The 54,980-nt window shown below is 69.4% G+C and carries 51 protein-coding genes (1 of these 51 running past the window's edge); 27 read left to right on the top strand and 24 right to left on the bottom strand.

What is annotated here, in order from left to right; genetic code table 11:
- A protein-coding gene (locus Q0W60_RS05275) for a group III truncated hemoglobin (RefSeq protein WP_297693280.1) crosses the window boundary here: on the top strand, nucleotides 1–363 show its 3' portion. 99 nt of this gene lie to the left of the window's left edge; the window shows 363 of its 462 coding nt (coding positions 100–462); its start codon lies off the left edge, out of view; its stop codon occupies nucleotides 361–363.
- Here Q0W60_RS05275 and Q0W60_RS05270 read toward each other — a convergent pair.
- Nucleotides 360–3,242, bottom strand: coding sequence for a bifunctional YncE family protein/alkaline phosphatase family protein (locus tag Q0W60_RS05270; protein ID WP_297693277.1), 2,883 nt, complete (start codon nucleotides 3,240–3,242; stop codon nucleotides 360–362). The two genes, Q0W60_RS05275 and Q0W60_RS05270, sit on opposite strands and share 4 nt — an antisense overlap.
- Nucleotides 3,243–3,355: 113 nt before the next feature.
- On the opposite strand from Q0W60_RS05270, the gene tcuA reads away from it, so the two are divergent.
- On the top strand, nucleotides 3,356–4,831 hold the full coding sequence (gene tcuA / locus Q0W60_RS05265) for an FAD-dependent tricarballylate dehydrogenase TcuA (protein ID WP_297693275.1): 1,476 nt from the start codon (nucleotides 3,356–3,358) through the stop codon (nucleotides 4,829–4,831).
- A gap of 270 nt (nucleotides 4,832–5,101) precedes the next feature.
- The gene (locus tag Q0W60_RS05260) at nucleotides 5,102–5,719 is read left to right on the top strand and encodes a peptidoglycan DD-metalloendopeptidase family protein (protein WP_297693274.1); all 618 of its coding nucleotides are present in this window, start codon (nucleotides 5,102–5,104) and stop codon (nucleotides 5,717–5,719) included.
- A 12-nt stretch (nucleotides 5,720–5,731) separates the two neighbouring features.
- Here Q0W60_RS05260 and Q0W60_RS05255 read toward each other — a convergent pair whose 3' ends face one another.
- On the bottom strand, nucleotides 5,732–6,010 hold the full coding sequence (locus tag Q0W60_RS05255) for a hypothetical protein (RefSeq protein ID WP_297693272.1): 279 nt from the start codon (nucleotides 6,008–6,010) through the stop codon (nucleotides 5,732–5,734).
- Nucleotides 6,011–6,092: 82 nt separating this feature from the next.
- Between Q0W60_RS05255 and Q0W60_RS05250 the strand changes: the two genes are divergently transcribed.
- Entirely contained in the window at nucleotides 6,093–6,881 is a 789-nt protein-coding gene (locus tag Q0W60_RS05250; RefSeq protein ID WP_297693270.1) for a hypothetical protein, read from the top strand.
- An 81-nt stretch (nucleotides 6,882–6,962) separates the two neighbouring features.
- On the opposite strand, the gene Q0W60_RS05245 is transcribed toward Q0W60_RS05250, so the two are convergent.
- A complete protein-coding gene (locus Q0W60_RS05245; protein ID WP_297693268.1) occupies nucleotides 6,963–7,220 on the bottom strand; it encodes a GlsB/YeaQ/YmgE family stress response membrane protein in 258 nt (85 codons plus the stop codon).
- Between the two features lie 188 nt (nucleotides 7,221–7,408).
- On the opposite strand from Q0W60_RS05245, the gene Q0W60_RS05240 reads away from it, so the two are divergent.
- The gene (locus Q0W60_RS05240) at nucleotides 7,409–7,711 is read left to right on the top strand and encodes a glycine zipper domain-containing protein (protein WP_297693266.1); all 303 of its coding nucleotides are present in this window, start codon (nucleotides 7,409–7,411) and stop codon (nucleotides 7,709–7,711) included.
- A 32-nt stretch (nucleotides 7,712–7,743) separates the two neighbouring features.
- Here Q0W60_RS05240 and Q0W60_RS05235 read toward each other — a convergent pair whose 3' ends face one another.
- The 3 genes from Q0W60_RS05235 to Q0W60_RS05225 all read right to left on the bottom strand — a co-directional run bounded on the left by Q0W60_RS05235 (nucleotide 7,744) and on the right by Q0W60_RS05225 (nucleotide 10,225).
- Nucleotides 7,744–9,351: a peptide ABC transporter substrate-binding protein gene (locus tag Q0W60_RS05235; RefSeq protein WP_297693264.1), complete on the bottom strand. Its 1,608-nt coding sequence runs from the start codon at nucleotides 9,349–9,351 to the stop codon at nucleotides 7,744–7,746.
- A 63-nt stretch (nucleotides 9,352–9,414) separates the two neighbouring features.
- The gene (locus Q0W60_RS05230; protein WP_297693262.1) at nucleotides 9,415–9,687 is read right to left on the bottom strand and encodes an usg protein; all 273 of its coding nucleotides are present in this window, start codon (nucleotides 9,685–9,687) and stop codon (nucleotides 9,415–9,417) included.
- 136 nt (nucleotides 9,688–9,823) lie between these two features.
- Nucleotides 9,824–10,225: a hypothetical protein gene (locus Q0W60_RS05225; protein WP_297693260.1), complete on the bottom strand. Its 402-nt coding sequence runs from the start codon at nucleotides 10,223–10,225 to the stop codon at nucleotides 9,824–9,826.
- A gap of 99 nt (nucleotides 10,226–10,324) precedes the next feature.
- Here Q0W60_RS05225 and Q0W60_RS05220 point away from each other — a divergent pair, with 99 nt between their 5' ends.
- Nucleotides 10,325–11,038: a GDSL-type esterase/lipase family protein gene (locus Q0W60_RS05220; RefSeq protein ID WP_297693258.1), complete on the top strand. Its 714-nt coding sequence runs from the start codon at nucleotides 10,325–10,327 to the stop codon at nucleotides 11,036–11,038.
- Between the two features lie 6 nt (nucleotides 11,039–11,044).
- Here Q0W60_RS05220 and Q0W60_RS05215 read toward each other — a convergent pair whose 3' ends face one another.
- From Q0W60_RS05215 to Q0W60_RS05200, 4 genes are all read right to left on the bottom strand, one after another.
- Nucleotides 11,045–12,775 carry an amidohydrolase family protein gene (locus tag Q0W60_RS05215; RefSeq protein WP_297693256.1) on the bottom strand — a complete coding sequence of 577 codons (1,731 nt, stop codon included), beginning with the start codon at nucleotides 12,773–12,775 and terminating at the stop codon, nucleotides 11,045–11,047.
- A gap of 75 nt (nucleotides 12,776–12,850) precedes the next feature.
- The gene (locus Q0W60_RS05210; protein ID WP_297693254.1) at nucleotides 12,851–13,330 is read right to left on the bottom strand and encodes a nuclease; all 480 of its coding nucleotides are present in this window, start codon (nucleotides 13,328–13,330) and stop codon (nucleotides 12,851–12,853) included.
- Between the two features lie 25 nt (nucleotides 13,331–13,355).
- Nucleotides 13,356–13,925, bottom strand: a complete 570-nt coding sequence (locus Q0W60_RS05205) for an NUDIX domain-containing protein (protein WP_297693252.1) — start codon at nucleotides 13,923–13,925, stop codon at nucleotides 13,356–13,358.
- 9 nt (nucleotides 13,926–13,934) lie between these two features.
- Entirely contained in the window at nucleotides 13,935–14,414 is a 480-nt protein-coding gene (locus tag Q0W60_RS05200; RefSeq protein ID WP_297693250.1) for a Dps family protein, read from the bottom strand.
- A 177-nt stretch (nucleotides 14,415–14,591) separates the two neighbouring features.
- On the opposite strand from Q0W60_RS05200, the gene Q0W60_RS05195 reads away from it, so the two are divergent.
- Both Q0W60_RS05195 and Q0W60_RS05190 read left to right on the top strand, forming a co-directional pair.
- A complete protein-coding gene (locus Q0W60_RS05195) occupies nucleotides 14,592–15,848 on the top strand; it encodes an LLM class flavin-dependent oxidoreductase (RefSeq protein ID WP_297693249.1) in 1,257 nt (418 codons plus the stop codon).
- Nucleotides 15,849–15,861: 13 nt separating this feature from the next.
- A complete protein-coding gene (locus tag Q0W60_RS05190; protein ID WP_297693247.1) occupies nucleotides 15,862–16,638 on the top strand; it encodes an alpha/beta fold hydrolase in 777 nt (258 codons plus the stop codon).
- A 3-nt stretch (nucleotides 16,639–16,641) separates the two neighbouring features.
- Here Q0W60_RS05190 and Q0W60_RS05185 read toward each other — a convergent pair whose 3' ends face one another.
- Entirely contained in the window at nucleotides 16,642–17,955 is a 1,314-nt protein-coding gene (locus Q0W60_RS05185) for an SLC13 family permease (protein ID WP_297693245.1), read from the bottom strand.
- 79 nt (nucleotides 17,956–18,034) lie between these two features.
- Here Q0W60_RS05185 and Q0W60_RS05180 point away from each other — a divergent pair, with 79 nt between their 5' ends.
- Nucleotides 18,035–18,847, top strand: coding sequence for a hypothetical protein (locus Q0W60_RS05180; RefSeq protein ID WP_297693243.1), 813 nt, complete (start codon nucleotides 18,035–18,037; stop codon nucleotides 18,845–18,847).
- Here Q0W60_RS05180 and Q0W60_RS05175 read toward each other — a convergent pair.
- Nucleotides 18,795–19,589 (bottom strand): DUF6065 family protein, encoded by a 795-nt coding sequence (locus Q0W60_RS05175; protein WP_297693241.1) that lies wholly within the window; start codon nucleotides 19,587–19,589, stop codon nucleotides 18,795–18,797. The two genes, Q0W60_RS05180 and Q0W60_RS05175, sit on opposite strands and share 53 nt — an antisense overlap.
- 85 nt (nucleotides 19,590–19,674) lie before the next feature.
- Here Q0W60_RS05175 and Q0W60_RS05170 point away from each other — a divergent pair, with 85 nt between their 5' ends.
- The gene (locus Q0W60_RS05170) at nucleotides 19,675–20,247 is read left to right on the top strand and encodes an alpha-ketoglutarate-dependent dioxygenase AlkB (RefSeq protein WP_297693239.1); all 573 of its coding nucleotides are present in this window, start codon (nucleotides 19,675–19,677) and stop codon (nucleotides 20,245–20,247) included.
- Here Q0W60_RS05170 and Q0W60_RS05165 read toward each other — a convergent pair whose 3' ends face one another.
- Nucleotides 20,248–22,344, bottom strand: a complete 2,097-nt coding sequence (locus Q0W60_RS05165) for a PQQ-dependent dehydrogenase, methanol/ethanol family (protein ID WP_297693237.1) — start codon at nucleotides 22,342–22,344, stop codon at nucleotides 20,248–20,250.
- A gap of 150 nt (nucleotides 22,345–22,494) precedes the next feature.
- Between Q0W60_RS05165 and Q0W60_RS05160 the strand changes: the two genes are divergently transcribed.
- Both Q0W60_RS05160 and Q0W60_RS05155 read left to right on the top strand, forming a co-directional pair.
- Entirely contained in the window at nucleotides 22,495–23,841 is a 1,347-nt protein-coding gene (locus Q0W60_RS05160; RefSeq protein ID WP_297693235.1) for an MFS transporter, read from the top strand.
- Nucleotides 23,838–25,169 carry an MFS transporter gene (locus Q0W60_RS05155; RefSeq protein WP_297693233.1) on the top strand — a complete coding sequence of 444 codons (1,332 nt, stop codon included), beginning with the start codon at nucleotides 23,838–23,840 and terminating at the stop codon, nucleotides 25,167–25,169. Before Q0W60_RS05160 ends, Q0W60_RS05155 begins: the two co-directional genes overlap by 4 nt.
- Here the strand turns inward: Q0W60_RS05155 and Q0W60_RS05150 are convergent.
- Nucleotides 25,166–25,375, bottom strand: coding sequence for a hypothetical protein (locus Q0W60_RS05150; protein ID WP_297693231.1), 210 nt, complete (start codon nucleotides 25,373–25,375; stop codon nucleotides 25,166–25,168). The two genes, Q0W60_RS05155 and Q0W60_RS05150, sit on opposite strands and share 4 nt — an antisense overlap.
- 194 nt (nucleotides 25,376–25,569) lie before the next feature.
- On the opposite strand from Q0W60_RS05150, the gene Q0W60_RS05145 reads away from it, so the two are divergent.
- From Q0W60_RS05145 to Q0W60_RS05135, 3 genes are all read left to right on the top strand, one after another.
- Complete coding sequence (locus Q0W60_RS05145) at nucleotides 25,570–25,986, top strand: rubrerythrin family protein (protein WP_297693229.1); 417 nt, start codon at nucleotides 25,570–25,572, stop codon at nucleotides 25,984–25,986.
- Nucleotides 25,987–26,053: 67 nt separating this feature from the next.
- Nucleotides 26,054–27,415 (top strand): heterodisulfide reductase-related iron-sulfur binding cluster, encoded by a 1,362-nt coding sequence (locus Q0W60_RS05140; RefSeq protein ID WP_297693227.1) that lies wholly within the window; start codon nucleotides 26,054–26,056, stop codon nucleotides 27,413–27,415.
- Between the two features lie 8 nt (nucleotides 27,416–27,423).
- A complete protein-coding gene (locus Q0W60_RS05135) occupies nucleotides 27,424–28,017 on the top strand; it encodes a DUF3501 family protein (protein WP_297693225.1) in 594 nt (197 codons plus the stop codon).
- 4 nt (nucleotides 28,018–28,021) lie between these two features.
- On the opposite strand, the gene Q0W60_RS05130 is transcribed toward Q0W60_RS05135, so the two are convergent.
- From Q0W60_RS05130 to Q0W60_RS05120, 3 genes are all read right to left on the bottom strand, one after another.
- The gene (locus tag Q0W60_RS05130; protein ID WP_297693223.1) at nucleotides 28,022–28,825 is read right to left on the bottom strand and encodes a sensor histidine kinase; all 804 of its coding nucleotides are present in this window, start codon (nucleotides 28,823–28,825) and stop codon (nucleotides 28,022–28,024) included.
- Nucleotides 28,826–28,944: 119 nt separating this feature from the next.
- Nucleotides 28,945–30,150: an acetyl-CoA C-acyltransferase gene (locus tag Q0W60_RS05125; protein WP_297693222.1), complete on the bottom strand. Its 1,206-nt coding sequence runs from the start codon at nucleotides 30,148–30,150 to the stop codon at nucleotides 28,945–28,947.
- Nucleotides 30,151–30,178: 28 nt separating this feature from the next.
- Complete coding sequence (locus Q0W60_RS05120; protein ID WP_297693220.1) at nucleotides 30,179–32,278, bottom strand: 3-hydroxyacyl-CoA dehydrogenase NAD-binding domain-containing protein; 2,100 nt, start codon at nucleotides 32,276–32,278, stop codon at nucleotides 30,179–30,181.
- Nucleotides 32,279–32,462: 184 nt separating this feature from the next.
- Between Q0W60_RS05120 and Q0W60_RS05115 the strand changes: the two genes are divergently transcribed.
- The 4 genes from Q0W60_RS05115 (at nucleotide 32,463) to Q0W60_RS05100 (ending at nucleotide 36,787) form a co-directional block, all read left to right on the top strand.
- Nucleotides 32,463–33,257, top strand: coding sequence for an SDR family oxidoreductase (locus Q0W60_RS05115; protein WP_297693218.1), 795 nt, complete (start codon nucleotides 32,463–32,465; stop codon nucleotides 33,255–33,257).
- Between the two features lie 66 nt (nucleotides 33,258–33,323).
- Nucleotides 33,324–36,191, top strand: a complete 2,868-nt coding sequence (locus Q0W60_RS05110; RefSeq protein ID WP_297693216.1) for a YdbH domain-containing protein — start codon at nucleotides 33,324–33,326, stop codon at nucleotides 36,189–36,191.
- Nucleotides 36,192–36,227: 36 nt separating this feature from the next.
- A complete protein-coding gene (locus tag Q0W60_RS05105) occupies nucleotides 36,228–36,419 on the top strand; it encodes a YnbE family lipoprotein (RefSeq protein WP_297693288.1) in 192 nt (63 codons plus the stop codon).
- Between the two features lie 11 nt (nucleotides 36,420–36,430).
- The gene (locus tag Q0W60_RS05100; protein WP_297693214.1) at nucleotides 36,431–36,787 is read left to right on the top strand and encodes a YdbL family protein; all 357 of its coding nucleotides are present in this window, start codon (nucleotides 36,431–36,433) and stop codon (nucleotides 36,785–36,787) included.
- Here Q0W60_RS05100 and aceB read toward each other — a convergent pair whose 3' ends face one another.
- From aceB to Q0W60_RS05085, 3 genes are all read right to left on the bottom strand, one after another.
- A complete protein-coding gene (aceB, locus tag Q0W60_RS05095; RefSeq protein WP_297693212.1) occupies nucleotides 36,788–38,392 on the bottom strand; it encodes a malate synthase A in 1,605 nt (534 codons plus the stop codon).
- A gap of 100 nt (nucleotides 38,393–38,492) precedes the next feature.
- The gene (locus Q0W60_RS05090) at nucleotides 38,493–38,699 is read right to left on the bottom strand and encodes a hypothetical protein (protein WP_297693210.1); all 207 of its coding nucleotides are present in this window, start codon (nucleotides 38,697–38,699) and stop codon (nucleotides 38,493–38,495) included.
- 50 nt (nucleotides 38,700–38,749) lie between these two features.
- The gene (locus tag Q0W60_RS05085) at nucleotides 38,750–40,342 is read right to left on the bottom strand and encodes an isocitrate lyase (RefSeq protein ID WP_297693208.1); all 1,593 of its coding nucleotides are present in this window, start codon (nucleotides 40,340–40,342) and stop codon (nucleotides 38,750–38,752) included.
- 170 nt (nucleotides 40,343–40,512) lie between these two features.
- Between Q0W60_RS05085 and Q0W60_RS05080 the strand changes: the two genes are divergently transcribed.
- Together Q0W60_RS05080 and Q0W60_RS05075 are read left to right on the top strand one after the other, a co-directional pair.
- The gene (locus tag Q0W60_RS05080; protein WP_297693206.1) at nucleotides 40,513–41,943 is read left to right on the top strand and encodes a helix-turn-helix transcriptional regulator; all 1,431 of its coding nucleotides are present in this window, start codon (nucleotides 40,513–40,515) and stop codon (nucleotides 41,941–41,943) included.
- Between the two features lie 67 nt (nucleotides 41,944–42,010).
- Entirely contained in the window at nucleotides 42,011–43,237 is a 1,227-nt protein-coding gene (locus tag Q0W60_RS05075; RefSeq protein ID WP_297693205.1) for a TetR/AcrR family transcriptional regulator, read from the top strand.
- Here Q0W60_RS05075 and Q0W60_RS05070 read toward each other — a convergent pair.
- Entirely contained in the window at nucleotides 43,234–44,715 is a 1,482-nt protein-coding gene (locus Q0W60_RS05070) for an MFS transporter (protein ID WP_297693203.1), read from the bottom strand. The two genes, Q0W60_RS05075 and Q0W60_RS05070, sit on opposite strands and share 4 nt — an antisense overlap.
- Before the next feature lie 190 nt (nucleotides 44,716–44,905).
- On the opposite strand from Q0W60_RS05070, the gene Q0W60_RS05065 reads away from it, so the two are divergent.
- Both Q0W60_RS05065 and Q0W60_RS05060 read left to right on the top strand, forming a co-directional pair.
- Nucleotides 44,906–45,781: an SDR family oxidoreductase gene (locus Q0W60_RS05065; RefSeq protein WP_297693201.1), complete on the top strand. Its 876-nt coding sequence runs from the start codon at nucleotides 44,906–44,908 to the stop codon at nucleotides 45,779–45,781.
- Between the two features lie 17 nt (nucleotides 45,782–45,798).
- Complete coding sequence (locus Q0W60_RS05060; RefSeq protein ID WP_297693199.1) at nucleotides 45,799–47,109, top strand: LLM class flavin-dependent oxidoreductase; 1,311 nt, start codon at nucleotides 45,799–45,801, stop codon at nucleotides 47,107–47,109.
- A 3-nt stretch (nucleotides 47,110–47,112) separates the two neighbouring features.
- Here the strand turns inward: Q0W60_RS05060 and Q0W60_RS05055 are convergent, their stop codons facing one another.
- Both Q0W60_RS05055 and Q0W60_RS05050 read right to left on the bottom strand, forming a co-directional pair.
- Complete coding sequence (locus Q0W60_RS05055) at nucleotides 47,113–47,667, bottom strand: ActR/PrrA/RegA family redox response regulator transcription factor (RefSeq protein ID WP_297693197.1); 555 nt, start codon at nucleotides 47,665–47,667, stop codon at nucleotides 47,113–47,115.
- Nucleotides 47,668–47,752: 85 nt separating this feature from the next.
- The gene (locus Q0W60_RS05050) at nucleotides 47,753–49,156 is read right to left on the bottom strand and encodes an ActS/PrrB/RegB family redox-sensitive histidine kinase (RefSeq protein WP_297693195.1); all 1,404 of its coding nucleotides are present in this window, start codon (nucleotides 49,154–49,156) and stop codon (nucleotides 47,753–47,755) included.
- Between the two features lie 70 nt (nucleotides 49,157–49,226).
- On the opposite strand from Q0W60_RS05050, the gene Q0W60_RS05045 reads away from it, so the two are divergent.
- The 3 genes from Q0W60_RS05045 (at nucleotide 49,227) to Q0W60_RS05035 (ending at nucleotide 51,933) form a co-directional block, all read left to right on the top strand.
- The gene (locus Q0W60_RS05045) at nucleotides 49,227–49,838 is read left to right on the top strand and encodes an SCO family protein (RefSeq protein ID WP_297693193.1); all 612 of its coding nucleotides are present in this window, start codon (nucleotides 49,227–49,229) and stop codon (nucleotides 49,836–49,838) included.
- A gap of 74 nt (nucleotides 49,839–49,912) precedes the next feature.
- Nucleotides 49,913–51,178 (top strand): polyhydroxyalkanoate depolymerase, encoded by a 1,266-nt coding sequence (gene phaZ, locus Q0W60_RS05040; RefSeq protein ID WP_297693191.1) that lies wholly within the window; start codon nucleotides 49,913–49,915, stop codon nucleotides 51,176–51,178.
- A 17-nt stretch (nucleotides 51,179–51,195) separates the two neighbouring features.
- Entirely contained in the window at nucleotides 51,196–51,933 is a 738-nt protein-coding gene (locus Q0W60_RS05035; RefSeq protein ID WP_297693189.1) for a M48 family metallopeptidase, read from the top strand.
- A gap of 3 nt (nucleotides 51,934–51,936) precedes the next feature.
- Here the strand turns inward: Q0W60_RS05035 and Q0W60_RS05030 are convergent, their stop codons facing one another.
- Complete coding sequence (locus Q0W60_RS05030; protein ID WP_297693187.1) at nucleotides 51,937–53,943, bottom strand: penicillin-binding protein 1A; 2,007 nt, start codon at nucleotides 53,941–53,943, stop codon at nucleotides 51,937–51,939.
- Nucleotides 53,944–54,125: 182 nt separating this feature from the next.
- Between Q0W60_RS05030 and Q0W60_RS05025 the strand changes: the two genes are divergently transcribed.
- The gene (locus Q0W60_RS05025) at nucleotides 54,126–54,752 is read left to right on the top strand and encodes a DsbA family protein (RefSeq protein ID WP_297693185.1); all 627 of its coding nucleotides are present in this window, start codon (nucleotides 54,126–54,128) and stop codon (nucleotides 54,750–54,752) included.
- The last annotated feature ends 228 nt before the right edge of the window (nucleotides 54,753–54,980 follow it).

Here is a 54,980-nt window from a genome sequence, read left to right as displayed (position 1 = left end):
CTGGTGCACGCCTTCTACGGCAAGATCCGCAAGGACCCGGCGCTGGGCCCGGTCTTCGCCCGCGTGATCGGCGGCGACTGGGATCCGCACCTGGCGAAGATGTGCGACTTCTGGTCGTCGGTCTTGCTGATGACCGGCCGCTTCCATGGCTCGCCGATGGTCGCGCACACCCGGGTCGAGGGCATCCGGCCCACCCATTTCGCTCGCTGGCTACACCTGTGGCGCGAAACCGCGGCCGAGGTCTGCCCGCCCGAGGCCGCGGCGCTGTTCACAGCCAAGGCCGAGATGATCGGCCAGAGCCTGCAGCTCGGCATCGCCGCCAGCCGCGGCGAGCTGCCGCCGGTGCGCGCCGGCCGCAGCTAGGGCGCGCAATCGTCGAGCTTGACCTTGGCCAGGAGCGCCGCGCGGTTGGCCCGAAGGTCGCGTCCGCTGCGCGCCGCCGGATAGGGCGCATCGCCCTTCAGCCCCTTCCAGAGCGCCAGATTGTAGGCGCCGGTGTCCAGCCGGTCCTCCTGGCTGAAGTCCTGGCCGGCCATCACCTTGGCCCAGTAGGCCCCGTCGTGCGTCGGCTTCACCGCACAGGCGGCCGCCGCCGAAGGGGCGGGCGGCAGCGGCAGCTTGGTCGTCCGCAGCACCGGCGCGATGCGCGCCCGGTAGCTCCAGGTCGGCGCAGCGTTCGGATCGAAAACGTCGGCCATGGGTTCGGCGAGGCCGTCGGTCAGGCCGGTCGGCTTGACCCCCAGGATGTCCTCCATGGTGCGGACCAGGCTGACCGTGGTGTAGCGGGTCTTCACCACCGCACGCTTTTTGACGTACGGGCCGACGATGAACGCCACCGAGCGGTGGGCGTTGACGTGGTCGGGCCCGTCCTGGGCGTCGTCCTCGAGGACGAAGATCAGCGTGTCCTTGGCGAACGGGCTCGCGGCGACCTTCTCGACGAGCAGACCCACGGCATAGTCGTTGTCCGCCACCTCGGTCTCCACCGAGTTCAGGCCGTCGATGCCGCGCTTGAAGTCGCCTGTGTGGTCGTGCGGCAGGCGCACCAGCATCAGATCCGGAGCCTTGCCCGCCCTCACGAAGCCGTCGAACTCCCGCTCCCACTCCTTGAACCGCCAGTAGTCGGGGAACGCCTGGTCGAAGCCGCGGAAGTAGGGGTCGGTAATCGCCATCAGCGAGGCCTTGGCGGGGAAGAACACCTGCCGGTGCGTCTTCCAGGGCTCCCGATCGAGCGGGATCTGCGCCTGGCCGGCGTCCGGCTCGTAGAGCGACAGATCGCCGAAGAAGCCCCAGTTGCGGACCGACAGCCCGGCCCTAAGGGCGCCGTCCCAGATGTAGCCGGCGTTGGCGGCCTCCGGCGCATCAAGGCCGGCGATATCGGCCGTGCCCGGCAGGACGTCGGGATCGTTGGGCGTCAGCGGGTTGACCTTCAGCCGCTCGGCCGTGGTCGCATAGCCCACGTTGACGTTCCGGTTCGGGCCTTCCTGGTCGTATTGCAGGCCGCGCTGGGCGTAGTTCACCGGCGACTCGCGCTCGGTCCAGTCGTTGGTCCTGGCCGCCGTCGTCCAGTCCCAGCCGGTGTTGGAGCTTTCGCCGGAGTCGAAAAAAGTGTCGAGGTCGACGAACTCGCGGGCCAGCGCGTGCTGGTTGGGGGTGATCGCGCGGCCGAAGATCGCCAGCTTGGGATCGCCGTTGCCCACTTCCAGATCGCCAAGGATCTGATCGTAGGTGCGGTTCTCCTTCACGATGTAGATCACGTGATGGATCTTGCCGCGCAACTGCGCCATCACGGCCTCGGCGGCGCGGGTGTCGCGCGAGCCCGGAAAGTGATCGTTCGCCGCGACCTGGCGGGTCAGTTCGGCAAGGTCGGCCGGTCGGGGCATGGGCAGGGTGAGGAAGCCCGCCTTCTCAAGCTGCCAGACATAGTGGTTCGTCGCCTGGCAGGCGTGCCTTGCGTCGGGGGCGATCGACAGGTTGTTGCGGCAGGCGTCAGGGTTCGGCCCGGGGTTGGACTTCCCGTTGACCACATAGACCTGGCCGCCGTCCGGACGCGCCGCGACCGCAGTGGGATACCAGCCGGTGGGGATCAGGCCGACGACCTCCGACCGGGCGGCGGCGCGCGGCGCATCATCGCCGTCGTCCTTTCGGCGGGGCTGGGACGGTGCGTTCAGGCCAGCGGCGCGGTCGGAGAGCCGGATGACGGCCAGCGCGTTCTCCCCGCCGTTGGTCACCAGCAGGGTGCGCCGATCGGGGGAGAGCGCGAGGCCGTTGGAGCCGGCCCCGCCCAGCGGGCCGGTTCGCGCCAGCACCGCCCTGGGCGCGGCGGTCGGAATCCGCTCGATAAGCTTGTCGGCCACAGGATCGATCACCGCCACGCCGTCGGTGTTGTCCATCGCCGCGTAGAGCCGTCGGCCCCCGGCGGCGGGCAGCAGGAAGACCGGCTGGCCGCGCACCTTGATCCGCGCGCCTACCGAAAGACCCTGGGCGGTGAGGCGCAGGGCGATCACCTCGCGGTCGCGCTCGCTCGCGGCATAGGCCTTGCCGTTGGATGTCCAGGCGACCGCTCGCGGGAAGGTCCCGCCGGGAACCCCCTTGCCGGGCCTGAGGTCGGTCTCGCTGACCCGGCCGCTCGCCAGGTCGATCAGGCTGACGGAATCGTTCTGCACGTTGGCGACCAGCAGCCGCTTGCCGTCGGGGCTCACGGCGAGGCCCGCCGCGGAGGGTCGAACCTCCAGGCCGAGGCCGGCCTTGTGGCCGAGCGGGAACACCCGGCCGAGCCGGTAGGAGCCCGGCTGGCCCTCGAACTCCAGGACCTTGTCGTCGACGCCGCCTGAGACATAGAACCGCTCGCCTGAGGGCGCCCAGGCGAGGCCCAGGAAGGTGTTGTCCACTTTGAGCACCTGGCGCTTCACGGGACGTGCGCCGCCGACGTCGTAGACGAAGACGTATTCCGAGGACTCCTCCATGATCACCTTGGCGGGTCCCAGCATGCGGTTGAAGCCGCTTGTGAGGATGAGCAGGGTGCGGCCGTCGGGCGAGAGCGCCACCGCGGCGGCCTGGCCGGCCGTGTAGCCCGGATTGCTGGGCAGATCCGGGTTCAGCGGCTGGAAAATCGCGCCGGGCGCGGCGGAGGGCGTGATCGCCTGGCCGGTCGGGACCGGCTCGCCCCGCAGAAGGCCCGCGGCCTCGGCCGGCGCCCCGCCCAGAACAACGGCGGCCGCCAGCGCACGCGCAGCCGATCTCACGCCCCACATCTCGCGCCCTCCCCTCGGTCAAGCGGCCGAGCTTAGGCGCCTTGTATGACGCTCTGGCAAGCTATAGTCGCCGCTTCCTTTCAGAGCGCGGAGAGGTCGATCCCATGGTTGACGTCGTCGTCGTGGGCGCCGGCAATGCCGCCTTCGCCGCGGCGGTCGCGGCGCGCGAGGCCGGCGCCTCTGTGCTGGTGCTGGAGCGCGCCCCAGCCGAGGAGGCCGGCGGCGACAGCCGCTTCACCGCCGGGGCCATGCGCTTCGCTTACGACGGAGTGGAGGACCTGCGCCGCCTGATGCCGGACCTTACCGACGACGAGGTCGCCCGGTCCGACTTCGGGACCTATCCGCAGGCCCGGTTCTTCGAGGACATGGGCCGCGTCACCGACTACCGGACCGACCCTGAGCTGTGCGAGCTGCTGGTCACGCGCTCCGGGCCGACCATGCTCTGGATGGCCGAGCAGGGCCACAGGTTCGCGCCGATCTGGGGGCGGCAGGCGTTCCAGGTCGACGGCCGCTTCACCTTCTGGGGCGGGCTCACGGTCGAGGCGCATGGCGGCGGGCCGGGGCTGGTGGAGGCCTGGACGCGCATCGCCGCCGGGCAGAGCATCGAGGTGGCCTATGGCGCGCGGGTCGTCTCGCTGATCGCCGGCGACAGCGGCGTGCGGGGGGTGTGTCTCAGGCAGGCCGGCCGCACGCGCGAGGTCACAGCGAACGCCGTGGTGCTGGCCTGCGGCGGCTTCCAGGGCAACGTCGAGTGGCGCACGCGCTACCTGGGTCCCGGCTGGGATCTGGCCAAGGTGCGCGGCACGCGCTTCAACACCGGCGACGGGCACAGGATGGCGCTGGAGATCGGGGCCATGCCGGCCGGGCAGTGGTCCGGCTGCCATGCCGTCGCCTGGGAGCGCAACGCCCCGGAATTCGGCGACCCCGCGGTCGGCGACGGCTTCCAGAAGCACTCCTATCCGTTCGGGATCATGCTGAACGCCCGCGGCGAGCGGTTCCTCGACGAGGGCGCGGACTTCCGCAACTACACCTACGCCAGGTATGGCCGCGAGATCCTGAGGCAGCCGCGGCAGTTCGCCTGGCAGGTCTTCGACGCCAAGGTGCGCCACCTGCTGCGCGACGAATACCGCATCCGGCAGGTGACCAAGGTCTCGGCCGGCTCCCTGGAGGAGCTCTGCGCCGGGCTGGAGGACGTCGATGCGGCAGCCGCGCTCGCCACGATCCGCGCCTACAACGCCGCGGTGCGCACCGATATCGCCTTCGACCCCAACGTCAAGGACGGCCGCCGCACCGAAGGCCTGGCGATCCCGAAGTCCAACTGGGCCAACACCCTCGACCAGCCGCCGTTCGAGGCCTACGCCGTCACCTGCGGCGTCACCTTCACCTTCGGCGGCCTGCGCATCGATCGCGATGCCCAGGTTCTGGACGTGGACCTCGCGCCGATCCCCGGCCTGTACGCGGCCGGCGAGATCGTGGGCGGGCTGTTCTACGAGAACTATCCGGGGGGCACGGGCCTGATGGCCGGGGCCGTGTTCGGCCGCATCGCCGGCGCCTCCGCGGGTCGCGCGGCGCAGGCTTAGGCGACTCGGCGGGCACGCCACGGGCGGCGCTGTGGATCAGCACTCAGAAACAAAGCTTGGCAATTCTAAATAAACGTCAGGAAGGCGACAGTAGCCTCGAACGTGTAATGGCTAGCGGCGAGATGACACATTAGTATGGATGCACGTCTGCGGCATGTAGCGCGCATGCGCCCGACCCTTCGTTCTAGAGCCGAGCTTGTTAATCTCATTCATCGCCGCACCCACGCCCTAGGAGGTCCGGGCCTTCTTGCCCTTGCCCTCGGCGCGGTCGTGCTGTCGGTCGGGGTGGCGGACGCCGCGGCCCGCGCCGGGAGTTCCGCGCCGGCCGCGCCTTTGCTGCAGATCACAGCGGCTCCGCAGCAAGGGGCGGCGCAGCCGCCGCACACAGCCGAGGAGCCGACCTGGGACGGCGTCGACCTGGATGGGGACGGCGCGCCGGACTTCGCCAATCCGACCGGGCGGGCGCCGCGCGGGCATGACGCCTTTGGCGACGGCTACTTCCACGCCAGCCGCGACGGCGGGACCCGTCCGCACGAAGGCGTCGACTACGACTCCCGGGCCGGCCAGACGGTGAGTGCGCCGATCTCGGGTTTCGTCTCGAAGATCGGCTACGCCTACCCGGGCGACCCACGCTTCAAGTACGTGGAGATCGACAACCCCGCCCTGCACATCGAGGCGCGGGTGTTCTACGTCGACCCTGTGGTGGAGGTGGGAAACAGCGTGGCGCTCGGGACTCCGATCGGGACGGCCCACAGCCTGCAGGCGCGCTATGGCGGCATCACCGACCACATCCATCTGGAGCTCGCCGAATCCGGGCGGAAGATCGATGCCCAGACGGTCATTCTCGCCCGCCGCGAGGATGCGACGATGATGGCGGGCATGAACTGAGGCCAGGGAGCCTCAGTCGTCCCGAGGCTCGGCGTCGCGGTCTGGAACGGGCTCGCCTTCGCCATCCATCGCCGTGCGCGGCCCGTCGTCCGGCGAGCCGGTCCGATGGCCGTCGGCGGTCACGCCGGGCGCATCCCAGCCGTCGCGGCGCGCGCCCGCCTCGCCGCCGTCGGCCCGGTCGCCGCCCGAGCCCAGCCCGCCCGCCCCGTAGCCGGAGCCGTAGGCCGCGCCGTCGCCGTGGCCCGTTTGCGGACCCGCGCGGTCCTCGCGCTTGCGGATGTCGTCAGCCATCGGGGTCTCCTTCGAGGTCGACGGACAGCCAACCGTCAGCCTAGGCTCTGCGTTCCGCAGCAAGGCGGGGGGAGAGTGGCGCATGGCGCGAAGCGTCCGCGGAGCGGTCTTGGCGGCGGCGAGCGCGACGGCCGTGCTCGCGGCGTCATCGGCGCGGGCGGCCGACGAGGAGATCCAGGTCTACATGGACGAGATCGGCCCGCCGCACGAGCTCGGCCTCGATGTCCACCTCAACTACGTTCCCAAGGGCCGCGTCGATCCCGAGTTCCCTGGCGAGCAGGCCTCGGAAGGGCGCACCCGCATTACGCCCGAATGGAGCTATGCGCTCGATCCGGATACCGAGCTTGGCCTCTATCTGCCGCTCGCCACCATCGACCGGGACGGCAGCTTCCGTGCGGGCGGCGTCAAGGCGCGGATCAAGTGGGTGGCCCCGCGTCCGAAGGACCAGGACTGGTTCTGGGGCCTGAATTTCGAGATCGGGAAGGCCGCCAGGAACCTCGACATCAATCCCTGGAATGCCGAGCTGAAAGGCATCGTGGGCGCGCGTAAGGGGCCCTGGACGCTGGCGGCCAACCTGAACGTCGACTGGATGGTATCCGGCCCCGAGCACACGCCGGTCGACTTCCAGCTCGCCGCCAAAGCCGCCTATCGCATCGGCGAGAAGACCTCCGTCGGGCTGGAGAGCTACAATGGCCTGGGCCGCGGGCGCCGCTTCGGGCGGCTCTCCGAGGCCGACCACCAGACCTACCTCGTGCTCGACACCAGCCTTGGCCGCTGGGACCTCAACCTCGGGGCGGGCTATGGCTATGGCCGACCGGAGGATCGTTGGATCGTGAAGGCGGTGGTGGGCGTGCCGATCGGGCCCGGGTAGGCGGCAAGAAAAAGCCCCGCCGCCCGGGGGCGGGGCTTCGCTTCTTTCTCCTCGGGCTCCGGCTGGCCGGAGCGGCACGAGCTATAGGGCTCGGCGGCCGACCAGAGCGTGGTAGATGAATAGCACCACCACGGCGCCTATGATCGCCACGAGGATCGAATAGATGTTGAGGCCGCTCACGCCGGCGGCGCCGAAGCGGGTGAACAGGAACCCGCCCACGAAGGCGCCGATCACGCCGAGCACGAGGTCCCAGACCAGGCTGCCGCCGGTCCGGTTCACGAGCTTGCTGGCGATGAAGCCGGCGATGAGGCCCAGAACGATCCAGGCAAGGACTGACATATCGTTTCTCCAGTGGCGCCGGTTGCGGGACGACTGTCCCCTGTCCGGCGATGCCCGAAAAAAGCCGGGGAGTCGGGATTCGGTTCCGTCTGTTCTGGCGTCCCGACGGGCGACCTATGGGCAACCTTGGGCGTGGGCAGGGGTTCTAGTCCCTGTGCGTCGCGCCGAAACCGAAGGAGAAGAGACCCGTGCGAAACAAGCTGATCGCTTCGGCGACCCTGGCGCTGGCCAGCCTGAGCCTGGCCGCCGCCCCGGTGGCCGCCCAGGCGAAACACCATCGCCATCGGGTCCTGGTCTGCGGCGCGAGCCGACACGCCCGCAACACGGGCACCGCCGTGGGGGCGATCACCGGCGGCCTTCTGGGCAACGCCGTCTCGCACCATGGCGGCAAGCTCGGCGGCACCCTGATCGGCGCCGGCGTCGGCGCTGTGGCGGGCCACCAGATCGCCAAGCACAACGGCAGAGAGCACTGCCACTACGAGTATCGCTGAGCGAGGCGCGACGTCTGCGGCCCGGAGCGCGTTCACCTGACGCAGAGCCACCGGCTGCGGTGCCAGTTTTCCGAATTGTCGACCCAGCCGGTGATCCGCGGATTCACCAGGGCGCGACCCACGGTGTAAAAGAGCGGCGCGATCCCCTCGTCGTCGAGCATGATCTGCTCCGCCCGCGCCAGGATCGCGCCGCGGCGGACGGCGTCGGGCTCGCGGTCGGCTTTGCCTAGCAGGGCGTCGTAGGCGGCATTCTTGTAGTCGCCGTAGTTCTGCGCGCCGACGTCGGACTTCAAGAGGCCCAGGAAGGTCATCGGGTCGTTGAAGTCGCCGTACCAGGCCATCGTGCCCACGTCGAAGTCGCGGTTGGCGAAGGCGGCGAACGCCACCGGCGCATCGTTCTGCAGGATCGAGGCGTCGACGCCGATCGCGCGCCAGTCGGCCTGGATGGCCTCCGCCAGCAGCAGGCTCTCGCTGTTGTTGGTGGTCTTCAGCTGGAATTTGAGCGGATGGGCCGGGGTGAAGCCCGCCTGGGCAAGTAGCGCCTTGGCCTCGATCTGCCGCTGCGGGAACGAGGCGTCGGCCCAGCGGGTCTTTGGCCCGAACGGGTAGTTCGCAGTCCCGGGCGGCACGAAGGCGTAAGCCGGCCGCTGGCCCGCGCGCATCAGTTTGGCGGTCATGAAGTCCCGGTCGAGGGATTCCGACAGCGCCCGGCGGACGCGCACGTCCTTGAACGGCCGCACGTCGCGCGTGTTGAACGAGAGATAGCTGGTGGCCAGCACCGTGTGGGTGTGCACGTAGCCGGGCATCACCTTGCGCAGGCGGTCGATCCGGTTGGACTGGAAGGTGTTGCTGATGTCGAGCTCGCCGCGCTGGACCCGTCGTTCGGCGGCGATCGCGTCGGGCGTCTGGAAATAGTCGACCCGGTCGAGGCAGACGTGCCCGGCATCGTGGAAATAGCGGTTCTTGGCGAGGGTGATGTGGTCGCCGAGATTCCAGGAAACCAGCCTGTAGGGTCCGTTCGAGACGTACTTGCCGGGCGCGACCCAGCCGTCGCCGTATTTCGCCACGGCGTGCCGTGGGGCGGGATAGAAGCTCTGGTGCTTGGTGAGTTCGAGCAGGTAAGGGGCCGGATGCTCGAGGGTGAGCTGCACGGTGTAGCGGTCGAGCGCCTTCGCGCCGAGGCTCGCCGGGGGCGCCTTGCCCTCGCTGATCGCCTGGGCGCCTTTTATGACGTAGGCGAGGTAGGCGTAGATCGAGGCGGTCTTCGGATCGAGCAACCGCTGCAGGCCGAAAACGTAGTCGTCGGCGGTGACCGGCGCGCCGTCCGACCAGCGGGCGTTGGGTCGCAGGTGAAAGGTCCAGACCAGACCGTCTGGGCTGGTCTCCCATGATGTCGCCCCGCCGGGGACCGGGCTTGCGTCGGGGCCGTCGGTGGTAAGCCCTTCCATCATGTCGCCGATCACCCACGATTCGGTGACGGTGTTGGCTCGTTGGGAATCGAGCGTGGCGGGTTCGGAGGCGAGGCCGAACTCCAGGCACCGCTGTCCCTTCGGACACGCGGGCCGCTGGGGCTTGCCCTGGCAGCCGGCGATCATCAGGGCCGCGGCGGCGGCCAGAAGGAGCGGCGGAAGCTTGCGCAAGCGGGCGGACCTCGGGCGTCGGGTCCGCCATCACGCATCGGGACCGCGATCTTGTCGAGGTGGCTAGTTGAGCTTGAACTCCGCGCCCAGCGCATTCAGCTCGGCGGGCTTGATCAGCTTGCAGTGGCCGACCGTCACCTTGAACAGGGCGCCGTCGAGCGTGCGGGCCCAGAAATCCAGGAATTTCCGAAGCACCGGGAAATCCGGGCATAGGTCGTAGTCCTGCCAGATGTAGCTCTGCAGCAAGGACGGGTGGTCGGGCATCCGGTAGAGGATTTCCGCGGTGGTCAGCCCGTAGCCTTCGAGCTGCCTGCGGAACTCGGGCGACGCCAGCATCAAACAACCTCGGCGTTGTGGATCCGAAGCGCGACCGCGCGGCGGCCGCGCAGTCTAGTTATGCATGATTCGAAAAAATGTTCCTTAAGATCAGCAACTTAGCACTCATGTGCCCAGACTGCTGCCAATCTTGCCGTCAGCGGCCGTACGCCTTCGGCTCGAGCCTCACTCGGACCGGCTCGGAAAAGCTGCGCCAGCCCAGGCGGGCGATCACCTCGTTGCTCTCCTTGGCGTCGCGGCCGGGCGCCAGCGACCAGGTGATGTGATAGGTCGAGCCGTCGGGGCGGTCCGTGGTTCCGCGGATCGCGACGACCATGGCCTGGACGCCCGTTCCATCGTCCGCCTCGCCCACGATGTCGCCCCAGGTGTCGGTGGGGAGCAATCCCTCGCCTCCGCCGAACTTGAGCGTCACATGATCGGCGACCACGTCGCGGTACCGCGGCGGCAGCCGCCTCAGCAGGTCGTCACGTTGGGCCCTGTCCAGCGCCCAGCCGACGAAGCCGGGCCGGCGTCCGGCGCGCGGATCATCGTTGGCCATGCCATCCTCCGCCGAGGTGAACCGCGCCCCTGCCACGCGGTTCCGGGTGGCGCGCGGCTGCGGCCGCGCTAGTCTCCCAGGCAAACCGGGGAGGGTTCAATGCGCATCGTCAATCTCGCCTTCGTCGCCGCCCTGGCGCTCGCCGGGCCGGCGCTCGCGCAGTCCGCCAGGCCCGCCGCGGCCGTCCCCTCGCGCGGCCCTGAGCGGTTCGCCCCGGAGATCGCGGCCTTCGCCGCGGCCGACGCGCAAGCGAAGCCGCCGCCCTGCGGCTTCCTGTTCACCGGCTCCTCCTCGATCCGATTCTGGTCGAGCCTGGACAAGGACATGGCCCCGCTGCCGGTGATCAACCGCGGCTTCGGCGGCTCGGAGATTTCCGACGTCGATTACTATTTCGCCCAGGTGGTCGCGCCCTACCGTCCGCGCGCCATCATCTTCTACGCCGGCGAGAATGATATCGCTGCGGGCAAGACGCCCGACCAGGTCGCCGCCGACTTCGCCCGATTCATGGACCTGAAGACCAAGGCGCTGGGGGCCGCACCGGTCTACTTTGTCTCGCTGAAGCCCTCGAAGCTCCGTTTCGAGCAGCTGGACAAGCAAGCGCAGACCAACGCCGAGATCCTCGCCATGGCGGGGCGCCGGAAGGATCTGCGGTTGATCGACGTGGTCCCAGCCATGCTGCAGAACGGCCAGCCGAAGGACATCTATCGTCCCGATCGGCTGCACATGACGGCCGACGGCTACGCGATCTGGACGTCGATCATCCGCCCGATCCTCCTGGAGGAGGCCAAGCGCCCGACGCGCTGCAAGCCCTAGCGGGCGCTACTCGGCAGCCTGCAGGATCACCGCTTCGCGCCCACCGCGGACCAGCCGTCCGGGCAGCGCGCCGGTGGGCGCGCCGTCCTCGAACGTCACCTCGCCCGACTTCACGGTGTAGCGGTAGCCCTCGGCTCGTTGTACGAGCCGCCGCCCGCCGGCCGGCAGGTCCTCGACCGCGACCGGCCGATGCAGCCGGAGCGCCTCGAAATCGATCACGTTCAGATCGGCCAGCAGGCCGGGCTTCAGTTGACCGCGGTCGTGCAAGCCGTAAGCGCGGGCCGTGTCGCTGGTCAGCTTCTTCACCAGGAACGACAGCGGGAAGCGGTCGCCCTTGACCCGGTCGCGGGCCCAGTGGGTCAGGATGAACGTCGGCATGCCGGCGTCGGCGATCACCCCGCAATGGGCGCCGCCGTCGGAAAGCCCGAACAACACGTTCGGGTGCTCCATGTTCTTGCGGAAGAAGTCGAAGTTGTACGACTGGTACGCGCCGAGCGGCTGGTAGAACAGCTCGCGCCCGCCATCGCGCAGCAGCAGGTCGTACATCATCTCCAAGGGCGACACGCCGGCGGCTTCCGCCATGCCGCGCACGCTGTGCTCACGGTCAGGCTCGTAGTTCGGGTTCTCGCCCAGCGGGAACACGCGCCAGAGCAGCTCCTCCGGCCCGTTGGCCATGGCGCCCAGGCGCATGCCGCTCTGTTCGGCCATCAGCGCCGCGCGCACCTCCGGCCGGCGCATCGCCTGGAGCTTCTCCGCCAGCGGCAGGGGGGCGATGTCGCGGCGGAAGGTCGGATGCGCGGCGAAGATGTGGAAGTTGGAGGTCAGGCCGTGGAGGATGCCGGTGGGCCGCCCGGCGATCTGTGGCCGGATGTCCATGCCCTGGGCGCGCGCCTGCTCGGCGATGTTGTACATCTTGTTGCCCTCATAGGCGCCGGCCGAGGTGGCGACCAGGGTGACCGGCAGGCCCGTCTGGTGGGCGAAGTCCTTGACCCAGGCCCATTCGTCGTCTTCGCCGAGGTGGTCGGAGACCATTTCGAAGACGCCGTGCGTCAAGCCCTTCATGGCGAGACCCAGCGCCAGCATCTCGTCGGACCCGGCGAAGGTGCCGGGCACGTGGACTCCCTTCTTGTCCTTGTGCAGCAGGGTGCGCGAGGTGGAGAAGCCGAGCGCGCCGGCCGCCACCCCCTCGCGCACCAGGGCCGCCATTTCGGCGATCTCCGCCGGGTTCGGCTGATAGTCGGTGTTGCAGCGCTCGCCCAGGACATAGGCGCGTATCGCCCCGTGCGGGACATGCGTCCCGACGTCGATGGCCCGCGGCTTGGCCTCCAGCGCGTCGAGGTACTCGGGGAAGCTCTCCCATTTCCAATCGATGCCCTCGGCCAGCGCCGAGCCTGGGATGTCCTCCACGCCTTCCATCAGTTCGATCAGGAACTGCTCGGCGCCTGGCCGGACCGGCGCGAAACCGACGCCGCAGTTGCCCATCACCGCCGTCGTCACGCCGTGCCAGCTGGAGGGCGCCAGCAGCGAATCCCACGTCGCCTGGCCGTCGTAATGGGTGTGGATGTCGACCCAGCCGGGCGTCACGATCATGCCGCTGGCGTCGATCTCGCGGCGGGCGGGTCCGGTGACCACGCCGACCTCCACGATCCGATCGCCCTGGACGGCGACGTCGCCCACGAACGGCTCCGCGCCCGTTCCGTCGACGATCGTCCCGCCGCGAATGATCAGGTCACGCATGGCGTCCTCCACAGTTGGCTCACCGCAACGATAGTTCGGCGCCGTGGCGGAAGGAAACGCAATTGCGCCGCAGCCTCAGCGGCCCATCAGCGACTGCAGGGTCGGAGCGCCCGCCGTCTCCTGGCTGAATCCCGCGCACCAGCGGAACGGCCCCGACCCGCGTCGCGCCGCCAGGCCCATGCTGTAGAGCGTGTCGCCGAGGTCCAGCCGGTCCAGGGTCACGTAGGCGAGCGCCCGGTTGTACTCATCGCGCTGGCCGGTGCGTTTGACGCTGATCTCGCGGCCTTCGGCGATCAGGGCTCGCGTCTCACGCGCCGCTTCCCGGGCCGCCAGCGCCTCGGCCCAGCAGTGCGCATCGGGGATCGGCTGGGGCGCGTAGGCGTCGGCGAGCCTCAGGTCCTCGCCGTCCACCGTCAGCGCGTCGCCGTTCAGCACCTTCACCCGCTCGGCGAGGGACGCCGCCGGCGCCGTGGCCGGCCTGGGTTCCGGCGCCCGGCCGCAGGCGGTCGCCGCGAGCGCGATCGCAATGGCCGGGAGAAGGGTGCGGGCGAGCATGAGGCCGCGTTTTAGCGTGGCGCGCCTACGGCTCAAACAGCCCCGGCCGCCGCACTTTCAGCGCCTGGATCAGGACGAGCGTCTTCATGTCGAGGATCCCGTCGGCTTCCACCGCCCGCCAGAGCGCGTCCAGCCGCGGCTCGACGACCGTGATGTGCTCGTGCTCGTGCGCGGCGCCGCCGCCCGCGGCGATCCGGTCGGCAGCCGCATAGGGCGCCAGGAACAGCTGGATGCGCTCGCTGGAGACGCCGGGCGAGGCGAATGGCGAGCCGACCGGCTCCAGGGCCCCGAGGCGGACGCCCGCCTCCTCCAGCGCCTCGCGCCGGGCGGTGGCCTCCGCCGTCTCGTCCTCGATCATGCCGGCCGGCGCCTCGGTGAGCTCGGGCGGGCCGCCCGCCCAGGCCGCCGGCGCGCGCGGCAGCCTGACCAGCAAGGCGCAGCGTCGATCGGCGTCATAGGGCAGGACCGCGACCGCGTGGCCGTGGTCCTCGATCTCGCGCCGGAACGTCGAGCCGTCCTCGGCCTCGAGCGTCGCCAGCATCAGCGTGACGTAGCCCTTGTAGATGGTCTCGACCCGCTTGATCTCCACAGGCATGCCGCGGCCTCAGCGCCGGCCCAGGCTCGCACGCAGCATCCAGGCGTGCTTCTCGTGGGCGTCGACCCGGTCGTCGATCAGGCTCGCGGTCACGTCGTCGCCGGCGGCATCGGCCGCCGCGCGCGCCTTGCGGGCGGCCGCGACCAGCGCCTCGTGGTCGCGGACCAGCTCGGCCAGCATGGCCTCGGCGCTCTGCTCCGGATCGCCGTCCTGCACGCCCGAAAGGACGGCGAACGCGCGACACCCCTGCGGGGCGAAGGCGCCCAGCGCCCGGATCCGCTCGGCGACCAGATCGATGGCCGCCCACATCTCGGCGTACTGGGTCATGAACAGCTGGTGCAGCGCCGCGAAGTTCGGCCCCTCCACGTTCCAATGATAGCCGTGGGTCTTCAGATAGACGGCGTAGGTGTCGGCGAGCAGGTGCGAAAGCCCGCCGGCGACCTTGCCGCGCCCCTCGGCGTCGATCCCGATGTTGATGTCGTCGGCCATGCCCGTTCTCCTCGCTGTGAACCGCCGTTCTCCGCTTCCGCGCCCCTCCGGTCCAATCGATCTTCCAAGCAATTTGCATAGAGCAGGCCTATGCACGAGTCGGCTTGGCGCCGCCCCGCATTGGGTTATCGTCGTTCACGGAGACCGCCGCGCAGAGAGACGGCCTGGGAGGAGCCCATGAAGTTCACCTGGTTCAACCTGATGCCCTGGCCCTATCTGCCGGACGACTTCCGCGAGACCAACCGCTCGGTATGGGTCGACATCGACCAGCGACTGTTCGACCCGGTGAAGAGCCACGAGGTCTACAACCGCTACATGGACCTCCTGGAGTACGCCGCCTCCCTCGGGTTCGATGGCATCGGGGTCAACGAGCACCACCAGAACGGCTACGGCATCATGCCCTCGCCGAACATCATCGCCGCCGGCCTGGCGCGCCGCACGCAGGACGTGGCGCTGGTGGTGCTGGGCAACTCCATCGCGCTCTACAACCCGCCGGTCCGGGTGGCGGAAGAGTTCGCGATGCTGGACTGCATCTCCGGCGGGCGGCTGGTGGCCGGGTTCCCGGTCGGCACTTCGATGGACACCAACTACTGCTATGGCCAGATCCCCTCGCTGACGCGCGAGAAATACGCCGAGGCGCACGAACTGATCATCAAGGCCTGGACAACCCGCGAGCCGTTCGCCTTCAACGGCCGCTACAACAAGCTGCGGCACGTCAACATCTGGCCGCGGCCGATCCAGCAGCCGCGTCCGCCGGTGCACATCCCGGGCGGCGGCTCGGTCGAGACCTACGACTTCTGCATCGACAACACCTACTCGTACTCCTACCTCAGCTTCACCGGCTACCTCCGCGCCAAGGCGCTGATGGACGGCTACTGGAAGCGGGTCGAGGAGCGCGGCGCCCCGGACAAGAGCCCCTATCGCGCGGGCTTCGCGCAGACGATCTGCGTCGCGGAGACCGACGAGGAGGCCGAGCGCCTCTACGCGCCGCACATCGACTACTTCTACAACCGCTGCCTGCACGTCTATCCGGGATTCGCCGACGCCCCGGGCTACCGCACGATCAAGACCATCCAGTCCGGCGCGCTGTCGCAATACGGCCGCCCGCAGGGCTTCAGCGAGCTCACCTGGAAGGACCTGACCGAGGGGGGGCACGTAATCGCGGGCTCCCCCGAAACCGTGCGCCAGCGGATGGAGGAGCTCGCCAAGGGCCTCCACGTCGGCAACATCTTCTGCCTGATGCATGTCGGGAACATGCCCGCCGAGAAGTGCATGTACTCGACCAAGCTGTTCGCCGAGAAGGTGATGCCGAAGCTCAGGAACATGTTCCCGGAGCACGCCGACGACGAGCGCTTCTGGTGCCACCCGATCAAGCAGGTGAAGCCGGGCTCCTTGCCGGCCGAGCCGCTTCGCGCGCCGATCCCGGCCGAGTGAGGAGAGGACGATCATGGAACTGAAGACCGTCCAGACCCCGCACGCGCCGGTCCGCTACGTCGAAGGCGGATCCGGCCCCGACCTCGTCTTCCTGCACGGCGCCGGCGGCGTGACCGCGGAGGATCCGTTCGTCAATGCGCTGGCCAGGAACCACCACGTCTATGCGCCGCTGGTGCCCGGCTACGGCGACAGCCAGGAAGCGCCCGAGATCCGCGACATGCTGGATTTCACCCTGCACACCTGGGACGTCGTCGCCGCGCTCGGGCTGAAGGATCCGATCCTCGTCGGCCATTCGATGGGCGGGATGATCGCGGCCGAGATGGCCGCCATCCAGCCCAACGACGTCTCGCGCCTGGCGCTGATCGCGCCGGCGGGCCTGTGGGACGACGAGCATCCGATCGTCGACCTCTTCACTATTCTGCCCTACGAAATGCCGGCGCTCCTGTTCCACGACGCCGAGGCGGGCGCGGCGATCCTGACGGCCAACCGCAACGTCGAGGACCCAAACTTCCTGCAGACTTATCTGGTCACCAACGCCCGCCAGCTGGGCATGGCAGGGCGCATCCTGTTCCCTATCCCGGAGCGGGGCCTCGCCAGCCGGCTCTACCGGATCAAGGCGCGCACGGTGCTGGTCTGGGGCGACTCCGACAAGCTGATCCCGCCGACCTACGCCCACGCCTTCAAGAAGGGAATCCAGAGCTGCGAGCTCGTCTCCATCCCTGAGGCGGGACACATGGTGATCGTCGAGAAGACCGACGCGGTGGCCGAGGCGGTGTCGCGGCTCGGCTAGGCGTCAGAATGGAAATGTGGCCGGCAGCGCGGCCATGGCCGTCGCCCAGGTGAGCAGGTTGAGCGGCAGTCCGATGCGCACGAAGTCGAAATAACGGTACCCGCCCATCTGATAGACCAGGACGTTGGTCTGATAGCCGAACGGCGTCGCGAAAGCGGCGCTCGCCGCCAGCATGACCGCGGCCAGGAAAGGCTTGGGGCTCACCGAAAGGCTGTCGGCCAGCGCCACCGCCACCGGGGTCATCAGCACGGCCACCGCGGCGTTGGAGAGCGCCTCCGTGAGCACCAGCGTTACGCCATAGAGCAGGGCGAGCGCCGTGCACGGGCCGAGGCCCTGCACCAGCTGCAGCATGGACGCCGTCGCGCGATCGGCCAGGCCGCTCAGCTGCAGCGCCAGCCCCACGACCACCATGCCGGCGATCAGCAGCAGGATGTCGGGCCGCAGCCCCTTGTAGGCCTCTTCCGGCCGGATGACCCGCAGGACCACGAGCAGGACTGCGCCGGTGAAGGCGGACGATGCGATCGGGGCATAGCCCAGCGCCGCCACCGCGACGACGCCGACGAACACGCCGAGCGAGATCAGCGCGCGCCCGGTGTCGAGCGGCCGGTCCGCCGCCGCGAAGAGGCTGACGTCGCCAAGCGCCACATCGCTGGTCTGCGCGGCCTCCGCGGCGGCGATCGCCTTCGATCGCATGGGGGCGGGGTCGTCCCGTCCGAGGATCGCGCCGCCGAACAGCAGCAGGTAGAGCCCGCCGACCGCCGCCAGGGCGAGCGCCACCGGGGTGATCTCGAAGACCCCGAACGTGGGCTGGCCGGCGTTCCGGGCCATGTCGTTGACCAGGAGGTTCGTCGAGGTGCCGATCAGGGTGCAGCAGCCGCCGAGCACCGTTGCGTAGGAGAGCGGGATCAGGAACCGCCGCGGCGACAGGCCGAGGGAGTGCGCGACGTCGCGGACGACGGGCGAGGCGATCACCACGATCGGCGTGTTGTTTAGGAAGGCGGACGCCGCCCCGCAAAGCACGATGACGATCCACAGCCCTGCCGCCCCGAACACACGGCAGAGCCGCACGGCGTGTCGGATCAGGGCGCCGATGAGGCCGGACAGCTCCATGGCGTAGGCGATCACGAAGAGGGAGGCGAGCGCGATCAGCGCAGGGCTTGCGAACGCACTCTGGATCTCGGCGGGGCGCACCACGCCGGCTCCGACCAGCGCCGCAGCTCCGGCAAGCGCTACGGCGTCGGACCGGAAACGGCCCCAGATCAGGGCGCCGACGACCGCGATCAGGACGGCGAGCGCGACAGCCTGGTCGAAGCTCATCCGCCCATGGATGGGAAGCAATAGGCCAGCGTCAAGCTGCAGGTGTGGGCGTCCGCGCAGCGTCTGCTATCGTCTGGGCATGGTCCCGCGCCACACGTCGACGAGGCCGGCCGTCGCGCTCGCGCTCGCGGCGGCCGCTCTCGTCGCATTGTCGAGCTGCCGACGGGCGGAGCGGCCCGCCCCCGCGCCGGCCCCTGTCCAGCCGCCGGCCGCTGCGGCTCCGGTCCCGCCCCTGGGCCCGGTCGAGCGCGCGCAGCTGATCTCCGCGGCCGCATCGGCTTCCGACGCCTATGCGCTGGGACGGCCCTACCCGCCGGCGCTCGCCGACCTGATCGGCGAGCGTTTCGAGGCGCGCTTGCCGTTCGGCTGCGCGGGGGAAGCGCCTGAGGCCGACGTCGGCTACACCGTCGACGCCAAACGCGGCGCGCTCAGCTTGCAGGCGCGTCCCGAGACCTGGACCACGACGCCCTGGGTGCGCGCCCTCGCCGGCCCCGCCCCCATCGAGGCCATCGAGGGGTTCTGGCTGAGACGGCCCTGGATCGCGTCGGACGCCTGTCCCGCCATCCGCGCGCCCGCGTCGGCGGCCCCTGCGCCGGCCACTCCCGAGACGTTGGGCCTGGCGCGCTTGTTCGCGCCCGGCGAGTCGCGCGTGCTGCGGCACGGCGCGCGCGGCTACGAGGTGGTCAAGAAGATCGAGCCGGGCTTGCTCCGCGTGCAGGGCTTCCGCCTGGTGCTCGCGGGCCGGATCGCCGACTTCGGCGACCGCCAGCCCATCCGGTGCCGCAGCGAGGGGCCCGATCAGCGCCCTGCCTGCCTTGTCGCGGTCGAGTTCGACCGCGTTAGCTTCGAGGACCCGGTGAGCGGCCAGGTCCTGGCGGAGTGGCGGAATTGACATTCGAAGACTCCTTCTCCGGCGTCTTCAATCGGCGCTTGTTGACGTGGCTTTCGACCTTGCCGCCTTCGAGCGTCTCGCCGCGGAAGTAGAACTTCTGCCAGGACCGCTTGAGGGCCTCGGGATCGCCCGCCTTCAGCTGCTGGTTGAACTCGGCGCGCGAGCTCGACCAGGTCTCGTATTCCCGCTTCAGCTCGGGCTCGCTCTCCAGCGTCCGGATGACCGGCTCGAATCCCTCCAGCCGATTGTGCTCCACCACATTGATGAAACAGAAGGGTTCGTCCTTCTCGAAGCGGATGCGCCCGGGCGCCGTGAACAGCCAGTTCATGGTGAAGGGGAAGGGCAGCCAGTCGGTCTCCACCAGCCCGGTCAGCGGCTGGATGCCGTGCTTGACGTGATTGGGCGGTCCGCCCGCCAGCACGGCCCAGCCCGGCTGAGTGCGGAAGAGATACCCCGTATGGAAGGTCAGCGTCCCGTAGGCGAAGTGGGACATGACGATGTGGCTCGCCTCCTTCAGCGGCGGATCCGGCAGGATGCGGATCGCGTTCGTGCCCGTTCCGCCGTTCCACTCGGCGGTGAAGCCGAACGGGCAGAGGATTTCCCAGCCGGTGGTGTTGGCCATGGTGAGCGGCAGGCAGCGATAGGGGGCGCGACCCGCGAAACCGTCCATCCATTTCCGCTCGGGCCGGCCGGGGATCATCTTCGGCGGCTCGGCCATGGTGGTGAAGCATTCCAGCTGCATGCGTCCTAACCTGCCTTTTTCCGTCCCCGGTTCAAGGCGGCAATCCTAGCATCGCGGCGCCGGGCCGCAGCGTTAGGATGCGGCCATGGCCAGAGCCGCCGCCCAGCAGCCCAGTCTTTTCTCTGACCTGCCGGAAGGCATGGTCTACCGGTCGGAATTCGTCTCACCCGAAGAGGAGGCCGAGCTCGCCGGCTGGCTTGCGACGCTGCCCTTCGAGCCCTTCCAGTTCCGCGGCTACGAGGGCCGGCGGCAGGTGGTCTCGTTCGGCTGGAAGTACGACTTCAACCGCACCCACCTCGAGAAGGCCGAGGGCCTGCCGCCGCAGCTCGTCGCGGTGCGGGCGAGGGCCGCCGCGCTCGCCGGCCACCGCGCGGAAGACATGCAGCAGGTGCTGATCAACAAGTACGAGCCGGGCGCCCCGATCGGCTGGCACCGCGACCGCCCGGTGTTCGCCGAGGTCGTCGGCGTCTCGCTGCTCGCGCCCTGCGCGTTCCGCCTGCGGCGGCGCACGCCGCAGGGCTTCGAGCGGAAGGCGATCACCCTGGCCCCACGCTCCGCCTACCTGCTCTCCGGGCCGGCGCGCACCGACTGGGAACACTCGATCCCGCCCGCAGCGCAGCTCCGCTACTCGATCACGTTTCGCAACTTCCGCAGCTGACTACTGCGCGTGCCCGCTCGCCACCACGTGGGCGGCGGAATCGGTGCGGGCTTTCCAGAGCAGGTAGGCGCGGACGTCCTCGACGTCGCCTTCGTTCAGGAACCGGCTGAACGGCGCCATCCCCTGATCCTTCTTGGCGCCGTCGAACACGATGGCCCTGAAGCCCGCCTGGCTCAGGATCGCGGGCGAGCGCGGCAGGTTGGGCAGGAAGACGCCGCCGCCGTGGCACGTCCCGCAGAACTGGCCGTAGAGCCTCGCGCCGTGATCGGCGTCGCCCTTCGACGGCTCGGCGGCGGTCAGGTCCAGCGGCGGCGGCGTCACGGGGGCCGGATAGGCTGCCGGCTTCACCGTCCCGCCGAGCTTGAAGACCAGGAGGCGGCCCTTGCGCCGCGGCTGGTCGCCGCCCATGCCGCCCGCGCCGCCGTAGCCCACCATCAGCGCGACGTACTGCTGGCCATCGAGAGCGTAGGTCATGGCCGGCGCAATCGCATTCGCGCCGGTGTCGTAGGTCCAGAGCGGCTTGCCGCTGGCCGCATCGTACGCCGCGAGCTCGTGGCCCGCGGCGTGGAAGACCAGCCCGCCGCCGGTGGCGAGCACGCCGCTCGTCCACGACTGCGGATAGCGGACCGTCCAGCGCGGCTTCGCCGCCGCTGGATCCCAGGCGATCAGCTCGCCCATCGGAGGCTCGCGCGTTGTCGCGGCCGCAGCCGCCGGCGCAGCAAGCTTGGCGGCGGAAGGTCCGCCCGCGGCGCGCCGCATGCCCGTGTTCCAGGCGCCCTGTTCGAAGGTGAAGCCCTGCGCGTCGGCATAGGAGCCGCGGCTGACCATGGCCGGGATGTAGACCAGGCACTGCTTCGGGCTGTAGGCCATCGGTTGCCAGTTGTGGCCGCCGAGCGCGCCGGAGCGTTGGTGGCTCTCGCTGTCGCCGGCATACCGCGCGCCGGGCGCCTCCACGGGCCGTCCGGTGTGCATGTCGATCTTGGTCGCCCAGTCCACGGGCACGAATTTCTCGGCCGAGATCAGCTTCCCGCTCGCCGCGTCGAGCACATAGAAGAAGCCGTTCTTGTTGGCCTGCATCAGCACGTGACGCGTCTGTCCGCCGACCGGCACGTCCGCCACCATGAGCTGCTCGACGGCGTCGTAGTCCCAGGCGTCGCGCGGGGTGGTCTGGTAGTGCCAGGCGTAGGCGCCGGTGTCGGCGTGCAGCGCTACGATGGAGGCGGCGAACAGGTTGTCACCTTTGCCGCCGGTGCGGATGGTGTCGCTCCAGGGCCCGGCGTTTCCCGTGCCGGTGTAGATCAAATCGGTCGTTGGATCGTAGGTGATGGCGTTCCACGGCGTCGCGCCGCCGCCGTTCTTCTTCCAGGCGCCCTCATTCCAGGTCTTTGCCGCCAGCGTCCGCATGATCGGATCGGAGGCGGCGTTATCCGGCGCGCCGGTCGGATTGGGGGTCATCTGGAAGCGCCACTTCAGGGCGCCGGTGGCGGCGTCATAGGCCGAGAGATAGCCGCGGACCGGGTATTCCGCCCCGCCGTTGCCGATCAGGATCATGCCCTTCACGGCGCGCGGCGCGCCGGTGATGGTGTAGGGCTGACGGGGGTCGGTGGTCTGGACGGTCCAGCGGACCAGGCCGGTGCGCGCGTCGAGCGCGATCAGCCGTCCGTCGATCGTGCCCACGTAGACGCGGCCCTTCCAGAGCGCGACGCCGCGGTTGACCACGTCGCAGCAGGCGTTGAAGCCCTTCTCTCCGGGGACCTGCGGATCGAAGGCCCACAGCCGCTTGCCCGTGCGCGCGTCGAAGGCGAAGACCTTCGACCAGGCGGTGGTGGTGTAGAGCACGCCATCGGATTCCAGCGGCGTCGCCTCCTGGCCGCGGCTGGTGTCGAAGCTCGCCCACCAGGCGACGCCCAGCTTGCCCACGGTCTGAGGGTTGATCTGCGCGAGCGGCGAAAAGCGCTGCTCGTCATAGGTCCGGCCATAGGTCAGCCACTCGTTGGGGTCTGCGGCGCCGATGCGGGCCGCGTCCACCGGCCGCTGGCACCCGGCCAGCGCGATGGCTGCGCAGAGCGCGGCCGCAACCGAAACCCGAGCTCTCATCCTGGACGTCCCCGACGTTTTTTCTTTGGAGCTTCGCAAAGAATTCGCCTCGCGGCGAGAGGTGATCCGCCGCCGTTGCGCCCGCCCGGCGAACTCGGCCATGCTCACCGGCCAGAGCCGGCGTGAGACCGGCTGTTCGGGAGGATGCTCTTGGCCAACACAGCGACCAGCGCCGCGGCGGCAGGCGCGACGCCCACGCCCGCTTCACCCGCGACCTTGCGCAAGGTGATCCTGGGCAGCCTGATCGGCACCACGATCGAATGGTATGATTTTTTCCTCTACGGGACGGCCGCGGCCCTGGTGTTCGGCAAGCTGTTCTTCCCGAAGGCTGATCCGCTGACCGCGACCATGGCCTCGTTCGCCACCTATGCGCTGGGTTTCGCCGCCCGGCCGCTGGGCGGGATCGTCTTCGGCCATTTCGGCGACCGGATCGGGCGCAAGCGCCTGCTGATGATCAGCCTGGTGCTGATGGGCGCCTCGACGGCGGCCATCGGCCTCTTGCCGACCTATGCCGCGATCGGCGCCGCCGCCCCGATCGCCTTGACCCTGCTCCGGCTGATCCAGGGCTTCGCCGTGGGCGGCGAATGGGGCGGGGCGGTGCTGATGGCGGCGGAGTATGGGACCGCGAAGGACCGCGGGACCTGGGCGGGCTGGCCGCAAGTCGGCGTGCCGGCCGGCAACCTGCTGGCCGCGGGCATCCTGGCGATCATGGCGGCGACGCAGACCGACGCCCAGTTCGCGGCCTGGGGCTGGCGGGTGCCCTTCCTGCTCTCGGTGGTGCTGGTCGCGATCGGCTGGTGGGTGCGGGTCTCGCTGGAGGAGACGCCGGTCTTTCAGGCGTTGGCCAAGAAAGAGGACTCGCTTCCGCGCGCCCCGCTCCTGGAGGCGTTTCGCAGGCGACCCGGCGGCATCGCCATCGGCGCGGGCCTGCGGGTCGGCGAGAACGTCTGCTACTACGTGCTGACCGCCTTCTCGATCACCTACCTCACCGAAGTCAGCCACTTCTCGAAAGCCTTGGCGCTGAACGCCCTGCTGGCGGGCGCCGCCGTCGAGTGCTTCGCGATGCCGTTCTTCTCCTGGCTGTCCGATCGGATCGGCCGGCGTCCCGTCTATGCGATCGGCGCCGCCGGCCAGGCGCTCTGGGCGTTCGCCTTCTTCCGGATGCTGGACACCGGGGCGACCCCCATGGTGCTGGCCGCGGTGATCGTGGGGCTGGTGTTCCACGGGGCGATGTACGGACCGCAGGCGGCGTTCATCGCCGAGCTGTTCCCGACCCGCTTCCGCTACTCCGGCGCGTCGTTCGCCTATCAGTTCACCTCGATCTTCGCGGGCTCGCTCGCCCCGATCATCGCGCTGGCGCTGTTCAAGGCGACCAAGTCGGCGACGCCGATCGCGATCTACGTGTTCGTGGCTTGCGCGATCAGCGTGGTCGCGGCGCTGATGGCGCGCGAGACCAAGGGCCGGAGCTTCGCCGAGATCGACGCGGAGACCGCATGACCAGCGCCGCCGTCGGAATGGCGGCAGAGGCCCCGGAGAGGCCGATCTCCATCGGCGCCCGCCGCAGGGCGGTGTTCGGGGCCGCGATAGGCACCACCATCGAGTGGTACGACTTCCTGCTCTACGCCACGGCCGCGGCCCTGGTGTTCGGCAAGCTGTTCTTCCCCGGGGCCGATCCGCTCACCGGGGCCATGGCGTCCTTCGCGACCTATGCGATCGGCTTCCTGGCGAGGCCCCTCGGTGCGGTGGTGTTCGGCCACTTCGGCGACCGGATCGGGCGCAAGCGCCTGCTGATGCTGTCGCTGTTCCTGATGGGCGGGGCGACGTTCGCGATCGGGCTCCTGCCGACCTTCGCCACGGTGGGCGTGGCGGCGCCGGTCCTGCTCACCCTCCTTCGGCTGCTGCAGGGCTTTGGGCTGGGCGGCGAATGGGCGGGAGCGGTCCTGATGGCGGCGGAATACGCCGATGCGCCGCGGCGCGGCTTCTGGTGCGGCCTGGTGCAGGCCGGCGGGGCGCTCGGCAACCTGCTCGCGACCGCGATCCTGGCGGTGCTGGCGGCCGTCCAGAGCGACCACGACTTCCTGGCCTGGGGTTGGCGGGTGCCGTTCCTGGTCTCGATCGTGCTGATCGGCGTGGGACTCTGGGTTCGCTTCTCGATCGCCGAAAGTCCGGTGTTCGATCAGGCGCGATCGGAAGGCGGCGTCCACCGCGCGCCCGTGCTGGAGGCGCTGCGGACGCGCCCGGCGGGCATGGCGCTCGGCTCGGCGCTCAAGCTCGCGGAGAACATCTCCTATTACGTGATGACCGCCTTCGCGATCACCTATGTCACCGAGGTCCTGAAGCTGCCGCGCACGGTGGCGCTTGATGCAGTCCTTGCCGGCGGGGTCGCCGGGGCTATCAGCATGCCCCTGTGGTCGATCCTTTCAGACCGCATCGGCCGGCGGCCGGTCTATGCCTTCGGGGCGGCGGGCGTGGCGCTCTGGCTGTTCGCCTTCTTCCCGCTGGTCAGGACGGGCGCGCCCGCGATCATCGCCTTCGCCGTCGTGGCGGGGGTCACCATTCATTCCGCCATGAACGGCCCGCAGGGCGCCTTCATCGCCGAGCTCTTCCCGACCCGTGTGCGCTACTCGGGCGCGTCCCTCTCCTATCAGCTGCCGGCGGTGATCGGCGGTTCGCTCGCCCCGATCATCTCCATCGGCCTGCTCAAGGCGACCGGCTCGACGACCGCCATTTCGGCCTATGTCGCGGCGGCCTGCGCGATCACTTTCATCGCGACGCTGATCGCGCGCGAGACCAGGGGCCGATCATTCCGGGAGATCGACGCCTAGCGGTCGCCCTGCATGCCGCGGCCCCGCTCGGCGGTCTCCTTGCGGGCGCGCTCCAGCTCCTCGCCTTCCGGGCCGTCGAGGGCGTCCTCGGCGTCCTTGGCTTTCTTCTCGTAGCCGCCCTTCTCCACGAATTCGCGCTCCTCGGCGTCGAACTTGCGCGCCGCGTCGTAATTGCCTTCGCCCTGGATCTTGTCCTTGCCGGCCATCTTGGTCTCCCTGAGCTCTTCGCCCGAGGAAGCGCGCCCGGCCGCCGGCGGTTCCCCAGGGCGGCCGCCGGACCGAATAGAGTAATTCTATCACAGATATCGAAATAAACGATTGGCTCTATGCGTCCCGGAAGCCTAGTCCAGTTCCTCCAGGCCTGCGCGCCGCGCGGGCCGGATGAGCACAGGAGACGACGATGAGCCTCGCCAGCAGCAAGACGGTGGACAACCTCAAGGCGGCGTTCGCCGGCGAGAGCCAGGCGAACCGCCGCTATCTCTATTTCGCCCAGAAAGCCGACGTCGAAGGCTACAACGACGTCGCCGCCGTGTTCCGCTCGACGGCGGAAGGCGAGACCGGCCACGCCCATGGCCACCTCGAGTTCCTGGAGGCGGTCGGCGATCCCGCGACCGGCCTGCCGATCGGCGGCACCTCGCTGAACCTGAAGGCCGCCATCGCCGGCGAGACCCACGAGTACACCGACATGTACCCCGGCATGGCGCGCACCGCCCGCGACGAAGGTTTCGACGAGATCGCCGACTGGTTCGAGACGCTGGCCAAGGCCGAGAAGTCCCACGCCGGCCGCTTCCAGCGCGCGCTCGACCAGCTGGACTAATCCCGATCTGTCATCCCGGATAGCCGCTGGCGGCGTCCGGGACGACGTCGGGAGTTGGCGGTGATGCGTGAGTGAAGACGGCAAGGACCCGCGGCGGGAGGGCAGCCTGGAAGCGCCGTTTCGGCGGCCGATCGCCTGGCGCGACGACGACTACTACGACCTGGAGAAGGTCCATGCCGAGCTGCAGCGCCAGTTCGACGTCTGTCACACCTGCCGCCGCTGCTTCAACCTGTGCGACACCTTCCCGCGCCTGTTCGACGCCATCGACGAGGGCCCGACCGGCGAGATCGACGGGATCGGCCCCAAGGAGCACGCCCACGTCGAGGAAGCCTGCACGCTTTGCGACATGTGCTTCCTGACCAAGTGCCCCTATGTGCCGCCGCACCCGTTCGACATCGACATCCCGCACCTTATCCTGAGGTACCGCGCCGCTAGGCGCCGGGCCGGCGAGCGCGAATTCGTGCGTGAGCAGCTGGGCCGCACGGATCGCAACGGCCGGCTCGCAAAACCGGTGGCGCCGGTCGCCAACTGGGCGAGCGCGCGCAAGAACACCCCGCTTCGCAAGCTCCTGGAGGCGATCGCCAAGATCGACGCCGAGGCCGAGCTGCCGCGCTACCATTCCAAAACCGCCGAGGACCGGCTGAAACGCGCCATCCCGCCGAACCCGCAAGGCCCCGCCTACGGCCAGCGCAAGGTCGCGGTCTATGCGACGTGCTACGTCGACTACAACAAGCCCGACACCGCCGTGGCCGCCGCCAAGGTGCTGGCTCACCAGGGCTGCGAAGTCGAACTGGTCTATCCGGAGTGCTGCGGCATGCCGGAGCTGGAGGCGGGCAATGTGGGCGACGTGGCGGCGCGCGCCGAGCGTGTGGCCAGGGCCTTCGCGCCTTACGTCGATCAGGGGTTCGAGATCGTGGCGCTGACGGCCAGCTGCGGGCTGATGATGAAGTTCGAATGGCCGCTGATGGCGCCGGAGAGCCCGGCCGTCATGGCGCTGTCGCGGGCGACGCGGGACGTAAGCGAGTATGTCGTCGAACTGAACCGGGCGTTCGGCCTCACGGCGGGCCTTAGCGCCGTCGCAGGCGGCGTCACCATCCATCACGCCTGCCATGCGCGGGCCCAGAACATGGGCGCGAAATCGGCCGAGATGCTGCGGCTGATCCCGGACACCGCCGTCGAGCTGGTCGAGCGCTGCTCCGGCCACGGCGGCACCTTCGGCGTGATGCAGGAGACCTTCCCGGTGGCGGTCAAGGTCGGCAAGCCGGCGGCCCGCGCGATCGCGCAGAAGGGCGCGGAGACCCTCTGCTCTGACTGCCCGCTCGCCTGCAAGCATCTGGGCCAACTCCTGGAGACCGAGCTTGCGGACGGCAGGAGCCCGCCCCGCCAGGCGCACCCGATCGAGATCATGGCCGAAGCCTACGGCCTCTAGAGGACCCCATGCCGAGAGACGCACGAGAGATCATCCCGCAGGACCTGCTGACAGACGCGGAGTTCGCCAAGGTCAGGCGCGAGCGCCGCGCGGCGCTGCTGCCCCTCAAGCGACTCCGCCGCATCGAGCTCGGGCCGATCTGCACGGTTCATTTCGAGTGCTACGAGACGATGCTCTTCCAGATCCAGGAGATGCTGCTGATCGAGAAGGGCGGGGACGAACAGGTGCCGGACGAGCTGGCCGCCTACAACCCGCTGATCCCCAACGGCTCGGAGCTGGTGGCCACGATCATGTTCGAGATCGACGATCCCGTTCGGCGGGCGGCGACGCTCGCCAGGCTCGGCGGCGTCGAGGACCGCTTCTTCCTGCAGGTGGGCGACGACCGGATCCGCGGCGTCCCCGAAGGTGACGTGGAGCGCACACGCGAGGACGGCAAGGCCTCCTCCGTCCATTTCGTCCGATTCCCGCTGGAGGCGCAGCACCTCGCCCGTTTCCGCGATCCGGCGACGACCATCCTCGTGGGCTGCGACCACGAGCACTATAGCCATCTGGCGGGGATCTCGCCCGCCACGCGCGCCGAGCTCAGCCGGGACTTCGCCTGAGACGTCAGCCGTCGTTCCAGCTCGCGAAGGACCGCTCGATCGAGGCGGTGGCCGGAGCGATGGGGATCTGGAAGGTGAACCGGGCGCCGCCGAGCGTCCCGGCGCTCATCCGTCCGCCCAACTGCCGGAGGATGGCATCGATGATGCTCATGCCAAGGCCCTGGCGCGACGCATCGGGGTGGCAGCCCAGGCCGCGTCCGTCGTCCGCCACCACCAGGCTCACCACTCCGCCGGCCGCCCGGCTCTCGATCCGCAGGCGGCCGCCGTCGGCGCCATAGGCGTGCTTCCTGGCGTTGATCGCGCACTCGTTCACCAACAGGCCGATCTGCTGCGCCGCCTGGGCCGGCAGCCGCACTGGGTCAGCCTCGAGCTCGCAGGCGAGGCCGACCGCAGCGCCGATCACCGGGCAGAGGTCGCGCAGGAAGTCGGCGAGGTCCACGAACGCCTGTGGGTCACTGAGGCTCAGGAACCGGTGCAGCTGACCGACGGCGGCCAGGCGCGCCATCGCCTCGTCGAGGGCCGCGTGGGTTTCGGATTCGGCTGCGCGCACACGCTGGAGCCCCAGCACGTCAATGGCGAGCTGCAGGCTGTTGGCTATCCGGTGGTTCAGCTCGCGGACCTCCCAGTCGGCAGCCCGGTCGGTCGCAGGCTCCAGCTCGCGCTCGCGACGGAAGGCGATGAAGGGCTGCAGATGGTCCATGTGACACGCCTCGTGCGCCGCGCCGGCCTCGCGCGCGCCGGATCGATGGCGTCCCTCGCCGCCCACCGAGCAGTAGAAATTCGGCGAAAGCTTGGCGGAAGACTTCACGGGATCGAGATTTACCGAAGATTTACTAAATCGCGCGCGCGGCAACCGACTTGATTGTATTTGCAAACGAAGCGGCCCGCCCGTTCGGGCGACCTCGGATCGCTTCGCAGATGCGCGGCCTAGTAGATCTCAAACAGTCCGGCTGCGCCCATGCCGCCGCCGACGCACATGGTGACGACCCCGTATTTCGCCCCTCGGCGCTTGCCCTCGTACATCAGGTGCGCCGTGCAGCGGGCTCCGGTCATGCCGTAGGGGTGGCCGATGGAGATCGACCCGCCGGAGACGTTCAGCTTCTCGTTGGGAATGCCGAGCTTGTCGCGACAGTAGAGGAGCTGGCTCGCGAACGCCTCGTTCAGCTCCCACAGATCGATGTCCTCCATCTTGAGGCCGTTGCGCTCAAGGAGCTTCGGGATCGCGAACACCGGGCCGATGCCCATCTCCTCCGGCCCGCAGCCGGCCACCGCCAGGCCCCGGTAGGCGCCGAGCGGCTCGAGCCCCCGCCGCTCGGCCTCCTTGGACTCCATCATCAGCACCGCCGCGGCGCCGTCGGAGAGCTGCGAGGCGTTGCCTGCCGTGATGAACTTGCCCTCCTGCACGTAGCGGCCGCCCTTGAACACCGGCTGCAGCTTCTTGAGGTCGTCCAGCGTGGTCTGCGGCCGGTTGCCCTCGTCGGCCTTGATGGTGATCTCCTTGTCCTGGGTCTCACCGGTCTCCCGATTGACCACCACTTTCATCACCGTGCTGACCGGAACGATCTCCTGGTCGAAGCGGCCATCGGCCTGCGCCTGGGCGGTGCGCTGCTGCGACTGCAGGGCGTACTCGTCCTGGCGCTCACGCGACACGCCGTAGCGCTCAGCGACGATCTCGGCCGTCTCGATCATCGAGGTCTGCAGCTCGGGCACGTGCTCGCGCAGCCACGGATCCCCCGCCATGAAGCGGTTCATCTTGTCGTTCTGCACGAGGGAGATCGATTCCAGCCCGCCGCCGATCGCGATCGGGGCGCCGTCGTGGATGATGTACTTGGCCGCCGTCGCCACCGCCATCAGGCCGGAGGAGCACTGCCGGTCCATGGTCATGCCGGCGACGGTGTCGGGCAGGCCCGCGCGCAGCGCAGCCTGGCGGGCGATGTTGTTGCCGGTCGTGCCCTGCTCGAGGGCGCAGCCCATGGCGACGTCGTCGATCTCGCCGGGATCGACGCCGGCCTGCTCGACCACGGCGGCGATCGGCGCCGCGCCGAGCGTCGCGCCGTAAGTGTTGTTGAAGGCGCCGCGATAGGCCTTGCCGATGGGCGTCCGCTTGGCGGCGACGATGACAGCTTCACGCATCGAGATGCCTCCTGTGGCGGGACGCGGATCAGGCCGGTTCCGGCTGACGCTGTTGCTGCTTGAAGTCGGAGAACTTCTTGCCCTCCGCGACCAGGCGCTCGAGCAGGGCGGCCGGCTTGAAGTCCTCGCCCATCTTCGATTGGAACTCCTGCATCCTGGCCAGCACCTTGTCCGGCCCGAACTGGTCGCCGTAGTACATCGGGCCGCCCCGATAGACCGGCCAGCCGTAGCCGTTCACCCATACGACATCGATGTCGGACGAGCGGATCGCCTTGCCTTCCTCGAGGATCTTCGCGCCCTCGTTGATCATCGGATAGATGCAGCGATCGAGGATCTCCTCGTCGGAGATTTTCCGCGGGTTGCGGCCGGACTTCACGATGAAGTCGTTGATGATCTTCTCGGTGACCGGGCTCGGCTTGGCGGTGCGGTTCTCGTCGTAGTCGTAGTAGCCGGCTCTGGTCTTCTGGCCGCGGCGATCCATCTCGCAGAGCACGTCGCGGATGGTGGCGCCGTTCGACTTCTCCTTCACCCAGCCGATGTCGAGGCCGGCCAGGTCGCTCATGGCGAACGGCCCCATGGGGAAGCCGAAATCATAGAGCACGCGGTCGACGTCCCAGGGCATTGCGCCTTCCAGCACCAGCTTCTGCGCCTCGCGCTGACGCTGCGCGAGGATGCGGTTGCCGACGAAACCCGGGCAGACGCCCACCAGCACGGCCACCTTGCCGATCTGCTTGGCGAGCTTCATCGAGGTGGCGATAACGTCCTTGGCCGTCTTGTCGGCGCGGACGATCTCCAAGAGCTTCATGACATTGGCCGGCGAGAAGAAGTGCAGGCCGATGACGTCCTGCGGTCGTCTCGTCACCGAAGCGATCTCGTCGATGTTCAGGCCCGAGGTGTTGGTGGCCAGGATCGCGCCCGGCTTGCAGATCGCGTCAAGCTTCTGGAAGACGTCCTTCTTGATGTCCATCCGCTCGAACACCGCCTCTATGACAAGGTCGCAGTCGGCGAAGGCGTTCATGTCCAGCGAGCCGCTGATCAGGCCCATGCGCTTCTCGGTCTCTTCCGGCCTGGCGCCGCGGGAACGCTCGTAGTTCTTCCGCATGGTCGAAAGCCCACGCTCGAGCGCCTCCTGCTTCACCTCCACGATGGTCACCGGGATGCCGACATTGGCGAAGTTCATGGATATGCCGCCGCCCATGGTGCCGGCGCCGAGGACGCCCACCTTCTTGATCGGCCGCGTGGGCGTGTCGTCCGGCACGTCCGGGATCTTCTGGGCCTGGCGCTCGGCGAAGAAGTAGTACCGCTGAGCCGCCGACTGCGGTCCGCTGATCAGCTCGGCGAACAGCTTGCGCTCGGTCGCCAGCCCTTCCTCGAAGGTGGGCGCGTTCACCGCCGCCTCGACGCAGCGGATGTTGTACTCGGGCGCGAGGAAGCCGCGGAACCGGCGCGCATTGGCCTTGCGGAAGTCGGCGAAGATCTCCGGGTGGCCGTTCGCGGCCTCCAGCTTGGCGTTGTTCTCGCGCACCTTCACCAGCGGTTTGTTTTCAGCGACCGCCTTGCGGGCGAAGGCGACGGCGCCCTCCTTCAGCTGCCCTTCGGGCACGATCTCGTCGACCAGTCCCATCTCCAGCGCTTCCTTGGCCGGCGCGTGGCGGCCAGAGGTCATCATCTCCAGCGCCTTCTCGACGCCGGCGATCCGGGGCAGGCGCTGGGTGCCGCCCGCGCCCGGCAGAAGGCCCAGGTTCACCTCAGGCAGGCCGAGCCGGGCCGAAGGCACGGCGACGCGGTAGTGGGCGCAGAGCGCCACCTCCAGCCCGCCGCCGAGCGCGGTGCCATGGATGGCCGCAACCACCGGCTTGGGCGAGTTCTCCATCATGTTCTGGACGTCGAACAGGCTTGCGCCGCGCTGCGCGCCGCCGAACTCGGTGATGTCGGCCCCGGCGATGAAGGTGCGGCCCTCGCAGATCAGCACGATGGCCTTGGCGTCGGAGGCGATCGCAGCCTTGAAGCCTTCGTAGAGCCCGTCGCGGACATTGGCCGACAGGGCGTTCACCGGCGGCGAATTGAGCGTGATGACGGCGACGTCGCCGTCCGTCTCGAGGGTGGTCACCGAATTGATCTCGGCCATGGGAGGGGTCCTCGAATGTCAGGGTGCTGGCCGCGCGCCCGAGGCTGGGCGGCCCGAAATTCAAACGCTCGTTATAGGGCTCGTCTGGCCTCGGCGAGTCAATTGTGGGGCGGGCCTTTGGCGCGTGGCCAAGCCGTCGCGATGGGCTAAGAAGTCGCCCTGAACGCAGCAAGGGGAGGGGCCGATGGCGGCGCTCGACATGTTCTCGCTCGAGGGGCGGGTCGCTCTGGTGACCGGCGGCTCGCGCGGCATCGGCAAGATGATCGCCAGAGGCTTCGTGGAGGCGGGCTGTGCGAAGGTCTACATCTCCTCGCGCAAGGCGGCCGACTGCGACGCGACGGCGAAGGAGCTCGGCCCGGCCTGCGTCTCCCTCCCGCAGGACATCTCGACGCTCGACGGTGTGCAGGCGCTCGCCTCGGCGCTCAAGGCCAAGGAGGAGAGGCTCGACATCCTGGTCAACAATGCCGGCGCGGCCTGGGGCGCAGCTTTCGATGAGTTCCCCGAGAGCGGCTGGGACAAGGTGATGAACCTGAACATCAAGTCGCCCTTCTTTTTGACCCAGGCGTTGCACGGGATGCTGAAGACCGCGGCGAGCGCCGATCGGCCGGCGAAAGTGATCAACATCGCCTCGATCGACGGGATCTACCTCAATCCGCTGGAGACCTATTCCTACCACGCCTCGAAGTCGGGCCTGATCTACCTGACCCGGCGGCTCGCCGCGACGCTGGTGCACGACGACATCCTGGTCACCTGCATTGCGCCGGGCGCCTTCGCCTCGAACATGAACCGCGCGGCCCGCGACCACGCCGACATGGTCGCCAAGGCGGTGCCGCAGGGCCGCATCGGCCGCGACGAAGACATGGCCTGCGCGGCCATCTACCTGGCCTCGCGCGCCGGCGACTATGTCTGCGGGGCCACGATCCCGGTCGACGGCGGGGTGGCGCTGGCGAGCCTGCCGGCGGTCGGCGCCGCGGGCTAGACGGCGCGGCCACGGTTTCGGCGACATTCCCTGGTCCTGGGGTACGTCGCGTCCTAGGCGAAAAGAGTGACCGAAGCCGCTTCCGATCCGGCCCGCGCCCGGCCTTGGCGCATCCTGGCGTTCGCCGCCCTGGCCCTCGGCCTGGGCGTGCTGGTGCTGTTGGCGACGCTCTACGGGGCGCGGCGGCAGATCGCGCGCGAGGCCGTGACCGGTTGGCTGAAATCCAAGGGCATCGCCTCGGAGAGCTCCTTCTCCGAAGTTGGGCCAGGCCGCCTGGTGGGTCGCGTCCGCATTGGCTCGCCCAGCGCTCCGGACCTGACGGTGGATCGCGTCGAGGTGGATTATTCCCTGGCCGGCCTGATCACCGGCGGCGGCGTGCGGGTGACCGCCATCCGCCTTGTCCGCCCGGTGCTCGCGGCGCGCTTTCAAGCGGGCCGGCTCAGCGCCGGCGCGCTCGATCCTCTGATCGAAGAGTTCCGCAAGCAGCCGCCCCGGGCCGCCGCCACCAGCCCGCGCGTGGAGGTCGACCAGGGCCGGCTCGCCCTTGCGACGGACTACGGGCTGATCCGCGCAACTGTCGACGCGCTCATCGCCAACGCCAAGCTGGTGCGGCTGGACGCATCGAGCGCGCCGATGCGGCTGGCGACCGCGGGCCTGCACGCGGACCTCGGAACCGTGGCGCTCCACGCCCGGACGAGCGGCGGCCAGATGACAGCCAACCTTCGCGCGCCGATCATCCAGGCGAGCCTCAAGGGAGCGGTGCTGCGAGCCGGCGAACTCACGCTCGACCTTTCTGGCGACTATCCGGACCTGGGGCGCGCCCAGGCTTCCGCCGGACAGGCTGCCGCGCGCCTGACGGCGGGCGAAGTTCGGACGGCAAGCGCCTCTGCGGGCCCGCTGCGGCTCGATGCGACCTCGGCCTGGCGCTGGCGGCGCGCCCGCTCCGACCAGATCGCGGGCGACCTCAGGCTCGCCGGCGATCTCCGCCAGCTCACCGCCTCTGACCTGCGGCTCGCGACCGTGGCGGGGACCTTCGCGGGCAGGTTCTCCGCGGGCCGCGCAACCACGGTCGATCTCGCCGGCGACGCGGAGGCCCGCGGCGGCTGGGGCGGGCTCGGCCCTCCGGCCAAGGGTGACAGCAAGGAGATCGCGGCCCTCAAGCGGGGCCTGCGGTCGTTCCGGGCCTCGGCGCACGGCGTGCAGTTCGCCGTCGACGCATCAGGCCCGCACATGGGCCTCAAGGGTCCGGCGCGGCTCCTGCCCAAGGCGGGCGGCGAGATCCGGCTCACGCCGGCGGGGGCGGGCTGGCGGCTCGCCTCGGACGGCGGCGGTCTGCCCAGGATCGCCGCCGCCGTGCGCCGGTTTACCGTCGCCGAGGGCGCGGCGGTCGCGGTCGGCGATATCAGGGCCGCGCTCTCGATCGGGCCCGTCCAGGACGGAGTCTATGACGCATCGGGCGCGCTGCGCATCGCAAACGGCGGGGCGCAGTTCCTGGCCAGTCGCTGCGCCGATCTGAAGGCCGCCCGATTCGATCTCGGGACTAACTACGCCGAGAAGATCTCCGGCCGCTTCTGCCCGGCGGGCGCGCCCCTGGTGCAGGTTGGTCAGGGCGGCTTCAGCCTCGACGGCCGAGCGGAACAGGTCGCCGCCGTGGTTCCGTTCCTGCAGGCCGACGTTTCGGATGCTGCGGCGCAGGTTCGCCTCACCGACACCGGCGGCGCGCTGTCGGCAAAGCTCTCAATCACCGAAGCGCGGGTGCGCGATGCGGCCAAGTCGACGCGCTTCCGGCCGCTCATCATGAGCGGCGAGGTGGCGGCTGCGCGGGATCTGTGGACCGGCGATCTCGCCTTCCGCCTGCCGAAGGGCCCCGAAATCGCCCACGCGAAGCTTCGCCACGAAGGGCGCACCGGCGAAGGGCAGGTCCAGGTCGGGACCGGGACCTTGAGCTTCCGGCCGGGCGGGCTGCAGCCGACGGACCTTTCGCCCTTGGCTCAATCGTTCGGAACGGCCGTCGACGGCCAGGCCGATTTCTTGGGCGCCTTCCGCTGGAGTCCGGCGGCCCAGACCAGCGGTGGTGAGCTGAGGCTCCAGGGGATCGACTTCAAGAGCCCGGCGGGGGCAGTCACGGACCTGGCGGGCGCGATCCGGTTCACCAGCCTCAATCCGCTCATCGCCCCTCCTGGCCAGGTGCTGAAGGCGGCCAAGGTGGCCGCGGCCCTGCCGCTCACCGATGTCAGCGCATCGTTCGCGGTTCAGGAGAAGGCGGTGGTGGTCGCCCGCGCCGAAGCCGACGCCGGCGGCGGCAAGCTCCGCATCGGCGACCTCGCAGTGCCGCTCGAGCCCAACCAGCCGATCCGCGGCGCCCTCGATGTCGACGGCGTCCAGCTGCACGACCTGGTGGAGGCCTCGCCGTTCGGCGACCGCGTCGACCTCGACGCGAAGGTGTCCGGCCGGATCCCCTTCGCGTTCCAGGGCGGAACGGTCCATATCGCCGGGGGCAACCTGCACGCCGTCGCGCCCGGACGACTCTCCATCCGGCGCGCCGCGCTCACTTCGGTGACGGCCCAGGGCTCGATCAAGCCGCCGGCGGGCGCCGCGACGCCGGTCGCGAACACCGACACCTTCACCGATTTCGCCTATCAGGCGATGGAGAACCTCGCGTTCAGCAAGCTGGACGCCCAGGTGAACACCCTGCCGAACGGCCGCCTGAGCGTGCTCTTCCACGTCGTGGGCTACCACGACCCACCGAAGCACCAGGAGATCACGCTCTCCTGGTGGGACCTGATCCGGCGGAAGTTCCTGGGCAAGCAGTTGCCCCTGCCGTCGGGCACCGGCGTCGACCTCACCCTCGACACCACGCTCAATCTGGACGACCTCTTGAAGGACTACGCCGATTTCGAGCGGCTGAAGGGTTCAGGCCCGGTTCAGCGATGATGCGCTGTGCTGGTTTCACTTGGGAGCGACCGCATGATGAGACGTCTTCCATCGATTGCCGCGGCGGCGGCGTGGCTCGCCATCTCCGTGGCCGCGAGCGCGTGCGCGCCCACCGTGCACGTGAAGGTCGATCCCATTACGATCTACGCCAAGCTGGACGCCAATGTCCGGCTGCAGCTCGATCAGGACGTCAAGGCCCTGATCCAGAAGAACCCGGATCTGTTCTAGAGGGCCGCGACATGCAAGCCAGAGACGTTCTTGGACTCATCGCCGGATCGGCCGTGGTGCTGGCCGGCGCGGCCGCTGTCGCCCAGAGCGACGCCAAGGCGCGCGTCGACGCCGCCAAGGCCGCCGGCATCGTCGGCGAGCAGGCCGACGGCTTCCTGGGTTTCGTGACCGGCGCGGCCGACCCGGCGCTGAAGGCGGCCGTGAGTGAGATCAACGCCGGCCGGGCGCAGGTCTACCGCGAGGCCGCCGCCAAGAACGGGGTCAGCCCCGAAGCTGCCGGCGCCTCGGCCTACAACACGGTGATCCAGGCGAAGCTGCGCCCCGGCGAGTACTACAAGCCCGCCGGGGGCGGCTGGACGCGCAAGTAGCTAGTCCAGCGCCCGGTAGGCGGGGAGCGTCAGGAACTCCTCGAAGGCGTCCGAAAGGCTCATGTCGGTGAAGATCTTCACCGCCTCCGCGAAGCGTCCGCCGGAGAAGGCTTCGGCGGGCAGCGCCTGGCGAAGCGCCGCCATCTCCTCCTCGAGGAGCTGACGGAACATCTCCGGGGTCACCTCCCGGCCATCGGCGAGTCGCGCCTTGTGGCGGATCCACTGCCAGATCTGGGCACGGCTGATCTCGGCGGTCGCAGCGTCCTCCATCAGGTTGTAGAGCGGCACTGCTCCTCGGCCGCGCAGCCAGGCCTCGATGTACTGGACCCCGACCCGGATGTTTTCGCGCAGGCCGGCCTCGGTCCGCTGGCCCTCGTGCACCCGCAGCAGGTCGTCGCGGGTGATGTTGACGTCCTCCCTGAGCTTGCCGAGCTGGTTGGGCGCAGGCATCAGCCGGTCGAACACCTCCATGGCGACGGGGACGAGGTCGGGGTGGGCGACCCAGGTGCCGTCGTGGCCGTTGCCGGCCTCGCGTTCCTTGTCGGCGCGGACCTTGGCGAAGGCGGCCTCGTTGGCGGCCGGATCTCCTTTCACCGGGATCTGCGCCGCCATGCCGCCCATCGCGAACGCGCCGCGCCGGTGGCAGGTCTGGATCAGCTTCAGGGAGTAGGCGGCCAGGAACGCCGAGCCCATGCCCATCACCCCGCGGTCCGGCGTCAGCGCATCGGCGTGGGTCTTCAGCCGCTTGATGAACGAGAAGATGTAGTCCCAGCGGCCGCAGTTCAGCCCCGCCATGTGGTCGCGCAGTTCGTAGAGGATCTCGTCCATTTCGAAGGCGGCGGGCAGGGTCTCGATCAGCACCGTGACCTTGATCGTCCCGTTCGGGACGCCGAGCGCGTCCTGAGCATAGACGAAGACGTCGTTCCAAAGCCGGGCTTCGAGATGGCTCTCCATCTTCGGCAGGTAGAAGTAGGGGCCCGTGCCGGCGGCGAGGGTCGCCTTGGCGTTGTGGAAGAAATAGAGCCCGAAGTCGAACAGCGAGCCGGACATCTCCTCGCCGTCGACGAGCGCGTGGGCCTCCGGGAGATGCCAGCCGCGCGGGCGGATGATCAGGGTGGCGACCTCGTCCTTCAGCGCATAGCTCTTGCCGCTGGCGGGGTCGGTGAACCCGAGCCGGCCGACCCAGCGGTCCTTCAGGTTGACCTGGCCCTCGACCAGGTTGGTCCAGGTCGGCGAGGTGGCGTCCTCGAAGTCGGCCATGAACACCTTGGCGCCGGAGTTCAGGGCGTTGATGATCATCTTGCGGTCGACCGGGCCGGTGATCTCCACGCGCCGGTCCATGAGGTCGGCGGGGATGGGCGCCACCTTCCAGTCGCCCTCGCGCACGGCCCGGGTCTCGGGGAGGAAGTCGGGCGAGGCGCCGGCGTCGTAGCGCGTCTGCCGCTCCTCGCGCAGGGCCAGCAGCTCCAAGCGCCGGTCGTTGAACCGGCGGTGCAGCTCGGCCAGGAACGCCAGCGCCTCCGGCGTCAGCACCTCTTCGGAGCGGGCGGGCGCAGCCGGCGCCTTGATCGTGACGGTGGGCCGGGTTTCGAGATCGACGGACATGGCAGGCTCCGGTGCCCCGCTCGTTTCCCGCGGGCGGCGGGAATCCCGGCGGAGATTCAGCATGGACCCCCGCCCGCGCGGGGGCGAGCGGTTCAAACAGTCAGTTCGGCAGGACGAGCTGCTCGGTGGCGATGGCGTACCTGGCGGTGGCGCAGCTGCGGGTCCGGTCGGAGATCCGCCGCCACGCGTCCTTGGCTTCGTCGCGCGTCTCGAACGGGCCCATCACCTCGGGGGCGCCGTTCTTCAGCGTCTTGAAGGCCAGGCAGCTGTACTCGCCGCCGACCACCCAGAACCGTTCCTTGGTCATCATCGTTCGAAACGCGCCGCGGGCTTCGTTGGGCCCGCGGCGCCCCATGCTCAGGCGAACTGGTTCATCGTGTTCTGCGCGCCGGAAGCCTTCAGGGCGGCTTCCCCCGCGAAGTACTCCTTATGATCGTCGCCGATGTCGGAACCCGACATGTTCTGGTGCCTCACGCAGGCAATCCCCTGGCGGATCTCCTCCCGCTGCACCTTGAGCACGTAGCCCAGCATGCCCTGATCGCCGAAGTACTCCTTCGAGAGGTTGTCGGTGCTGAGCGCGGCGGTGTGGTAGGTAGGCAGGGTGATCAGGTGGTGGAAGATGCCCGCGCGCTTGGCGGCATCGGCCTGGAATGAGCGGATGCGGCTGTCCGCCTCGACCCCCAGCGGCGTCGCGTCGTAGTCGGCGCTCATCAGCCGGTCGCGGTCATAGGCGGAGACATCCTTCCCCTCTTTCGCCCACAGGTCGTAGACCTTCTCGCGGAACTTGAGCGTCCAGTTGAAGGACGGCGAATTGTTGTAGGCGAGCTTGGCGTTGGGGATCACCGCGCGGATGCGGTCGACCATGCCGGCGATCTGCTCCACGTCGGGCTTCTCGGTCTCGATCCACAGGATGTCCGCCCCGTTCTGCAGCGAGGTGATGCAGTCGAGGACGACGCGGTCCTCGCCGGAGCCCGGCTTGAACTGGAACAGGTTGGAGGGCAGGCGCTTGGGGCGCAGCAGCTTGCCGCCCCGGCTGATCACCACCTCGCCCGCCTTCAGCTGACCCGGCGAAATCTCCTCGCAATCGAGGAAGGCGTTGTACTGGTCGCCGAGATCGCCGGGCTCCTGCGAGAAGGCGATCTGCTTGGTCAGGCCGGCGCCCAGAGAATCGGTGCGCGCCACGATGATCCCGTTGTCGACCCCGAGCTCGAGGAAGGCGTAGCGCACCGCGCGCAGCTTCTGGATGAAGTCCTCGTGCGGCACCGTCACCTTGCCGTCCTGGTGGCCGCACTGCTTCTCGTCCGAGACCTGGTTCTCGATCTGGATGGCGCAGGCGCCGGCCTCGATCATCTTCTTGGCCAGCAGGTAGGTCGCCTCGGCGTTGCCGAAGCCGGCGTCGATGTCGGCCACGATCGGCACGACGTGGGTCTCGTAGTTGTCGATCGCCTCGATCAGTTCGGCTTCCTTGGCCGCGTCGCCCGCCTTGCGGGCCGTGTCGAGGTCGCGGAAGAGCAAGCCCAGCTCGCGCGCGTCGGCCTGCTTGAGGAAGGTGTAGATCTCCTCGATCAGCGCCGGCACGGTGGTCTTCTCGTGCATCGACTGATCGGGCAGCGGGCCGAACCCGGAGCGCAGAGCCGCCACCATCCACCCTGAGAGATAGATGTAGCGGCCTTTTGTCGAGCCGAAGTGCTTCTTGATGGCGATCATCTGCTGCTGGGCGATGAAGCCATGCCAGCAGCCGAGCGACTGGGTGTAGTCGGACGGATCGGCGTCGTAGGCCGCCATGTCCTTGCGCATGATGTCGGCGGTGTACCTGGCGATCTCGAGGCCGGTCTTGAAGCGGTTCTGCAGGCGCATGCGCGCCACGGCCTCGGGTGCGATCCCGTCCCAGGTCCCGTTCTTGCTCTTGATGAGCTGGCCCATCTCGATGATGTGGTCTTGGTAGGACATCTGCCTCTTCCGCTCGCCCATGACTCGGCCGGCCTTTGACACGCCGCCTCATCTCTCTAACGCTTGATATTGCAGGCGCGAAGCGGCTGGGAAGGCGGCAAAAGGCGATTGTGTCACAGCACGACCTTGTAATTCGTGTAAATCTGTGACAACATCACAAGATGCCCGCGATGACCGCCGATCGCAAACTGTTCCTCGGCGCGCGGATGAAGCGCCTGCGCCGTGATCTCGGGCTGACCCAGACCCGCATGGCCGAGGACCTCGGGGTTTCGCCGAGCTATCTCAACCTCCTGGAGCGCAACCAGCGGCCGGTCACGGCCCAGGTGCTGCTGCGGCTCGCCGAGGCCTACGACCTCGACCTCAAGAGCCTCTCGGGCGACCCGGAGGCGGGCGCGGCCACCGACCTCGCCGAGATCCTTTCCGATCAGATGTTCCGCGACCTTGGCGTGCCGCGCCACGAGATCGCCGAAGTCGCCGACAGCGCCCCGGGCGTTTCCGAGGCCATCGTCCGCCTCTACCGCGCCTACCTGGACCAGCGGCGGATCAGCGAGCTGGGCGCGGTCGGACGGCCGGAAGAAGGGACCTACCAGCCGCCGGTGGTCACGCCGTCGGACTGGGTGCGCGACTTCATCCAGGCGCAGAAGAACTATTTCGCTGAGCTTGAGGAGGCGGCCGACGCGCTCTCCTCGGAGCTCAGGTCGGAGCCGCAGGACTTCCAGACCGCCGCCCGCGACCGGCTCGCCCGCCGGCACGGCATCCAGGTCCGCGTGGCGCCCGTCGACGTGCTGCCCGAGAGCGTCCGCCGCTTCGACCATCACCGGCGGCGGCTGTTCCTGTCCGAGGTGCTGACCGGCGCCGGGCGGTCGTTCTCGCTCGCCTATCAGCTGGCGCTCCTGGAATACGGTGAGTTGCTCGACAGCCTCGCCGACCGCGCCGCCCCGCCGGACCGGCCGACCCGCAACCTGCTCAAGGTCTCACTCGGCAACTACCTGGCCGCCGCGGTCCTGATGCCCTACGGCGCCTTCTACGAGGCCGCCGAGCGGACCGGTTACGACATCGAGCTGCTGCGCGCCCGCTTCGGCGTCTCCTTCGAACAGGCGTGCCACCGGCTCACGACGCTGGCCCGCACGGGCGCGCGCGGCGTGCCGTTCTTCATGGTGCGGGTGGATTCGGCGGGGAACATCTCCAAACGGTTCGCGGGCTCGACCTTCCCGTTCTCGCGTTTTGGCGGCGCCTGCCCGCGCTGGAACATTCACTCCAGCTTCCGCACCCCCGGCCGCATCATCACCCAGATCATCGAGACGCCGGACGGGCAGCGCTACTTCACCGTCGCGCGCACTGTGGCCCGCGTGGCCACGCCCTACGCCGGCGACGACGCCGAGCTCGCCATCGGCATGGGCTGCGAGCTGAAGTACGCCGAGCGACTGGTCTATTCGCGCGGCCTGGACCTCAAGGAGCCGGTCGCCACCGCGATCGGTCCGGCCTGCCGCCTCTGCGAGCGGCCCGCCTGCCCGCAGCGCGCGGCCGAGCCGATCAGCCGCACGCTCATGGTCGACGACTTCTCGAAGTCGATCTCGCCCTATCCGTTCGCCTCCACCTGAACCTCCAGGCTATGGCGTCGTCCGCGCACGCATGCGCAAATGCGGCTTGGGGAGGGTAGTCGGATCGATGCAGCGCACCGTGGTTCGCTCGACCGGTCGCTTTGAGCGCAAGCGGGAGGCGATCCTGGACGCCGCGACTGCGCTGCTCAATCAACGGGGCGTGAAGGGCCTCACGCTGGCCGATGCGGCCGCCGCGGTCGATCTCTCGACCACCAGCGTGACCTACTACTTCAGGCGCAAGGATGACCTCGCCGCCGCCTGCATGCTGCGCGGAATCGAGGCCCTGCATCGGATGGTCGGCCAGGCGCTCGCCGAACCCACGCCGCAGCAGCGCCTGCGCCGCCTGCTCAGCCTCTACCTCGAGCGCGTGCGCATCGCCGCCGTCGGGGCGGCCCCGCCCCTGCCGGCCCTGGCCGACCTGCGGGCGCTCAACCCGCCGGCCCTGGGTTTCGTCTTTGAGGCGTTCATGAAGCTGTTCCGCCGGCTGCGGCAGATCTTCGAGGCGCCCGAGCTGGAGTGGCTGACGCGCGGCCGGCGGACCGCGCGGACCCACATGCTGTTCGAGCAGTTGTTCTGGGGCGCGGCCTGGCTGCCGAAGTATGACCCCGCGGAGTATCCGAGCATCGGTGAGCGGATGTACGCCATCCTGGCTGGGGGCCTGGCGTCCGACGGCGCGGTCTGGGCGCCTCAGCCCATTCCGCTCGCCGAGCTGCAGCCGCGGGACATCCAGGAGATGAGCCGCGAGACCTTCCTGCTCTCCGCCACCACGCTCATCAACGTCAGGGGTTACCGTGGCGCCTCGGTGGACAAGATCTCCGCCGCGCTCAACGTGACCAAGGGCAGCTTCTATCATCATATCGAGGCCAAGGACGATCTGGTGGTCGCCTGCTTCGAGCGGACCTTCGAGGTCATGCGCCGCGCCCAGCGTCTGGCCATGGAGCTGCGAGGCGACCAGTGGACGAAGCTGTGCAGCGCCGCCGCCGCGCTGGCCGAATACCAGCTGTCGGACAAGGGCCCGCTGCTCAGGACCTCGGCGCTCGCCGCGTTGCCGGAGCCGATCCGCAAGAAGACGGTCCAGCAATCGGACCGCGTGTCCGACGGCTTCGCCGCGATGATCTCCGACGGCATTGCCGAGGGCTCGCTCCGGGCGGTCGATCCGGCGATCGCGGCGCAGATGCTGAACGCGACGCTCAACGCCGGCGCCGAGCTCCGCTTCTGGGTGCCGGGCGTGAAGCAGAAGGCCGCCCCGGCCGTCTTCGTGCGCCCGCTGCTGATGGGCCTCTTCGCGCGCTAGACGGCTTCGGCCCCGGCCGACGCCGGTTCGCCCTCCGCCGCCAGATCCGCCGCCGCGGCGAGCTTGCGCAGGGTGTCCTCGTGGCTCCGCCGGCTGATCCGGTAGCCGATGAGCAGCAGCACGGTCGTTCCGTAAAGCACCACCTGCACCGGCACGTAAGTCATGCCGAGCGCCCGGATGACCGCGGCGGGCACCGCGCCGGGCCGCACCTCGTGCGGGAAGTGGATCGCGCTGATGATCATTCCGGACGTGAAGATGCCCATGCCGGACACCGCCTTGTTCACGAAGGACACGGCGGCGAAGAACAGGCCCTCCTGCCGGCGTCCTGTGGTGAGCTCCGAATTCTCGACAACGTCGGCGATCATCGAGGAGAACAGGATGGAGCCTGCGATGCCCAGGCCGGTGGCGAAAACGTTGATGATCCAGATCGTCGGGTAGAGCGCCGGCGAGCCGTTCGGCAGGAAGACGCCCAGTAGCCGCAGCACGATCGGGCCAATGGCCAGGATGAGTCCCAGCGGGATCAGGATCATCGTCGCCGGCCGCTTGTCGAACCGCTTGGCGATCTGCGGCGCGACCGCGAACGCGAGGAACGCGGCCAGCAGGCTCGAGAAGGTGAACATGCCGATCTGGAAGGACGAGAACTCCCAGAAATAGGTCGTGAAGTAGAGGTTGATCGAGAACCCCAGGCCGATGCCCATGGCGTAGAAGAAGTTCGACGCCAGGATCATGAGGAACGAGCGATTGGCCAGCGTGCCGAACATCTCGCGCGCGAGCTGCCCCATGGTGACGCGCTCGTGCGGCGGCGCGCGCAGGTTCGGGATCTGCTTGTGCGTGCCGATCGAGGTGACCAGGATCGCAAACAGCATCAGCGCGCCGGCGAACAGGCCATAGCGGGCGTAGCCGGACGGATTGAGCTGGCCGACGGCATGGGTGGCGTCGGGCTTGAAGAAGACCAGCAGCGCCAGGCCGTACATGGCCAGCCCGCCGATCCAGCCGAACAGATAACGGTACGAGAGCAGCCGCGTGCGCTCGTCGTACTCGGTCGTGAGCTCGGCCGCCAAGGCGGCCGAGGGCACCTCGTAGAAGGAGATGAAGCTGCGGATCAGAACCGCGACGGCGAACAGGAAGATCAGCAGCGCGCCGCCCTTGAGTCCGGCCGGCGGATTCCACAGGAGCATGTAGGTCAGGGCGACCGGAACCGCCGAGGCGTACATGAACGGATGCCGCCGGCCCCACCTGCTCCTCGTGTTGTCCGACAGCTGTCCGATGATCGGATCGATGAAGGCGTCGAGGATGAGGGCGAACATGATCGCCAGGCCCACCGTCGCCGCAGGCAGGCCCATCACCTGGGCGTAGAAGAACTGCAGGAAATAGGAGAAGCCGTTGTCCTTCACCCCGAAGGCGATCGAGCCGAAGCCGTAGAAGAAACGGGTCGGGAAGCTCAGGCGGCGCGCGCTGGCCAGGGAGTTGATGGTCAAGGCCCTGTTCTCCCCGGCTTTCTTCTCGCCCTCAGGCTGAGGGAGCGCCGCGGATGCGTCAACCGGTTCGAGGCAGCGGTGGGATAGCGGTCGCCGATTTGAAGTTGCGGTTTGCTTGCGACCGTTCCCCGGCGCTAATCATCGATAACCCACGGCCGCGCGCGAGGCGGCCCGGCGGAGGACGGCCCTTATGGATCGGCTCAAGGGCAAGGTCGCAGCGATCACCGGCGGAGCCTCCGGCATCGGCCTGGGCGCCGTCGAGCGCTTCGCCGCGGAAGGCGCGCGCGTCCTGGTGGGCGACATCGACGAAGCGGCCGGCTTGGCGCTGGCGGCGCGCTACGGGGGCGAGGTCGCCTTCCAGCGATGCGACGTCACCGAAGAGGCCGATATAGCCGCGCTCATGGACGCTGCGAGCGCCCGGTTCGGCGGTCTCGACGTGGTGTTCAACAATGCCGGCGCCGGCGGGGCGCGCGAGACGCTTTCTGAGATGACCGGCGAGGCGTGGGACCGGACGCAGGCTCTGTTGCTTCGCTCGGTGGCGCTCGGCATCCGCTACGCCATCCCTCACCTGAAGCGGCGCGGCGGCGGCTCGATCATCAACACCGCCTCGATCGCCGGCATGCAGGCCGGCGCTGGCCCGATCGCCTATTCGACGATGAAGGCTGCGGTGATCCACCTGACGCGGTTGGCCGCCGCCGAGCTCGGCCGCGACCGCATTCGGGTGAACGCCATTTGCCCGGGCCTGATCCTGACCAACATCTTCACGCCCGGCGTACCCTCCGGCTTCGCCGACATGGTCAAGGCTGAGATGCGCCAGGGCGCGCCGGAGGCCCAGCCGATCCCCAAGCCCGGCGAGCCCGCCGACATCGCCGCGGCGGCGCTGTTCTTCGCCTCCGACGAGTCGGAGTTCGTCACCGGCGTCCACATGCTGGTCGACGGCGGCATGTTCACCGGGCCGCGCCAGGCGTGGGATCCGGAGCTGCGCGGCCAGCGCCTGCGCGAACGCGAGGAGCGGCTCGCCGTCTGGCGCGCTGAGCATCCGGACGAGACGTCGGAAGCGATTTGAAGACGAGGACTTGAGCCATGCGTTTCGGGATCTTTTACGAGCACCAGCTGCCCAGACCCTGGACGGAAGGGCTCGAGCTCAAGCTGTTCCAGGACGCGCTCGATCAGGTCGAACTCGCCGACCGGCTGGGCCTCGACAACGTCTGGGAGGTCGAGCACCACTTCCTCGAGGAATATTCCCACTCCTCCGCGCCGGAGGTGTTCCTGGCGGCCTGCTCGCAGCGGACCAGGACCATCCGCCTGGGCCACGGCATCACGCTGATGCCGCCGAACTACAACCACCCCGCCCGGGTGGCCGAGCGGATCGCGACCCTCGACCTGGTCTCCAACGGCCGGGTGGAGTGGGGCACGGGGGAGAGCTCCGCGGCCCTCGAGCTGGGCGGCTACCGCGTACCGGTGGGCGAGAAGCGCGACCAGTGGCGCGAGGCGGTCGAGCAGGCCGCCAACATGCTGGCGATGGACCCCTATCCGGGCTTCGAGGGGAAGTTCTTCTCGATGCCCTGCCGCAACATCGTGCCGAAGCCGGTGCAGAAGCCGCATCCGCCGTTGTGGGTCGCCTGCTCCAATCGCGAGACCATCAAGCTCGCCGCCCGCCTCGGCATCGGCGCGCTCACCTTCGCCTTCGTCAGCCCGGACGAGGCCAAGCAGTGGGTCGACGACTACTACCGGATCCTCAAGGAGGAGTGCGTGCCGATCGGGCACGCCGTGAACGCCAACATCTGCATGGTCTCCTCGTTCGGCGTGCACGCCGACGCCGCCGAGGCCAGGCGCCGCTTTCGCGAGGGCTTCCGCTTCTTCGCCTTCGCGCTCGGCTGGCACTATGGCTTCGGCGAGCACGTCCCCGGGCGGACGAGCATCTGGGAGACCTTCCAGGCGGCGCTCGCCAACATGCCCCAGGATCAGGCCGACGAGGGCGGCATCGGCACGCCCGAGATGCTGCGGGCGCACCTGCGCAAGTTCGCTGACGTGGGCGTCGACCAGGTCGCCTTCATCCAGCAGGGCGGCCGCAACAAGCACGAACACATCTGCGAGGCCTTGGAGCTGTTCGCCCGCGAGGTGATGCCCGAATTCCACGTGGGCGAGGCCGAGCGTGTCGCGGCCAAGCAGGCCGAGCTCGCGCCCTACATCGAGGCCGCGTTCGCCCGGAAGCAGGCGATGAGGCCGCTCGCCGACGAGGAGATCCCGCGGGTGCTCGCGCTCGGCCGGCAGATCGCCGAGCAGGCGCGCGCGGCGGGTCAGCCGCTGGCGCCCGCGAACGCCGCGCGCCAGCAGGCGCAGGCGCAGTGGGCCGAGGCGCTCAAGAAGGCGGAGCAGAAGGCGGACAGCTGACCCCTAGCGCGGCGCCCGCTTGGCGAGGATCCGCTGCAGCGTCCGGCGGTGCATGTTGAGCCGCCGGGCGGTCTCCGAGACGTTGTGGTTGCAGAGCTCGTAGACCCGCTGGATGTGCTCCCAGCGGACCCGATCGGCGCTCATCGGGTTCTCCGGCGGCGCCGGAACGTCGCCCTTCGACAGCAGCGCCCGCGCCACGTCGTCGGCGTCGGCGGGCTTGGAGAGGTAGTCGACGGCGCCGGCTTTCACCGCCTGCACAGCGGTCGCGATGTTTCCGTAGCCGGTCAGCATGATGATCTTGGCGTCGGGGCGCGCGTCGCGCACCGCCTCCACCACCTTGAGCCCCGAACCGTCCTCCAGCCGCATGTCCAGCACGGCGTAGGCGGGCGGCTTCTGCTTCACCGCGGCGATCGCCTCCGTGACGCTCGCCACCAGGACCGGCTCGAAGCCGCGCTGCTCCAGCGCGCGGCCCAGTCGCGTCCTCAGCGGCGCATCGTCATCGAGCAGCAGCAGCGACTTGTCAGGCAGCCCGGAGACTTCGGAGGAAAGGTCGGTCATGCCGTAACCCCGCGGCGGGGCTCCCTAAACGCAACCATTGCGGCATCCTGTCGCACGAACTCACCTATTCGCAAGCCCTGGGTCATCACGCCTCGCCAACTTCAACGCGCGAGCGCGGCCATCGCGCCGAAATCACCGCGCCCCGCGGCCGGCCGTTCTGAAAGGTCACGACGGCGCCGGTTCGTTCCAGCAGCGTCTTGGCGATGAAGAAGCCCAGCCCCATACCGATATGCCCGGTCCGCGAGCCCTCGGCGCCGGGCCGGGTGGTCACATAGGGTTCGCCCAGCTTGGCGAGGACTTCCGGCGCGAAGCCCGGGCCATCGTCGCGAACCTCGACCGAGACGGTCTCCGCGTCGAAGCGGGCGGTGACCAGCACCTCGGCGGCGGCGAAGTCGACGGCGTTCTCCACGAACGATGTCAGCGCATGGATGATCTCCGGCATCCGCCGCAGGTCCGGCGAGCCCACGCCGGGGGCGCCGGTGACGATCGCCTCCACACGCACGTCCTTCACCTCGGCGTGCGGCTCGATCACCTCCTGCACGAGTTGGCGCAGGCTCATGCGCTCATGGACCTCGTCGGAGGCCTTGTCCGGCGTCTCGGTCAGCCGGCGCAGGATCTCGCGGCAGCGCTCCGCCTGGGCCATGAGCAGCTCGGCGTCATCCTTCACCGCGGGCGTCGGCGCTTCGCGCGCCAGCTCCTTGGCGACAATGGAGATGGTCGCAAGCGGCGTGCCGAGTTCATGCGCCGCGGCGGCGGCGAGAGCGCCGAGCGCCGACAGCTGCTGCTCGCGCGACAGCACCGTCTGGGTGACGTCGAGCGCCAGCGCCATGCGCGCCGCCTCGACGGCGCTCTGGCGGACGAAGCCGCCGATCAGCGCCAGGCCGGCGATGTTCGCGATCGCCGCGCCCACGCGGTAATCCGGAGTGATCGCCAGCGCGCGGCCGACCGTCTCGGGCAGCGGCAGGGCGACATAGGCCAGCGCCAGTGACGCCGCCGCCGCCAGTCCGCCCAGGGCCAGCAGGTGCCGGCGCGGCAGAGTCGCCGCCGCCAAGGTCACCGGCGCGATCAGCAGCACCATGAACGGGTTCGCAGTTCCGCCGGTCAGGAACATCAGCACCGCGATCTGCACGATGTCGACGCCGAGCTGGGCGGCCGCCTCCACGTCGCCCAGCACGCGCTGGCCCGGAGAGGCCACGCCTGTCAGCAGGTTGACCCAGCCGCCGGCCGCGACCACGCCGAAGCAGAACGGATAGGGCGCCCTGAAGCCCAGCACGAAATAGGCGACCAGCAGGAGCAGGGCCTCGCCGCCCAGGATCAGCCAGCGCTGGGTGACGAGCGAGCGCACCCGCAGCCGACCGCGGTGGATCGCGCCCTCGCCCCAGTCGGTTTCCCCGGGCGTCGCGGCGGCTTGCGCGGCGGAGGAGCGCGCTCTATCGAGACGGCCAGCGGGCGTCAGCGAAGGCGCAGCCGGGGTCCGCACGTCAGCCATGGCCTCGTCAGGATCGCGCGCCCGACGGCGGCTGACGAGCCCAAATGCGGAAAAGGGGACCGAACGGGTCATGAGCCGGGGCTTCCTGGTCGTCCTCGCGGGGCTGGCGCTGGCGTTTGCGGTGCTCACCGGACTCGCCGTCGAGAAGGGAATTTTGGCGCCGAAGCAGCAAACCGTCGCCATCGGCGGGCCGTTCCACCTGACCGGTACGTCCGGCCGGCCCGTCGACCAGGGTGTGTTGAAGGGCAAGTGGAGCGCGGTCTATTTCGGCTACACCTTCTGTCCGGACGCCTGTCCCACGACGCTCTTCGCGCTCGGCCAGGCGGAGCAGGCGCTGGGCGCCAGGGCCGCGGATTTCCAGACGGTGTTCATCTCCGTCGATCCGGCGCGCGACACGCCCAAGGTGATGGCCAACTACGTGCGGACCCCCGCCTTTCCGCAACACCTGGTGGGGCTGACCGGCTCGCCCGCGCAGGTCGCCCAGGCGGCGCACGACTACAAGGTGTTCTATCAGCCGGCCGGCTCGGGCCCCGACTACTCGGTGAACCACTCGAGCTTCACCTACCTGATGAACCCCAAGGGCGACTTCGTGTGCGTGATCCCCTACGACACGACCCCAAAGGAGATCGCAGCACGCGTGGAGAAAGCCATGTCGCAGGGGGCAGGCGCGCAGAGCTGCTGATCGCAGACGCCGCCATTTGTGCAGCCGATTAAGGAATCGCATGTTAATGCTGCAGCGCACAACGACGAGGCGGCATGCTCTATTCGCTCTATGAGGCCGGCTATTACGCGGCGACGCCCTTCCGATTGGCGGCCCTCATGTCGCGGGAGTTCTGGTCCTCGCCGCTGAACCCGGCCCGCGACACCGAACTCGGCCGCAGCCTCTACGCGGCGTCCGATCTCTACGCGAACCTCACGCGCCGTTACGGCAAGCCGGCCTGGGACGTGGACGAGGTGCGCATCGAAGGGCGGCCGGTGCGGGTGGCCGTCGAGACGGTCTGGTCGACGCCCTGGGTGAAGCTGCTGCACTTCCGGCGCGATCCCGCGGGCCTCGCCGCGGCCGGGCGCACGGCGGCCGAACCGATCGTGCTGATCGTCGCGCCGCTCTCGGGCCATCACGCCACCCTGCTGCGCGGCACGGTGCGCGCCTTCCTGGCCGACCATGAGGTCTACGTCACCGACTGGACGAACGCCCGCGAGGTCCCGCTCGTCGAGGGCGGGTTCGACTTCCACGACTACATCGACCACGTCCGCGAGATGCTGGCGAAGCTCGGCGCGCGGCCGCACGTGGCGGCGGTCTGCCAGCCCGGGCCCGCGGTTCTGGCGGCGGCCAGCCTGATGGCCGAGGACGGCGACCCGCACCGGCCGGCCTCGATGACCCTGATGGGCTCACCGATCGACGCCCGGCTGTCGCCGACCGTGACCAACCGGCTGGCCGAGACGCGCCCGTTCGCCTGGTTCGAATCCAACATGATCTACGCCGTGCCGCCGCCGCACCCGGGGGTCGGCCGTCGGGTCTATCCGGGCTTCGTGCAGCTCGCGGCGTTCATGTCGATGAACCTCGAGCGGCACCAGGCGGCGCACCTGCAGTACCTGCAGCAGCTGATGGCCGGCGACGGCGATTCCGCCGAGAAGCACCTGCAGTTCTACGACGAGTACCTTTCGGTCCTCGACCTCACCGAGGAGTTCTATCTCCAGACGGTGGACGAGGTGTTCCAGCGCCACCTCCTGCCCCGGGGCGAGCTCGTCCATCGCGGCCGCCGCGTGCGACCCGAGCGGATCACCGACATCGGCCTGCTCACGGTCGAAGGCGAGAACGACGACATCTCCGGCATCGGCCAGACGCGCGCGGCGCACGAGCTCTGCGGCGGCCTGCCTCCGGCGCTGAAGGCGGACTACGTTCAGCCCGGCGTCGGCCACTACGGCGTCTTCAACGGCCGCCGGTTCGAGGAGGAGATCTATCCCCGCATTCGCGCGTTCATCCGCCGCACGGATGCAGCCTTCGACACGACTCAGGCCTGACCGTACAGTCCTGCACCATGGCGCCCTTCGGCAGGTCTCTCACCGATGGCGACCGGCTGGAGGTGGCCGGCGCCGTCGTCACGCTCAAGGTCAACCGCCGCGCCCGACGGGTGTCGTTGCGCCTCGACCGCACGCGCCGCCAGATCGTCGCCACGGCGCCGTCGCCGCGCCGACTGGCGGAGGCGGCCGCGTTCGCCCGCGAGCGCGCCCACTGGATCGCCGCGCGCCTGGCCGAACTGCCGCCGGCCGAGCCTATCCATCCCGGGCTCGTGCTGAAGGTGTTCGGCGAGGATGTCCGGCTGGAGGCCGGCGCGGGACGCGCCCGCTGGCATGAGGCGGCCGCCGGCGAGCCGCACCGGATCAGCGCCATGGGCGAGGGCGAGGGCTACGCCCGCGCAGTCATGCTGATGATCCGCAAGCGAGCGCTGGCGGTGCTCAGCGCGCGCACCGCCGTCCACGCCGCCCGGCTCGGCGCGCCGATGCCGAAGGTGGCGATCATGGACGCCCGGGCGCGTTGGGGATCGTGCCGTCCCGGACGGGGCGGGAGCGCCGGCTCGATCCGCTACTCCTGGCGCCTGGCGCTCGCCCCCTTCGAGGTGGCGGACTACGTCGTCGTCCACGAGTGCGCCCATCTGCTGGAGCTCAACCACGGGCCGCGCTTCTGGGCGCATGTGAAGGCCCTGGTCGGCGACGAGCGCCCGCACCGCGCGTGGCTCCGCGCCGAGGGCGCCCGGCTGCACGCCTTCGGCAGCTGATCGTCAGTACGGCGGCATGTTGGAGTCGGCGGGCGGCCGCTCGGGATAGGGCTCCGGCGGCCCCTGGTCGGGCGGGCGAATGATCTGCTGGGCGCCGTTGAGCAGGTCGCCGATGAGGTCGGAGGGTTGCGGTTGCGGCGCCTCGCCGCCGGGGATCGGCGCGACCTTCAGCCGGGGAAGCGCCGCGGTCATGTAGTCGTGCCAGATGCCGGCCGGCACCGTGCCGCCGGTCACCTTGCGCATCGGGGTGTTGTCGTCCCGGCCGACCCACACCGCCGTCGTGAAGCCGCCGGTGTAGCCGATGAACCAGGCGTCGCGGTAATCGCTGGTGGTCCCGGTCTTGCCGGCCAGGTCGTAACCCGGCACCGCGGCCTTGGTGCCGGTGCCCGACGCGATCACGGCGCGCATCATGCGGATCATGTAGCCGAGCGCCGGCTGGCCGATCACGGCGCGCCGCTCGGCGCCGCCCATCCCCTGATCATAGAGCACGCGGCCGGAGGCGGTGCGGATCCGCTCGATGGCGTGGGCCTTGGCGAAGAAGCCGCCGTTGGAGAAGGCGTCGTAGGCTTGCGCCATCTCCAGCGGGCTCACCTCCACCGCGCCCAGCGCCATCGAGGGGTCGAGCTGGATCGGCGAGGTGATGCCCAGGCGCTTGGCGGTCATCGCCACGTTGGCGGTCCCGACCTCGTTGGCGAGCCGTGCGGCCACGGTGTTGATCGATTCCTTGAGTGCGATCTCCAGGGTGATCGGGCCCAGGTAGCGGCCGGTGTAGTTGCGCGGCTGCCAGTTGCCGATGGTGATCGGCTCGTCCACCACCGGGGTGTCGGGCGTGCGGCCGGCCTCCATCGCGGTGAGATAGACGAACGGCTTGAACGCCGAGCCGGCCTGCCGCCTCGCCTGGCTGACGCGATCGAACTGGCTCTGCAGGTAATTGATCCCGCCCACGTAGGCGCGCACCCGGCCTTCGCCGTCGACGCTGATCAGCGCGCCCTGCTGGACCCCGAGGCCGGCCGCCGCGGCGACGTCGCGCTGCAGCGCCTGCTCGGCGTCGGCCTGCAGGGGCAGGTCGAGCGTGGTCTCCACCACGAGGTCCTCGGTGGGCTCGCCGACCAGCTGGCGGACCTGGTCGTCCAGCCAGTCGGTGAAGTACTGCGCCCGCTGGTTGGCCAGCACCGGGCTGACGCGGATCGGGCCGCCGTTGATCGCCGCCTGCTCCTGCTGCGGGGTGATGGCGTGGATGCGCACCATCTCGTCCAGCACCATGGTCGCACGGCGGGCGGCGCGATCGGTGGCGGCCACCGGCGAGTAGCGCGAGGGCCCCTTCATCATGCCGGCCAGCAGCGCCGCCTCGGAGAGGGTCAGCTGCGAGGCGGGCTTGTTGAAATAGCGTTCCGACGCCGCCTCGATGCCGTAGGCGCCGGCGCCGAAATAGACCCGGTTGAGGTAGAGCTCGAGGATCTGCTTCTTCGAGAACTTGGCCTCCAGCCAGACCGCCAGGATCAACTCCTGGATCTTGCGCCGGTAGGTCTGGCTGGGCGTCAGGAACAGGTTGCGGGCGAGCTGCTGGGTGATCGTCGAGCCGCCGCGCAGCGGACCGCCGCGGTGGGTGGCGTTGTAGAACAAGCTGCGCGCAATGCCCCACGGATTGAAGCCGAAGTGCCAGTAGAACCAGCGGTCCTCGATGGCGATGAACGCCTTCGGCACGTAGGGCGGCAGCTTGTCGAGGTCGACCGGCGGCGCGTACTGGCTGCCGCGCACCGCGATCAGCGCGCCGGAGCGGTCGAGGTAGGACACCGAGGGTTGCCGCTTCACCTCATAGAGCTTGGAGGTGTCCGGCAGGTCGACCGAGAAGACCGCGAAGAAGGCGACCAGGAAGATCAGCGCCCAGACGCCCATCACCATGGTCCAGTAGATGAACGCCTGCAGGCGGGTCCGCCGCGGGCGGGGCGGACGGGGACCGCGCCTGTCGGGTCCGCGACCGCCGGGTCCGGGCGATTGCGCGTCTGCCATTCTCGTTCAGTCGTCCTACAGAGGTCCGCCCCGACCGGGCCGACCCTTACCGCAGGGGACGATTGCGCGCGACAAGATTGACGAGGTGTGAACGGGCCCGCCGCGCCTTTCTTTACGGCCCGGCTTGGGCCACATTCCGCGCCGCGCCCGCCTATGGGCCGCCGTCTCGAGGGATGAGGAAGATGCCGAGGATCAAGCTCGCCGTGGCGGTGCTGCTGAGCGCGCTGGCGCTGGCGGCCTGCAGCCAGAACAAGGCCTCGGGCGGCGGCTCGGCCTCGGCGCTGCCCGACGACATGAGCCTCGGCAATCCGAAGGCCAAGGTGACGGTGATCGAGTACGCCTCGGTCGGCTGCCCGGTCTGCGACAAGTGGCAGCTCGAGGTGTGGCCGGCGTTCCGGGCCAAGTACGTCGACACCGGCCGGGTGCACTACGTCTTCCGCGAGATGCTGGTGGGCGGCGGACCGGAGGTGACGGTGGCCGCCTCCGGCTTCCTGCTCGCCCGCTGCGCCGGACCCGACAAGTACTTCCCGGTGGTCGACGCCATCTTCAAGAACCAGCAGCAGGCCTTCGCCGACCCGCGCGGCACGCTGGAGACGATCGCCAAGTCGATGGGCATGACCGAGGACCAGTTCAACAGGTGCGTCTCGGACGACAAGGCGATCCAGGCGCTGAACGACCGCACCGAGAGGAACGCCAAGGACAACCACGTCGATTCGACGCCGACTTTCGTGGTCAACGGCAAGATGCTGACGCCCGGCTACCACAGCCTCCCGGAGCTGGACGCCGCGATCGCCGCGGCGGGAAGCTAGGGCGGCCCGCGCGCACGGGTGGCCGCGACAAGCCGGCCATGACGGGAGGGGGTCCCGGACAGGCGCGGCGCGCCTTGCGGGATGACGGTTCAGCGCGGGTGGTCAGGAGGTGTCGGCGTCGGGGTGGGCGGCGCGCCAGCGGGCGATGACCGGCTGGGCCTCCTCTTGGGTGAGGAGCCCGATCTCGCGGCGGATGCGCTCGATCAGCACCTCGATCGGCTGATCCAG

The organism is Phenylobacterium sp. (assembly GCF_025934275.1).
Lineage (GTDB): Bacteria > Pseudomonadota > Alphaproteobacteria > Caulobacterales > Caulobacteraceae > Phenylobacterium.
This window is presented reverse-complemented; position numbering and strand designations above follow the sequence as displayed.

Excerpts from the sequence above, each read along its gene's own strand:
- Q0W60_RS05175 (WP_297693241.1), bottom strand. The coding sequence starts at position 19,589 with ATGCAGCTGGAATGCTTCACCACCATGGCCGAGCCGCCGAAGATGATC.
- Q0W60_RS05060 (WP_297693199.1), top strand. The coding sequence starts at position 45,799 with ATGCGTTTCGGGATCTTTTACGAGCACCAGCTGCCCAGACCCTGGACG.
- Q0W60_RS05025 (WP_297693185.1), top strand. The coding sequence starts at position 54,126 with ATGCCGAGGATCAAGCTCGCCGTGGCGGTGCTGCTGAGCGCGCTGGCG.
- Q0W60_RS05185 (WP_297693245.1), bottom strand. The coding sequence starts at position 17,955 with ATGAGCTTCGACCAGGCTGTCGCGCTCGCCGTCCTGATCGCGGTCGTC.
- Q0W60_RS05255 (WP_297693272.1), bottom strand. The coding sequence starts at position 6,010 with ATGGCTGACGACATCCGCAAGCGCGAGGACCGCGCGGGTCCGCAAACG.
- Q0W60_RS05225 (WP_297693260.1), bottom strand. The coding sequence starts at position 10,225 with ATGGCCAACGATGATCCGCGCGCCGGACGCCGGCCCGGCTTCGTCGGC.
- Q0W60_RS05215 (WP_297693256.1), bottom strand. The coding sequence starts at position 12,775 with ATGCGTGACCTGATCATTCGCGGCGGGACGATCGTCGACGGAACGGGC.
- Q0W60_RS05250 (WP_297693270.1), top strand. The coding sequence starts at position 6,093 with ATGGCGCGAAGCGTCCGCGGAGCGGTCTTGGCGGCGGCGAGCGCGACG.
- Q0W60_RS05035 (WP_297693189.1), top strand. The coding sequence starts at position 51,196 with ATGGCGCCCTTCGGCAGGTCTCTCACCGATGGCGACCGGCTGGAGGTG.
- Q0W60_RS05230 (WP_297693262.1), bottom strand. The coding sequence starts at position 9,687 with ATGCTGGCGTCGCCCGAGTTCCGCAGGCAGCTCGAAGGCTACGGGCTG.
- Q0W60_RS05045 (WP_297693193.1), top strand. The coding sequence starts at position 49,227 with ATGAGCCGGGGCTTCCTGGTCGTCCTCGCGGGGCTGGCGCTGGCGTTT.
- Q0W60_RS05200 (WP_297693250.1), bottom strand. The coding sequence starts at position 14,414 with ATGGCCGACGACATCAACATCGGGATCGACGCCGAGGGGCGCGGCAAG.
- phaZ (WP_297693191.1), top strand. The coding sequence starts at position 49,913 with ATGCTCTATTCGCTCTATGAGGCCGGCTATTACGCGGCGACGCCCTTC.
- Q0W60_RS05120 (WP_297693220.1), bottom strand. The coding sequence starts at position 32,278 with ATGGCCGAGATCAATTCGGTGACCACCCTCGAGACGGACGGCGACGTC.
- Q0W60_RS05180 (WP_297693243.1), top strand. The coding sequence starts at position 18,035 with ATGGTCCCGCGCCACACGTCGACGAGGCCGGCCGTCGCGCTCGCGCTC.
- Q0W60_RS05220 (WP_297693258.1), top strand. The coding sequence starts at position 10,325 with ATGCGCATCGTCAATCTCGCCTTCGTCGCCGCCCTGGCGCTCGCCGGG.
- Q0W60_RS05075 (WP_297693205.1), top strand. The coding sequence starts at position 42,011 with ATGCAGCGCACCGTGGTTCGCTCGACCGGTCGCTTTGAGCGCAAGCGG.
- Q0W60_RS05190 (WP_297693247.1), top strand. The coding sequence starts at position 15,862 with ATGGAACTGAAGACCGTCCAGACCCCGCACGCGCCGGTCCGCTACGTC.
- Q0W60_RS05135 (WP_297693225.1), top strand. The coding sequence starts at position 27,424 with ATGCCGAGAGACGCACGAGAGATCATCCCGCAGGACCTGCTGACAGAC.
- Q0W60_RS05085 (WP_297693208.1), bottom strand. The coding sequence starts at position 40,342 with ATGTCCTACCAAGACCACATCATCGAGATGGGCCAGCTCATCAAGAGC.
- Q0W60_RS05210 (WP_297693254.1), bottom strand. The coding sequence starts at position 13,330 with ATGCTCGCCCGCACCCTTCTCCCGGCCATTGCGATCGCGCTCGCGGCG.
- Q0W60_RS05055 (WP_297693197.1), bottom strand. The coding sequence starts at position 47,667 with ATGACCGACCTTTCCTCCGAAGTCTCCGGGCTGCCTGACAAGTCGCTG.
- Q0W60_RS05245 (WP_297693268.1), bottom strand. The coding sequence starts at position 7,220 with ATGTCAGTCCTTGCCTGGATCGTTCTGGGCCTCATCGCCGGCTTCATC.
- tcuA (WP_297693275.1), top strand. The coding sequence starts at position 3,356 with ATGGTTGACGTCGTCGTCGTGGGCGCCGGCAATGCCGCCTTCGCCGCG.
- Q0W60_RS05205 (WP_297693252.1), bottom strand. The coding sequence starts at position 13,925 with ATGCCTGTGGAGATCAAGCGGGTCGAGACCATCTACAAGGGCTACGTC.
- Q0W60_RS05100 (WP_297693214.1), top strand. The coding sequence starts at position 36,431 with ATGCAAGCCAGAGACGTTCTTGGACTCATCGCCGGATCGGCCGTGGTG.
- Q0W60_RS05155 (WP_297693233.1), top strand. The coding sequence starts at position 23,838 with ATGACCAGCGCCGCCGTCGGAATGGCGGCAGAGGCCCCGGAGAGGCCG.
- Q0W60_RS05030 (WP_297693187.1), bottom strand. The coding sequence starts at position 53,943 with ATGGCAGACGCGCAATCGCCCGGACCCGGCGGTCGCGGACCCGACAGG.
- Q0W60_RS05145 (WP_297693229.1), top strand. The coding sequence starts at position 25,570 with ATGAGCCTCGCCAGCAGCAAGACGGTGGACAACCTCAAGGCGGCGTTC.
- Q0W60_RS05150 (WP_297693231.1), bottom strand. The coding sequence starts at position 25,375 with ATGGCCGGCAAGGACAAGATCCAGGGCGAAGGCAATTACGACGCGGCG.
- Q0W60_RS05105 (WP_297693288.1), top strand. The coding sequence starts at position 36,228 with ATGAGACGTCTTCCATCGATTGCCGCGGCGGCGGCGTGGCTCGCCATC.
- Q0W60_RS05125 (WP_297693222.1), bottom strand. The coding sequence starts at position 30,150 with ATGCGTGAAGCTGTCATCGTCGCCGCCAAGCGGACGCCCATCGGCAAG.
- aceB (WP_297693212.1), bottom strand. The coding sequence starts at position 38,392 with ATGTCCGTCGATCTCGAAACCCGGCCCACCGTCACGATCAAGGCGCCG.
- Q0W60_RS05080 (WP_297693206.1), top strand. The coding sequence starts at position 40,513 with ATGACCGCCGATCGCAAACTGTTCCTCGGCGCGCGGATGAAGCGCCTG.
- Q0W60_RS05195 (WP_297693249.1), top strand. The coding sequence starts at position 14,592 with ATGAAGTTCACCTGGTTCAACCTGATGCCCTGGCCCTATCTGCCGGAC.
- Q0W60_RS05090 (WP_297693210.1), bottom strand. The coding sequence starts at position 38,699 with ATGACCAAGGAACGGTTCTGGGTGGTCGGCGGCGAGTACAGCTGCCTG.
- Q0W60_RS05050 (WP_297693195.1), bottom strand. The coding sequence starts at position 49,156 with ATGGCTGACGTGCGGACCCCGGCTGCGCCTTCGCTGACGCCCGCTGGC.
- Q0W60_RS05115 (WP_297693218.1), top strand. The coding sequence starts at position 32,463 with ATGGCGGCGCTCGACATGTTCTCGCTCGAGGGGCGGGTCGCTCTGGTG.
- Q0W60_RS05170 (WP_297693239.1), top strand. The coding sequence starts at position 19,675 with ATGGCCAGAGCCGCCGCCCAGCAGCCCAGTCTTTTCTCTGACCTGCCG.
- Q0W60_RS05165 (WP_297693237.1), bottom strand. The coding sequence starts at position 22,344 with ATGAGAGCTCGGGTTTCGGTTGCGGCCGCGCTCTGCGCAGCCATCGCG.
- Q0W60_RS05065 (WP_297693201.1), top strand. The coding sequence starts at position 44,906 with ATGGATCGGCTCAAGGGCAAGGTCGCAGCGATCACCGGCGGAGCCTCC.